51 protein-coding genes (1 of these 51 running past the window's edge) are annotated in these 57671 nt (G+C 42.8%); 32 read left to right on the top strand and 19 right to left on the bottom strand.

What is annotated here, in order from left to right; all coding sequences use genetic code 11:
* Positions 1-158: 158 nt before the first annotated feature.
* The 3 genes from RM368_RS12065 to RM368_RS12075 form a co-directional block, all read right to left on the bottom strand.
* Entirely contained in the window at positions 159-791 is a 633-nt protein-coding gene (locus RM368_RS12065; RefSeq protein WP_322694269.1) for a response regulator transcription factor, read from the bottom strand.
* Positions 788-1624, bottom strand: coding sequence for a S1C family serine protease (locus RM368_RS12070; protein ID WP_322694270.1), 837 nt, complete (start codon positions 1622-1624; stop codon positions 788-790). Before RM368_RS12070 ends, RM368_RS12065 begins: the two co-directional genes overlap by 4 nt.
* Positions 1625-1954: 330 nt before the next feature.
* The gene (locus RM368_RS12075; RefSeq protein WP_322694271.1) at positions 1955-2866 is read right to left on the bottom strand and encodes a S1C family serine protease; all 912 of its coding nucleotides are present in this window, start codon (positions 2864-2866) and stop codon (positions 1955-1957) included.
* 309 nt (positions 2867-3175) lie between these two features.
* On the opposite strand from RM368_RS12075, the gene RM368_RS12080 reads away from it, so the two are divergent.
* The 5 genes from RM368_RS12080 (at position 3176) to RM368_RS12100 (ending at position 7091) form a co-directional block, all read left to right on the top strand.
* Positions 3176-4024: a uroporphyrinogen-III synthase gene (locus RM368_RS12080; RefSeq protein ID WP_322694272.1), complete on the top strand. Its 849-nt coding sequence runs from the start codon at positions 3176-3178 to the stop codon at positions 4022-4024.
* 109 nt (positions 4025-4133) lie between these two features.
* Positions 4134-4433, top strand: coding sequence for a ferredoxin (locus tag RM368_RS12085; RefSeq protein WP_322694273.1), 300 nt, complete (start codon positions 4134-4136; stop codon positions 4431-4433).
* A gap of 486 nt (positions 4434-4919) precedes the next feature.
* Entirely contained in the window at positions 4920-5696 is a 777-nt protein-coding gene (locus RM368_RS12090; protein ID WP_322694274.1) for a class I SAM-dependent methyltransferase, read from the top strand.
* Positions 5697-5761: 65 nt separating this feature from the next.
* Complete coding sequence (locus tag RM368_RS12095) at positions 5762-6460, top strand: glutathione binding-like protein (protein ID WP_322694275.1); 699 nt, start codon at positions 5762-5764, stop codon at positions 6458-6460.
* Between the two features lie 70 nt (positions 6461-6530).
* The gene (locus RM368_RS12100; protein WP_322694276.1) at positions 6531-7091 is read left to right on the top strand and encodes a GNAT family protein; all 561 of its coding nucleotides are present in this window, start codon (positions 6531-6533) and stop codon (positions 7089-7091) included.
* Positions 7092-7225: 134 nt separating this feature from the next.
* Here the strand turns inward: RM368_RS12100 and RM368_RS12105 are convergent, their stop codons facing one another.
* Together RM368_RS12105 and RM368_RS12110 are read right to left on the bottom strand one after the other, a co-directional pair.
* The gene (locus RM368_RS12105) at positions 7226-8578 is read right to left on the bottom strand and encodes a cytochrome P450 (protein WP_322694277.1); all 1353 of its coding nucleotides are present in this window, start codon (positions 8576-8578) and stop codon (positions 7226-7228) included.
* Positions 8579-8687: 109 nt separating this feature from the next.
* A complete protein-coding gene (locus tag RM368_RS12110) occupies positions 8688-9584 on the bottom strand; it encodes an AraC family transcriptional regulator (RefSeq protein WP_322694278.1) in 897 nt (298 codons plus the stop codon).
* 204 nt (positions 9585-9788) lie between these two features.
* Between RM368_RS12110 and RM368_RS12115 the strand changes: the two genes are divergently transcribed.
* A complete protein-coding gene (locus tag RM368_RS12115) occupies positions 9789-11093 on the top strand; it encodes an O-acetylhomoserine aminocarboxypropyltransferase/cysteine synthase (RefSeq protein WP_322694279.1) in 1305 nt (434 codons plus the stop codon).
* Between the two features lie 234 nt (positions 11094-11327).
* Complete coding sequence (gene metX, locus RM368_RS12120) at positions 11328-12407, top strand: homoserine O-acetyltransferase MetX (RefSeq protein WP_322694280.1); 1080 nt, start codon at positions 11328-11330, stop codon at positions 12405-12407.
* Positions 12408-12609: 202 nt separating this feature from the next.
* On the opposite strand, the gene glmS is transcribed toward metX, so the two are convergent.
* The 3 genes from glmS to RM368_RS12135 all read right to left on the bottom strand — a co-directional run bounded on the left by glmS (position 12610) and on the right by RM368_RS12135 (position 16023).
* Entirely contained in the window at positions 12610-14481 is a 1872-nt protein-coding gene (glmS, locus tag RM368_RS12125; protein ID WP_322694281.1) for a glutamine--fructose-6-phosphate transaminase (isomerizing), read from the bottom strand.
* Positions 14482-15017: 536 nt separating this feature from the next.
* Positions 15018-15263, bottom strand: a complete 246-nt coding sequence (psaC, locus tag RM368_RS12130) for a photosystem I iron-sulfur center protein PsaC (RefSeq protein ID WP_012411495.1) — start codon at positions 15261-15263, stop codon at positions 15018-15020.
* Between the two features lie 523 nt (positions 15264-15786).
* Positions 15787-16023 (bottom strand): hypothetical protein, encoded by a 237-nt coding sequence (locus RM368_RS12135; protein WP_322694282.1) that lies wholly within the window; start codon positions 16021-16023, stop codon positions 15787-15789.
* A 209-nt stretch (positions 16024-16232) separates the two neighbouring features.
* Between RM368_RS12135 and RM368_RS12140 the strand changes: the two genes are divergently transcribed.
* Positions 16233-16601: a Dethiobiotin synthetase gene (locus tag RM368_RS12140; protein WP_322694283.1), complete on the top strand. Its 369-nt coding sequence runs from the start codon at positions 16233-16235 to the stop codon at positions 16599-16601.
* Positions 16602-16677: 76 nt separating this feature from the next.
* Here RM368_RS12140 and RM368_RS12145 read toward each other — a convergent pair whose 3' ends face one another.
* From RM368_RS12145 to RM368_RS12180, 8 genes are all read right to left on the bottom strand, one after another.
* Positions 16678-17289, bottom strand: a complete 612-nt coding sequence (locus tag RM368_RS12145; RefSeq protein ID WP_322694284.1) for a hypothetical protein — start codon at positions 17287-17289, stop codon at positions 16678-16680.
* A 244-nt stretch (positions 17290-17533) separates the two neighbouring features.
* The gene (locus RM368_RS12150) at positions 17534-18751 is read right to left on the bottom strand and encodes an ABC transporter permease (protein ID WP_322694285.1); all 1218 of its coding nucleotides are present in this window, start codon (positions 18749-18751) and stop codon (positions 17534-17536) included.
* Positions 18752-18824: 73 nt separating this feature from the next.
* On the bottom strand, positions 18825-20294 hold the full coding sequence (locus tag RM368_RS12155; protein ID WP_322694286.1) for an efflux RND transporter periplasmic adaptor subunit: 1470 nt from the start codon (positions 20292-20294) through the stop codon (positions 18825-18827).
* 397 nt (positions 20295-20691) lie between these two features.
* On the bottom strand, positions 20692-21333 hold the full coding sequence (locus tag RM368_RS12160; RefSeq protein WP_322694287.1) for a Uma2 family endonuclease: 642 nt from the start codon (positions 21331-21333) through the stop codon (positions 20692-20694).
* Between the two features lie 145 nt (positions 21334-21478).
* Positions 21479-22081: a hypothetical protein gene (locus tag RM368_RS12165; RefSeq protein ID WP_322694288.1), complete on the bottom strand. Its 603-nt coding sequence runs from the start codon at positions 22079-22081 to the stop codon at positions 21479-21481.
* Positions 22082-22126: 45 nt separating this feature from the next.
* Positions 22127-23152 (bottom strand): glucokinase, encoded by a 1026-nt coding sequence (locus tag RM368_RS12170; protein ID WP_322683475.1) that lies wholly within the window; start codon positions 23150-23152, stop codon positions 22127-22129.
* An 85-nt stretch (positions 23153-23237) separates the two neighbouring features.
* A complete protein-coding gene (locus tag RM368_RS12175) occupies positions 23238-23885 on the bottom strand; it encodes a histidine phosphatase family protein (RefSeq protein WP_322694289.1) in 648 nt (215 codons plus the stop codon).
* Positions 23886-24360: 475 nt separating this feature from the next.
* Complete coding sequence (locus tag RM368_RS12180; RefSeq protein WP_322694290.1) at positions 24361-27597, bottom strand: eIF2A-related protein; 3237 nt, start codon at positions 27595-27597, stop codon at positions 24361-24363.
* 217 nt (positions 27598-27814) lie between these two features.
* On the opposite strand from RM368_RS12180, the gene RM368_RS12185 reads away from it, so the two are divergent.
* Entirely contained in the window at positions 27815-29698 is a 1884-nt protein-coding gene (locus RM368_RS12185) for an ArsA family ATPase (protein WP_322694291.1), read from the top strand.
* Positions 29699-29743: 45 nt separating this feature from the next.
* Positions 29744-30019, top strand: coding sequence for a hypothetical protein (locus RM368_RS12190; protein ID WP_322694292.1), 276 nt, complete (start codon positions 29744-29746; stop codon positions 30017-30019).
* 94 nt (positions 30020-30113) lie between these two features.
* Here RM368_RS12190 and RM368_RS12195 read toward each other — a convergent pair whose 3' ends face one another.
* The gene (locus RM368_RS12195) at positions 30114-30557 is read right to left on the bottom strand and encodes a DUF4279 domain-containing protein (RefSeq protein ID WP_322694293.1); all 444 of its coding nucleotides are present in this window, start codon (positions 30555-30557) and stop codon (positions 30114-30116) included.
* Between the two features lie 253 nt (positions 30558-30810).
* Here RM368_RS12195 and RM368_RS12200 point away from each other — a divergent pair, with 253 nt between their 5' ends.
* The 3 genes from RM368_RS12200 (at position 30811) to RM368_RS12210 (ending at position 32231) form a co-directional block, all read left to right on the top strand.
* Complete coding sequence (locus RM368_RS12200) at positions 30811-31134, top strand: hypothetical protein (RefSeq protein ID WP_322694294.1); 324 nt, start codon at positions 30811-30813, stop codon at positions 31132-31134.
* A 139-nt stretch (positions 31135-31273) separates the two neighbouring features.
* On the top strand, positions 31274-31780 hold the full coding sequence (locus RM368_RS12205; RefSeq protein WP_322694295.1) for a DUF1877 family protein: 507 nt from the start codon (positions 31274-31276) through the stop codon (positions 31778-31780).
* A complete protein-coding gene (locus RM368_RS12210) occupies positions 31707-32231 on the top strand; it encodes a DUF1016 domain-containing protein (protein ID WP_322694296.1) in 525 nt (174 codons plus the stop codon). The genes RM368_RS12205 and RM368_RS12210 overlap by 74 nt, the downstream gene beginning before the upstream one ends.
* A 50-nt stretch (positions 32232-32281) precedes the next feature.
* Here the strand turns inward: RM368_RS12210 and RM368_RS12215 are convergent, their stop codons facing one another.
* Together RM368_RS12215 and RM368_RS12220 are read right to left on the bottom strand one after the other, a co-directional pair.
* Positions 32282-32599: a hypothetical protein gene (locus RM368_RS12215; RefSeq protein ID WP_322694297.1), complete on the bottom strand. Its 318-nt coding sequence runs from the start codon at positions 32597-32599 to the stop codon at positions 32282-32284.
* A gap of 116 nt (positions 32600-32715) precedes the next feature.
* Positions 32716-32967: a gas vesicle protein GvpG gene (locus RM368_RS12220; RefSeq protein WP_099068605.1), complete on the bottom strand. Its 252-nt coding sequence runs from the start codon at positions 32965-32967 to the stop codon at positions 32716-32718.
* Positions 32968-33180: 213 nt separating this feature from the next.
* Here RM368_RS12220 and gvpN point away from each other — a divergent pair, with 213 nt between their 5' ends.
* From gvpN to RM368_RS12315, 19 genes are all read left to right on the top strand, one after another.
* Positions 33181-34350 carry a gas vesicle protein GvpN gene (gene gvpN, locus RM368_RS12225; protein WP_322694298.1) on the top strand — a complete coding sequence of 390 codons (1170 nt, stop codon included), beginning with the start codon at positions 33181-33183 and terminating at the stop codon, positions 34348-34350.
* A complete protein-coding gene (locus RM368_RS12230) occupies positions 34347-34697 on the top strand; it encodes a gas vesicle protein (RefSeq protein WP_322694299.1) in 351 nt (116 codons plus the stop codon). The genes gvpN and RM368_RS12230 overlap by 4 nt, the downstream gene beginning before the upstream one ends.
* Positions 34684-35118, top strand: coding sequence for a gas vesicle protein K (locus RM368_RS12235; protein ID WP_322694300.1), 435 nt, complete (start codon positions 34684-34686; stop codon positions 35116-35118). The genes RM368_RS12230 and RM368_RS12235 overlap by 14 nt, the downstream gene beginning before the upstream one ends.
* 143 nt (positions 35119-35261) lie before the next feature.
* On the top strand, positions 35262-36032 hold the full coding sequence (locus tag RM368_RS12240; protein ID WP_322694301.1) for a GvpL/GvpF family gas vesicle protein: 771 nt from the start codon (positions 35262-35264) through the stop codon (positions 36030-36032).
* A gap of 110 nt (positions 36033-36142) precedes the next feature.
* Complete coding sequence (locus RM368_RS12245; protein WP_322694302.1) at positions 36143-37972, top strand: AAA family ATPase; 1830 nt, start codon at positions 36143-36145, stop codon at positions 37970-37972.
* Between the two features lie 107 nt (positions 37973-38079).
* Complete coding sequence (locus RM368_RS12250; protein ID WP_322694303.1) at positions 38080-38769, top strand: GvpL/GvpF family gas vesicle protein; 690 nt, start codon at positions 38080-38082, stop codon at positions 38767-38769.
* A gap of 240 nt (positions 38770-39009) precedes the next feature.
* Positions 39010-39231 (top strand): gas vesicle structural protein GvpA, encoded by a 222-nt coding sequence (gene gvpA, locus RM368_RS12255; RefSeq protein ID WP_163931998.1) that lies wholly within the window; start codon positions 39010-39012, stop codon positions 39229-39231.
* A 75-nt stretch (positions 39232-39306) separates the two neighbouring features.
* Positions 39307-40002: a gas vesicle protein GvpC gene (locus tag RM368_RS12260; protein ID WP_322694304.1), complete on the top strand. Its 696-nt coding sequence runs from the start codon at positions 39307-39309 to the stop codon at positions 40000-40002.
* Positions 40003-40434: 432 nt separating this feature from the next.
* Positions 40435-41841, top strand: coding sequence for a response regulator (locus RM368_RS12265; protein ID WP_322694305.1), 1407 nt, complete (start codon positions 40435-40437; stop codon positions 41839-41841).
* A 128-nt stretch (positions 41842-41969) separates the two neighbouring features.
* A complete protein-coding gene (locus RM368_RS12270) occupies positions 41970-42332 on the top strand; it encodes a response regulator transcription factor (protein WP_229538106.1) in 363 nt (120 codons plus the stop codon).
* Positions 42333-42346: 14 nt separating this feature from the next.
* Positions 42347-42880, top strand: a complete 534-nt coding sequence (locus tag RM368_RS12275) for a chemotaxis protein CheW (RefSeq protein ID WP_322694306.1) — start codon at positions 42347-42349, stop codon at positions 42878-42880.
* Positions 42881-42945: 65 nt separating this feature from the next.
* Positions 42946-48183, top strand: a complete 5238-nt coding sequence (locus tag RM368_RS12280) for a GAF domain-containing protein (RefSeq protein WP_322694307.1) — start codon at positions 42946-42948, stop codon at positions 48181-48183.
* Between the two features lie 16 nt (positions 48184-48199).
* Entirely contained in the window at positions 48200-51367 is a 3168-nt protein-coding gene (locus tag RM368_RS12285; protein WP_322694308.1) for a hybrid sensor histidine kinase/response regulator, read from the top strand.
* Between the two features lie 16 nt (positions 51368-51383).
* Positions 51384-51761, top strand: coding sequence for a four helix bundle protein (locus tag RM368_RS12290; RefSeq protein ID WP_322694309.1), 378 nt, complete (start codon positions 51384-51386; stop codon positions 51759-51761).
* Positions 51762-51829: 68 nt separating this feature from the next.
* Positions 51830-52855 (top strand): chemotaxis protein CheW, encoded by a 1026-nt coding sequence (locus tag RM368_RS12295; RefSeq protein ID WP_322694310.1) that lies wholly within the window; start codon positions 51830-51832, stop codon positions 52853-52855.
* Between the two features lie 29 nt (positions 52856-52884).
* Entirely contained in the window at positions 52885-54138 is a 1254-nt protein-coding gene (locus RM368_RS12300) for a GAF domain-containing protein (protein ID WP_322694311.1), read from the top strand.
* 124 nt (positions 54139-54262) lie between these two features.
* Positions 54263-56464 (top strand): chemotaxis protein CheW, encoded by a 2202-nt coding sequence (locus RM368_RS12305; protein ID WP_322694312.1) that lies wholly within the window; start codon positions 54263-54265, stop codon positions 56462-56464.
* Between the two features lie 196 nt (positions 56465-56660).
* Entirely contained in the window at positions 56661-57380 is a 720-nt protein-coding gene (locus RM368_RS12310) for a rhomboid family intramembrane serine protease (RefSeq protein ID WP_322694313.1), read from the top strand.
* Positions 57381-57506: 126 nt separating this feature from the next.
* Positions 57507-57671: the start of a rhomboid family intramembrane serine protease gene (locus RM368_RS12315; RefSeq protein ID WP_322694350.1), read on the top strand. 507 nt of this gene lie beyond the right edge of the window; 165 of the gene's 672 nt are visible here — the first part of the coding sequence; its start codon is at positions 57507-57509; its stop codon lies off the right edge, out of view.

The following is a 57671-nucleotide window of genomic DNA, read 5'->3' on the forward strand; positions in this document are numbered from 1 at the left end:
ACTCTATTACATCCCTACCTCACTTTAAAAGATGTTGGTAATGACAAGCCCTAAAGGCAGGGAACCAGTCAGAACGAGTCAGAGCATGGGCTGTATCTTTTCTGTGCCATTCCCCTTTACCCCTTACCCTTTTCCCCCAATGCCAAAAAGTCTATCGATCAAAGCATAATCAAACCCAGTCGCACACCCACAGCAACAGCCTCAGTGCGGCTAGAGACAGTGAGCTTTTGAAAAATGGATGAAAGATGAAATTTGACAGTATGCTCAGAAATATGCAAACGTTTTGCGATCGCTTTATTTCCCAACCCCGATCCAAGCATTCCTAAAACCTCTATCTCGCGTGGTGTCAAGGTTTGTACGGGATTCGTTACTATTTTTTCGCGGATAGACAGTAATTCTACAGCATTTGGGTGCAGCACCAGTAAACCAAAAGCGATCGCCTCTACAGCCGCAACAATTTCTGACTCTGTACTAGTATTAGGCAATATTCCCCGAATACCAGAACGTAACGCCGTCTCTAAGTCGATGCTGTCGAGTTCTTCAACAATGACGATTATTCCTAATGGATATTGCTGTTCTTGAATAATTAGCAATTTTTCCCACACCGCTTGTTGAAAATTCCCGCTCAAATCTACCAGCACCACATCTGGTTGTAATTGCCCGACTTCACTCGCCAATACATCCAAATCGGATGCACTCCCCACAACCGTCAACCGAGGATTGGTAGTCACCACAGCTGATAACCCTGCCCGCACCACAGGGGAAGTAGCAACTACCATCACTCGGATCATGTCGCCTCCACAGCAGTTTTATCGGACTGCACGGCAACATAAATCACGAATTGCTGTCTACCGCGTAGGATTTGTAGCGGCACAGATCCTTTACTTTCATGGAGATATTTGGTTAAGTCATTCATGCTAGTGAATAATCGCCCCGAAACTCCAATTAAAACATCGCCGATTTGTATACCAGCATTTTCTGCCGCACTGTTAGGTAAAATTGACAGCACCAATAAACCCAAGCTACGCCTACTTAAAAGCACAGGTTGCAGTGTAACTCCCAACTGCGGACGAGTATTTCCCTGTAAAAAACGCTCAACGGTGTTGCTGGGAACCGCCACAGCCAAACCATTAACAATCATCGTATTAATTCCCACGACCAGGCCTTGACAATCGGCAAGTGGCCCCCCAGAATTACCAGGATATAGCTGCAAATCCGCCATAACTGCTCGTGGATTATTTGCATGGATAATTCCAGTTGTCACAGCGCCACTGTCAGCAAAGGGATTACCCACTGCTAAAACTAATTCACCCACTCGTAGCGCTTCAGAATTGCCGATAGTTGCAGCAGTTAAATCAGTAGCGACAATTTTCAGGGCAGCTAAATCCTGCTGTGGATCGAATTGGGTACGCACCGCATCAAATACCCTTCCATCTGCCAATTCCACAGTTGCGCGATTGCTAGTTGCTACATGGGCATTAGTGATAATTAGTCCGTCAGGTTGCCAAATCACACCAGAACCGACTCCCTGAGAGCCGCTTTTTACTTTGACAGTGCGATCGCGTAGTTTAGCAGCTACCTCTGTCAATTCAGCAGCGATGTTAGTTAATGTTGTGTTTGCCATGTTATACAGTTTTTGAGCGTGTGAAAGTAGAATCTAGTGATGTCCTTTGTCATTTGTCCTTTGTCCTTAGAAACACAAATGACAAATGACTAATGACTAATGACGATTCGAGCAAAAAGGTGCAACTTCCGAGTTCAGAGGCTCAACGTTCGAGCAAAAAGGTGCAACGTCCGAGCAAAAAGGTGCAATGTCCGAGTAAAAAGGTCGAATGAATCAAAACATTTAGATAAATCTTGACAAAGCCAGTAGTCTGTCAATAAATAATTGATGGATAAATTACCTGTAGAGACGGCGATTTATCGCGTCTCTCTAACCCATCGCAAATTGGCATTATTCCTCCTTAGTAGGTCGTTCGCCAACTGCGATCGCTAACTCAATTAAGACTCCACCCCGGACAACTTGGACGTTGACAGTTTTACCAATGCGATCGCTACTATTGAGTAGCGCCAACACATCACCTGTATCGCTCACAGTTACGCCATCGAATGTTACCAAAACATCGCCAAGCAGTATACCTGCATTGTCAGCAGGCCCCGCAGCCTCAACGTTGACAACAATTACCCCAGTTGCCGAACTTAAATTGAGAGCAGTTTTTAGATTCTTTGGTAAACGTACAGGTTGCATTCCCACACCCAAGTAGCCCTTAGAAATGCGTCCTTTTGCTACTAATTGGTCAACCACGCGATCGACTGTCGCAGTAGGAATTGTCAGAGCAGTACCACGCCGCCCCGATGTATTCATCCCTACTACAAAACCAGCCGCATCTACCAGCGGCCCACCTGCAAACCCAGAGTAAAGGGTGATATCTGGGCGGATAAATTGGTCAATATTCCCGCCACTCATACTCCGCCAAGTACCGCTAACCACACTCACTGCACCCATCGCCGCCCTTAAATCACCTTCGCTACCTCTTGCCAGTCCTAACACGAGATGACCGACTTTGAGCGTTTTAGCATCGCCAACTTTGGCCACAGGTATTTCTGCATTTTCTAGTTTAAAAACAGCTATATCGGTGCTAGAGTCATGACCGACGAGTGTTACTGGTGCAGTACTACCATTTGATAAGGTAATGGTGATATCGTCATAGCGCTGGAGGCACTCATCAGAGGTAACAATGATGCCATTACGCCAATGAATGCCACTTGGGGAAACACGTGTACCCCCATTCACCGCAACCACAGCACTTCCAGCTTCTTCTACGGTGTCAGCTAAACTGTTGGACAAAGCCAGTAATGAAGACATAAGATTTTTCTGCCAACTTTCTTAGATGTTCAGATTGTGCCGTTTTCTCAACACAGATGACATCGGAAAAATGGAGAGTAATTCATCCTAGAAAAATGGCTAGGATTTATATCAGCTTTTTGGCGTTGCTGAATTCTTGCGGTTATTGGTGTAGATAATTGGTCTTTCAAGACGCGATGAATCGCGTCTCTACATCTTTTGTATTGCGCTATATTATTCAGTTTACGACGGCTAGACTGAGCGCTCAATTTAGCCGTCGTATAGAATTCATTCTGAATTCTGACTCCTGAATTCTGTTTCAAGAAACAAATGCACACCCAATCAAAACAAATCAACCTGCTGACTCCATCTAGAGAATTACCTCTCTATGGCAAGAGAATTTTAATAACAGCACCGAGAAATTATGCTTATAGGTTATCCGAACAAATTATCAAAAAAGGTGGTTTACCTGTTTTCATGCCTACTATCGAAACCTGCTATTTATCAAACTACACTCAGTTAGATGCCGCTTTAGCCGATATAAACGAATTTGATTGGATTCTCTTCACAAGTCGAAACGGAATCACAGCATTTTTTCAGCGGATAAATGATTTGAATATTCCTATATCTGTAGTACAAAAATGCCACTTATGTGCATTAGGAAAAGATGCAGAAAGCTTATTGTCTTTTTGTGGCAAGGTGGATTTAATCCCAACAGAATCTAGCCCAGCCGGAATTGTGGCTGAATTAGCGAAACTTCCGCAAATTCACGAGAAAAAAGTGCTGATCCCGGCTCCAGAGGTTGTGGGTTTGCCTGAACCTGACGTTGTACCGAATTTGATTACGGATTTGCAACAATTGGGCATAGAAGTAACTCGCGTACCCACGTATATTACGCAGGGTTTAAATAAAACTATCTATGGTATGGAATTAAACCTGATGCGTGAAGGAATTATTGATGTAATTGCCTTTAGTAGCACCGCGGAAGTAGAAAGCTTTTTGACAATGGTCAACTCACAAAGCGATTATGAGGGCTGTGTAATTGCGTGTTTTGGCCCTTACACCACTGCTAATGCACAAAAGTTGGGTATGAATGTCTCTATTGTGTCTAGAGATTATAATTCATTCGAGGGATTTTCTGAAGCGATCGCAGCATTTTTTACTCTTACTTGCGATTAAAACTAAGCGTCTTAAGATGTAAAATAATCAACCAAATTTCACTCTAGACTAGCTGCACATAAACCCGTAGTATCGAAAATGGAGTTTATATTGAGTTAGGAAGTTTTACATGGCAACTTACAAAGTTACATTAAAGACCCCAGACGGCGAACAAGTAATTGACGTTCCTGATGATGAGTATATCCTAGAGATCGCTAACGAGGAATTCGGGCTGGACTTGCCCTATTCCTGTAACGCTGGTTCTTGCTCTACCTGCACTGGCAAACTGATTTCAGGTACAGTTAACCAAGACGATCAGAATTTCCTAGACAACGATCAAGTTGATGCGGGATGGGTTCTCACCTGCGTTGCCTATGCCACTTCTGATTGCACTATCCAAACCCATCAAGAGGAAGCGCTTAACGCTTAAGAGCGGGTAAGGGTTGAGGGCATTGGTGTCATACTTCAGCCCCAACCCTTTTTAAATCTCATATCTCTGGCTGAAAATAAATGCTGCTCATTGGGCTGCTCTGCCTCCCTTGCTGGCGGTAGCAGCCCACTATTGTATACTGTTACCCTAAAAAAGTGGGAAAATTAAGCTGCGATCGCAAGTGGTTATAAAATGTGCAGCAACATTTTGATAATTTGCATTCTTTGAAAGATTAGCTAAAACCTACAACCGCTTCCACAATTCCACCGCCGACATTCAACAACTACGCGCACAATAGGCGAACAGTACTAAGCTTGGAGTAAAAAGGGGAAAAATAAGGGGACAGATGAGTTTGTCTTGGGTGCAGAATCATAGAATATCAGCCCTCACCCCAACCCCGCAGTGCTTGGACATGGGAAATAGAACTACGTCCGTGGGTAGAGAACTTCTAGCCTAGACAATTGTTACAAAAATAGTTTTGTAGGTATGAAAATTGATTTTGGTGCAACTGCTACTGATTATGCAAAACACCGGGCTGGGTTTCCTAGTTCATTATTTAACAAATTGTCTGAATATGGTATAGGTTTACCAGGGCAGAATATTGTTGACCTCGGTACAGGAACAGGGACACTAGCGCGGGGGTTTGCCGATAGAGGTGCTTATGTAATTGGCCTAGATCCATCAGCTTCACTTTTAGAACAAGCCAGACTGTTAAGCGAATCTATGCAACCCAAAGTAGATTATCGAGTTGCAAGTGCCGAGAATACCGAGTTACCAAACGCCAGTGCGGATGTGGTGACAGCTGGACAGTGTTGGCATTGGTTTGACCGTCCGCGTGCTGTCAAGGAAATTACTCGCATATTGAGAGTAAATGGCTTGCTGGCGATCGCACATTTTGATTGGATACCCTTAAAAGGTAATGTAGTTCACGCAACGGAACAATTGATCCAAGCTCATAATCCCGCGTGGAATTTGGGCGGCGGTAATGGTTTGTATCCCCTGTGGTTACAGGATATTGGCGAAGGAGGATTCCGAGAAATCCGCACATTTTCTTACGATATGTTTGTGTCTTATACACACGAAGCTTGGCGGGGACGAATTCGTGCTAGTGCTGGTGTAGGAGCCAGTTTGACACTAGAAAAGGTAGAAGTATTTGACCAAGAATTGGCGACATTACTCGAAACAAAATATCCTACGCCAATTCTTCAGGTTCACCACAGAGTTTGGGCTGCGATCGCAAAAGCACCACAATCTCATTCGTAATTAAGAGATATCTGTAACACACTATTAACCTACAAAACAATCGCGCAATTTTAGGAAAAATAACCATGATCGATCTTTATTATTGGACAACCCCAAACGGTCATAAAATCACCATTTTCTTAGAAGAAGTCGGCTTACCATACACCATAATTCCTGTAAATATTGGGGCTGGGGATCAATTTAAGCCAGAATTTTTAAAGATTTCTCCTAATAATCGTATGCCTGCGATCGTTGACCGCGAACCAGCAGATGGACGTGCGCCAATTTCGGTATTTGAATCTGGGGCAATCTTGCTATATTTGGCAGAAAAAACCGGGAAATTAATCCCTCAAGATTTACGTAATCGCACTCAAGTTTTAGAATGGTTGTTCTGGCAAATGGCAGGATTAGGACCAATGGCGGGACAAAATCATCACTTTAGTAATTATGCTCCCGAAAAGATTGAATATGCAATTAACCGCTATGTGAATGAGACGGGACGCTTATATGCAGTGTTGAATAAGCAACTAGCAGATAAAGAATTTGTGGCTGGCGATTATTCCATTGCCGATATTGCTGCTTATCCCTGGATTGTGCCGCATGAACTCCAAAGTCAAAACCTAGAGGATTTTCCTCACCTCAAGCGCTGGTTTGAAACAATTAAAGCGCGTCCAGCAACAATTCGCGCCTACGAAAAAGCCGAAGCATTGAAAACTCAAGCGCTCGATCCAGATAAGTCACGAAATTTGTTATTTAACCAGTCGGCGAAGACTATTCAGCCTTGAGCTTTTTGATTAGTTTTGTCACGGTGGCGATCGCTAATTTAGCTCTAACCCCAGATCATCAGTCGCAACTATGAGCAACGGCTTCTTACTATCTTCCTTTCCTCAATTAGAAACAGCAAGGCTGCTTCTTCGTGAGACAACGTTACAGGATGCTGAAGCTACCTTTGCTGTATTCTCCGATCCGAGCGTGACTCAGTTTCACAATCTTGATACTTTCACTTCTATTAAAGAAGCGATCGGAGTCATTGAACGTAGAGCCCAGCGGTTTGAGCGAGGAGATGGAATTCGCTGGGGAATTGCCCGTAAGCAAGACAACGTTTTGATTGGTTCTTGTGGGTTTACCTGGAACCCACAAGAACACTCTGCTGAAGTCGGTTATGAGCTTGCCAGTACTTTTTGGAGACAAGGCATCATGACTGAGGCAGTAAGTACTATCTTGCAATTTGGGTTTGAGAAAATGGATTTGCGTTTCGTTATTGCCCAAGTCATGCTGGAAAATATCGCTTCTAAAAAGTTGCTAGAAAAGTTAGGTTTTCACAGTCAGGGTGTATTAAAACAGTATGCCTTCTTCAAAGGACAGTATCACGATCTGGAGCAATTTGTGCTTAAAAATAAAAAACTGAGTGAATAATTTATACAAATTTGAAAAAAGAATGCGGCAAATAGAGCATTTGTAGAGACGCGATTCATCGCGTCTTTAACCAAAGATGTGTTGCAACCATTAATTAAATTAGTATTAGCAACGAGTACAGGATAGTGTTGAACTTAGTTTCTCCATTCGATGTTGCTGACTTGTGCCTGTAATTTTCCTTCTACTTGAAACGGTAGTTGATAATAGTTGTTAGGTTCATATTCTGGTGTCACTTTCCAATCATATCGTTGCAACAATATTGCCAAAAAAATCTTCATTTCCATCTTGGCAAACTCCATTCCAATGCATATATGTTCGCCACCACCAAAACCAATTAAAGCAAAGGAGTCTTTTTTATCTTCTTCGCGGGGAGGGGCAAAGCGTTCTGGATCGAAACTTTCGGGGTTAGTATAAATCTCGCTCATGCGATGCGTTAATCCTTGAGCAACAATCACCACCCAACCAGGAGGAATGCGATAACCTGCGTATTCAATTTCTTTTACAACTCCCCGAAACAGCACTACACCTGCGGGATTGTAAAGTCGTTCTATTTCTTTGAAAAAATAAGTCATTTGATTAAGTTGCTTGAGGTGTCCCAAGTTCAAAGGTTCATCTTTGACAACTTCTCTAAGTTCTTGGCGGAGTTGATCGCGCCATTGCGGACGCGCTGCTAATTCAACCATTGCCCACGTTAAGGATGTAGCAGTAGTGAAATGCGCTGCATTTAATAAGTGTATCAATTCGTCTACGATCTGCGACTGTGCTAAAGCATTTCCCTCTTCATCTAATGCTGCCAAAAATAATCCTAATACATCACTAGACTCTTCTAAGTTGCCTTGAAGTTTGCGTTCGCTGATAATTTTTTCTAAGAAAGCTTTCAACTGACGACGAGCATTTTGGGAACGACCATATTTTGTGAATGGTATATCTAACCGTAATAGCGCCAATGCTCCCGGCGTCAAAGTATTATACAACTGTTCGACTTGCTCAACTTCGTTTTGTACTCGAACACCTAATAATAGCCGAATTCCAATTCGCAATGCTAACTGATTAAATTCATTCTTGATGGAAATTGGACTGTTTTGCACCCAGTTTTCTAGGCACTTGTTAACTTCAGTTTGCATGATGTCAAAATAATTAGCAATGGCTTTACTATGAAAGGCTGGAGCCATTAAACGACGAGTCCGGCGATGTTCTTCACCATCTTGAAGCATCATAGGTCGCCCAAAAATATGCTCCATAGCCACTTTCCATCCTAAGTAGGAAGATACATAATCGGCTTTTTCTTGCAAAATTAGTCGATTTGCCTCCACCCCTACCAAAACGGCATATTTCTTTCCTAAAATGCTGGTTTTAAAAATAGGCCCGTAGCGTTCATAGTTCTTCGCCAGTCCCCATCCTTGGGTAGCAAATAATTGGAGAGTTTCACCTAAAATGGGTAGCCCAAAGCTACCGGGCATTTCCTGGGCTGGTTTTAGTTGTGTCATTTTTTTTGACTACAGATTCAAAGTGTGGTGATAACTATTGAGTCTAGCTTTAACAATATCGTGCTGTCTCACGCAATCTTCCGAAAACTAGCGTTATCTTCCGAAAAATTCAGCGTAGCTTTCTAAATGCTTGAGGAGTGATGCCAATATATTTGCGAAAAACCTTGGTGAAATGATTTTGACTTTGAAATCCTACCAATTGGGAGACTTGCATAACTGATAATTCTCGCTTTGCAAGTAAATACTTTGCTCTTTCAACTCGGCATTGGATGACATATTGATGAGGTGCTATTCCCATTGATTGCTTAAACAAGCTAGCAAAATAATGCGGACTTATCTGTGCGATCGCCGCAATTTCTGCAAGTGACAAATTTTGGTCTAAGTTATCATTGATATAAGCGATCGCTTCTTTTAATTTATGTTTTGGTAATCCACCTGTGTATTCTCGAATGATAAATTTCTGCGTTGAGTAACGTTTCAATAAATGCACTGCCAGTAGATTTGCTGCTGACTCCATATACAGGGAACTATCAAATCCACTAGTTTCTATTTCGTGCTTAAGTGTCAGTCCAATTTGTTGAATCAATGGATCGTGAGTTTGCAGCTGTTGTACAATTTCAACTGCATCAGGATTTACTGATTCGTAAGCAACACGAGTAATCATCGTTGGTTCAAAACCAAGGTGAATAAACCCTAATTCCTGTTCAAATTGTACTGCTGGAGAAATTTGGTGAGCAGGAAAAATCCCCACATCGGTTGTTGCATAAGATTTACTTTGCCAGTGTCCGTTAATTTTTAATTTTGCCTCAAATTCTTTAGTATAAATAGTAACAATATGCTGAAAAGGTGATGTTTCAGGAAGTTGATAGTTTGACTGGCGATGATAGGCAAAATAAAAACCATTGCAACCTGCAACTGGGCTGGAAATAATTAAAGGTTTGGGAAGAAATTGTTTTAGTTTGTCTGGTTGGGCAGCATTAATTCTAAAAGGCTGGTCTATTTGCATGACGACTCACACGCTTTTTTGTAAATATAAATTAAGAGGTGTTAATTCCCATTTTCTATTTTCCAACTTGTTGTGCTAGAGATGAGGAATCTTAGATGCAAACAGGTAAAATACGGTAAGCTCTCCAAATTACCGTTGATTTATCCAAAACAACGCTCAATTATTGTTAATTGTTTGTATAAATGGAAACTCAAATAACTGCTTATGTCAGAACAATATCGTTTTGAAACCTTGCAAGTTCATGCTGGACAAGAGCCAGCTCCTGGAACTAATGCTCGTGCTGTACCGATTTACCAAACAACTTCCTACGTTTTTGATGACACCGACCACGGAGCGCGGTTATTTGCTCTCCAGGAATTTGGTAACATTTACACCCGCATCATGAACCCGACGACGGATGTATTTGAAAAGCGGATTGCTGCGTTAGAAGGGGGTGTAGCAGCATTAGCAACCGCTAGTGGTCAGGCGGCACAATTCTTGGCAATCAGTACCATCGCTCAGACTGGGGATAATATAGTTTCCACTAGTTTTCTGTATGGTGGGACATATAACCAGTTTAAAGTTTCTTTACCACGGCTAGGTATTAAAGTCAAGTTTGTTGAGGGAGATGACCCAGAAAGTTTTCGTCAAGCGATCGACGATCGCACCAAAGCCCTATACGTTGAAACCATTGGCAATCCTCAATTCAATATTCCCGACTTTGCCGCTTTAGCTCACATTGCCCACGAAAACGGCATTCCTTTAATTGTAGATAATACCTTCGGTGCTGGTGGTTATTTAGCTCGACCAATTGAACATGGTGCAGACATTGTAGTAGAATCTGCAACTAAATGGATTGGCGGACATGGTACTTCCATTGGTGGTGTAATTGTCGATTCGGGTAAATTTGATTGGGGTAACGGCAAATTTCCTCTATTTACTGAGCCAGCACCCGGCTATCGTGGGCTAAATTTTCAAGAAGTGTTTGGCCCTAGTGGAACATTTGGTAACATTGCCTTTATTATTCGCGCTAGAGTCGAGGGGTTACGAGATTTTGGCCCGTGCTTGAGTCCATTTAACGCCTTTCTGTTACTGCAAGGATTAGAAACTCTCTCTTTGCGTGTAGATCGTCATGCGAGCAATGCCCTAGAATTGGCTCGGTGGTTAGAACAGCAAGAGCAAGTATCTTGGGTTAATTATCCCGGACTTCCCAATCACCCTTATCATGAACGAGCGAAAAAATATCTTCGGCATGGCTTTGGGGGAGTTTTAAACTTTGGTATCAAAGGTGGACTAGAAGCGGGTAAAGCTTTTATTAATCATGTAAAATTGGCGAGTCATTTAGCAAATGTTGGTGATGCGAAAACCCTTGTTATTCATCCCGCTTCTACAACCCATCAACAGCTAAGTAATGACGAACAGCTTTCAGCAGGTGTGACACCCGATTTGGTGCGAGTATCAGTGGGAATTGAACATATCGACGACATCAAAGAAGATTTTGAGCAGACATTCCAGCAAGTTAAGAGTTAATCAATGGGGAATGGGGCATTGGGCATTGGGCATTGGGCACAGGGGAAAAACTTACTGCAACTTCTCCTCTACTCAATACTTGTCGGGTTTTAGGGGAAAGGGACTCATGTTAAAGGGAAAAAACCTTATAAATCGAGCCTTCCAATCCTTTTCCTCTTACCCTTTTCCCTTTAACCAAGCAGTATTACTCCCCTACTCCCCTGCCCCTCTGCTTCCCACTCCCCACTCCTAGATATGATCTACTCAGACTTCATCTCACCGCAAACCCAGTTCTACCAGCTAACAATACCATTTCAATTAGAAGGCGGCGCAACATTAATTGGGGTTCAGGTTGCTTATCGCACCTGGGGACAGTTAAATGCTCAAGGCGATAATGGGGTACTGATTTGTCATGCCTTAACTGGTTCGGCTGATGCTGATGATTGGTGGGAACCTTTATTTGGTTCAGAGAAAGCCTTCAATCCAGAACGCGACTTTATTGTATGCAGCAACATTTTGGGAAGTTGTTACGGCACAACTGGGCCAACTACTGTCAACCCCATAACGGGAAACCCTTATCGGGTATTCTTCCCTAAGATTACAATCCGAGATATGGTTTGCCTGCAAGTTGCGCTATTAGAATACCTGGGTGTTCAATCTCTGCGGTTAGTAATTGGTGGCTCGCTCGGTGGAATGCAAGCACTGGAGTGGGCATTGTTATATCCAGAAAAGGTGAAAGCGATCGCACCCATTGCTGTTTCTGGCAGACATTCAGCTTGGTGTATTGGATTAAGTGAAGCCCAAAGACAGGCAATTTATGCCGATCCAAACTGGCAAGGAGGGAACTATACTCTAAATGCGCCGCCAAACCAAGGACTAGCAGTAGCGCGGATGATGGCGATGTCTACTTACCGTTCTTGGAATAGTTTTACAAGCCGCTTTGGACGCGAGTATGATGCATCTGAGCAGTTTACTATAACCAGTTACTTACAGCATCAAGGTCAAAAGCTAACAGAACGATTTGATGCCAACACTTACATCACTCTCACCCATGCAATGGATCGCCACGATATTGCACGCGATCGCACCAGTCCTGATTTGTCAGATTATGAATCTATTCTGCAAAGCATCCAGCAACCAATTTTAGTTATTGCAATTGATTCTGATATCCTCTATCCTCCAGTAGAACAACAAGAATTGGCAAATTTAATCCCTAATGCTCAACTGGCGTGGCTGAATTCAACCCACGGACATGATGCATTTTTAATTGATATGGCTGCATTGAATGAACTGCTGATTTCTTTTCGGCAAGGTTTAGATTTCTCAGCCTTTTAACTCGATAATCTGATTTTGTCGTTTTGTAGTGCCGTGGCAAGCTTAAAATATTGCATTAAACATATGGCAAAATCATCCCGCTTTCTCTGCAACGCCTTGAATCTAAAGTGTACTTAAACAATCTAAACAAAAAAATAGCTTCTGCAAGTGATATAATTTCTTCAAAAGCTATTTTCATCTAAAATAGTAGTATAAATATATACTATTCAACAGTAACACTTTTAGCTAAATTCCTCGGCTGATCGACATCCAAACCGCGACGGGCAGCAATGTGATAAGCCAATAGTTGTAAAGGTACAACTGTGAGGAGAGGAGAAAGCAATTCATCTACATTTGAGACAGAGAGTAAATCGTTAAAGATTTCCACAGCTTCGCCATCGTTAACAGGAGTCACGCCAATTAACCGAGAATCTCTGGCTTTGGCTTCTTGGGCATTAGAAATAACTTTTTCATAAACACTACCAGGGATGGCGATCGCAACTACTGGTACTTTCGCATCTAAAAGTGCGATCGGGCCATGTTTCATTTCTCCAGCTGGATACCCTTCGGCATGAATATAGCTGATTTCTTTTAATTTCAATGCCCCTTCTAAAGCAATGGGAAAGTTAATTCCTCTACCCACAAAAATGAAATCTTTAGTTTCGGCAAATTCGTGGGCTAGCTGTTCGGTTAAACTTTCCTGATTTGCCAAAGTCGCCTCAATTTCTTTGGGAATCTGTCGCAACCCATTAATAATTTGATCTAGTGTATCTTTTGAAACTGTCTGACGACGAGCTGCCAAATCCAATGCTAAAGCATAAAACGCCATCAATTGGGCAGTAAAAGTTTTCGTCGCTGCCACCCCAATTTCAATTCCTGCTAGGGTACTAATAATATGCGGTACCAGATGACCAAGGCTGCTTTCTGGACGATTAGTAATTCCCAGTAGTCGCGCTTCATATTTGGGTTCTTTCCCTTGGCGACGTTCTTTTTCCATCGCCAAAGCTGCTAGGGTATCGGCTGTTTCACCTGATTGGGTAACGCCAACGATCAAGGTGTTAGCCGTCACGGGTGATGGTGCATAGCGATACTCAGAAGCATAATGTACTTGAGTGGAAATTCCTGCTAGTTGTTCGAGTAAATATTTTCCGATTAATGCTGCGTGCCAACTGGTACCACAGGCGAGGATCTGAATTTGTTCTAAATCGGTGTATAAATCCGCAGGTAAACCAAGATTGATTGGGGATTCGGTAGATTCGGCTGGATTGAAGTATGCGTCTAAACTAGCTCTTACTACTCCTGGTTGCTCATGAATTTCTTTGAGCATGAAGTGTTTGAATCCCTGCTTTTCTACCATTGCAGGATTGAAGTTGAGCAACCGGGGTTGTTTTTTCAACCTGTCGCCAGCAAAATTGTAAATCTCAACGCCCAAAGGTGTGAGGCGGGCAATTTCGCCATTTTCCAGAGGTAGCACTGCACGGGTGTAAGCAACGATCGCAGGCGTGTCAGAGGCACAAAATAACTCCCCTTGACCAAAACCAATTACTAAAGGTGCTTGTTGGCGAACCACAATCAATTCATCGGGGAAATCAGCAGAAATAACTGCAAGTGCAAACGCCCCGCGCAAATGGTTAACGGCTTGACGAACTGCGTCGATGAAGGGAGATGAAGGGGGAAGATTCTTTAAAAATTCGGCTATCAGATGGGGAATGACTTCGGTATCGGTTTCAGAACGAAATTCGTGTCCTTTAGCTTTGAGTTCTTCGCGTAACTCGCGGTAGTTTTCAATAATGCCATTTTGCACCACCGCCACTCGCTTTGCCGTATCCAAATGGGGATGGGCATTGTACTCTTCTGGTTTGCCATGAGTTGCCCAGCGTGTATGACCAATACCAATTTGGGCAGGGGTTTCTATTTGTTCCAATTTAGAACGCAGGTTATGGAGTTTACCCTTTGCCCGCACACAATTTACCTCACCTTCCCAAACAGTGGCGATTCCAGCCGAATCGTAGCCCCTGTACTCTAGTTTCTCCAGTCCAGCTAGTAAAATGTCTGTCGCCGCTTGAGTGCCTATATATCCAACAATTCCGCACATTCTTCACACCACTTTTTTTCAGGATGATTAAATCCAGTATAGTAGGTAGCATAAAGTGGACGTTTTGCAAAGAAAAAGGGAGTAAAATACTCCCTCTACCACTAGTAGTACGCCAAGGCATTGCAAGCGGGGTAAAGGGTAAGGGGGAAAGGTTTTTTATCCCTTACCATGAGTCCCTTTAACCTTTACCCAACCTCCACCTAACATTTTTAGGTTGGCAGACTACTAGGCATTGTTATGGATTTTAGGTTTTTTTACAGAGGATTCGCCGTCAGTTTTTGACCTGACGGTACAAATATAGCTTCTAGGATTTAGATACCCAGAGATTATATCCCCAATCTAAAATTGCGATTTCGTAAGGCGGGCAGTGTCCACTCTACGATCGTAAAGGTGCTTGCTATTGAGACAATTAAAAGTCTTGAGTGCTGAGTTCCGAGTTCCGAGTTCCGAGTTCCGAGTGAAGAATCAAGAAATTGTGTTTCTGATTTACTTCTTTTTGTCTCAGCACTCAGCACTGGGCACTCAGCACTCAGCTTTTAGTAAGCTAGACCCATACTGCGAGTTGTTTCAGCGCCCAGGTAAACCCGGATGCTCAAAAAGTCGGTGGGACAAGCAGTTTCGCAACGCTTACAGCCCACGCAGTCTTCTGTACGGGGTGAAGAGGCAATTTGAGCAGCTTTACAGCCATCCCAAGGAACCATCTCAAGTACATCAGTAGGGCAAGCGCGGACGCATTGGGTGCAGCCAATGCAGGTATCGTAGATTTTTACGGTATGAGACATTGAAAAAACGGCTCCTTTCGAGTGTTCTTCTCTGCGAAAGAATCATAATCAACGCATAGTCTACCGCAGTGGTTGATAGGCCGTAATCAAAAGGCTACATAACTTTAAACAATGTAATAAGCACCGTTAAAATTTGCTTTTGCGAGATTGTCCCTATTGACTGATAATCAGCAACATCATCAGAGCGTATTTCCCACAGTTATATACCATAATCAGGTTGAATAGTAAAGATAGATTAAACAAAATTAAAAGCAAATAGGGACATCTCCATAATTTTAACTATGGGGATTTTGGTTAATAATTTGATTTTGCGATCGCCACATCCCCGTGTAAACGAAAACAGTTTGGCAATCTAGATTACGCAAAAACTTGTTGTCATTACTGAATAAAACTGCTGAGTGCGATGTAAATAATTAATTTCGAGACTGCGATCGCACTCAGCAATGTTTTTGCGATCGCTCACCGATAAATTGTATATTTAACTTTTTCAGTCGGGCAATTTCATGATTGATATTCCTATATATTAGAGAATTTCAGAAATTGCAAACTCATCATGTATAGCAGTAATTTGTGTTTGAATATTTGGCTCGATAGCAGTAAATTGCAGTTGTTCATCTAGATTTTTAGTATCAGAAAAACTATCTTTTACATACTCATTTTCTCGAATTTTACGAACAATAGTTTCTAACAACCAAAGTTGTTCTTCCACAGACAAGGCAAGGATAGAGCGCTCAATTTCTAGTAAATTTGGTGAGATCATTTTATTTTTGATTCCTAGTTAGATGTATTTTTCAAAGATATTATATTCAGTCTATCTGGTTAACCTAGAGTATGGCCAATTCCTCATAATTTTCCCCACGACTATCATTTCACAAATCATCAGAGATTGCTATAAATAACTAGAAAGCCGTTTTATTACTTTTTAATTAAGTATTACTGCTGAAGCAAAATGTACGCTAAACTGACTACATGAATTACGAAACAGCTAGGAAACTCCTCATAGATCAGACAATCACAACCGAGGAAAACCCAGATGCGCTGTTAACGCGTATGAAACAGGGCAAACCGCCGGTACCCGGTCAGATCACTTCGATTTTGTTGGCATTGAAAGTGGTGTTTGAAGCCCTCAAAGATGCAAAGAGCGTAGACCGAGAACTGGCTTTAGCCCTTTATCAGTTAAGTATTAAGGCACAACAGCTATTTAGCGCAGGGCGTAAAGCCGGGGTTGATTGGCCACCACTACTCAAAGAAGATTTACTACGAATTTCCTTAGCAGCTGAAAGTATCTTTTCGGGTATATGGCAAACCTTAGCGACTATGGAGTTGGGGAAGAGATGAGAGAGCAGGGGGAGCAGGGGGAGCAGGGGGAGCACAGGAGAATGACAAATGACAAATGACCAATGACTAATAGCCATTAACGAATTTGCAGTTCATTTTCTAACTTGTCTAAGTCAGTTTTGAGCAAAACAGTCATTTGGCCGGTAAACGCTTTGCCATTCTTGGGTTGGGCAACTTCCACCCAATATACATAGCGATCGCCTACTCGTAATTCTCCCTTTAAAGCTTCCCGAATTGGAGTTTTGGCCAGACGCGCTGAATTAATTACCTTTTCGTTGGGATATTGATACACAACTTGGGCGCGATCGTAGTCTTGATAAATTTCCAAGCCATAAATTACCCGCAAGGATTCTTGGAGACGGGCAAATGTCATGCCGTTAATAGCATCATACATAGTAATACGCTCAGTCCGAATTGTGCCCCGGTCTTTGGAAAACTCCACCCTACCAGGAGGCAATACCGACGCTTGAAAAGTGAATCGTTGGGCAGCAGTATCAGTCTTTTGCACAAATAATTGCTCCCCTCTCCTGGGGCGGAGTGTCGGATGTGCTTTAATCCAAGTGCCTACCTCTTCTGTACTTTGCCCTGGTAAAGCATTGGCTGGGGAATTGAAAAGCGTTCCCACACAGAGCCAGGGCACTAAAGAAACAGGCAAAATTAAACAGTTAAGTAAAGATTTTTTGAGCATTTTGCTGTTCGGGATTTTTATAGAAATTTCCCCATTTGGGATTAACCATAGTCTTCCCGTTTTTCAGCAAAATTACTTCAATGGATTGTAGCGATCGCGCATCGAAGCCTTTATCGATCGCTCAACGATAGGACTCATATCAATACTGTTCGGTTACAGCCAAGAGACGCGATGAATCGCCGTCTCTACAATAATCAGTCGTTTTGTCTTGACAGCGATCGATCGCGTCTTTGTGATGATTTATCTAAGCACTTCTCAAAGCCACAATCGGGTCGAGTTTAGCAGCACGACGTGCAGGAACAACGCCAAAGAATAAACCAATACCCCCAGAGACACCAACTGCCATAGTAATCGCTACAGGAGAAAGACTAGCTTCCAAAGGAGTCAAGGCTCCCACTAATAGGATGCCACTGACACCAACCGCAGTCCCAACTAAGCCGCCAGCCGCAGAAACAATCACTGCCTCAATGATGAACTGTAGCAAAATATCTTGCTCAGTTGCGCCGATCGCTTTTCGCAATCCGATTTCTTGGGTGCGTTCGGTGACGGAGACAAGCATAATATTCATAATGCCAATGCCGCCGACAAACAAGGATATACCGGCGATCGCAGCTAGCATAATTGTCAATGCACCTGTAATTTGACCGACAGTTTGCAAAGCATCTTTCTGGGTGCGAAGAGTAAAGTCATCTTCACCATTAATTTTGTGTCTTAGACGCAGCAAATTAGTAATTTGGAACTCTGCTGCATCCACGCTATCGGAATCACGAGCGGCAGCAACGAGATAATCTAAGGCAATACCATAAGGAGAATTTTTGCCCACAAGTCGGTTTGCTGATGTGGTGATTGGGATTAAGGCAGCATCATCATAATCTGCTCCCACGCTGGAACCTTTGGCTGTTAACGTCCCAATCACTTGAAAGCTGGTATTTCCAACTCGCAATTGCTGTCCTACAGGGTTACTATTACCAAATAGTTTTTCTGCCAAATCTCCACCCAGCACTACCACTTGGTTATTTCGCTTGATGTCAACCTCAGAGAAAAACCTGCCTTTATCAGTTTCAAAATCCCGCACTGATAAAAAGGAGGGAGTTGTGCCAATAATGTTGACATCGGTGTTTCTATTGCGGTATGTAATTACCTGTCTTCTGTTTAACTCTGGTGCAACTCCTACTACTGTTGGTACTTGAGAAGCGATCGCATCCGCATCTTGCAACACCAGAGTTTTTGGCACTTCAAAGGAGATTCGCTGAGTTTCTCGATTCCCTGGCAGTACAAATAGCACGTTTGGCCCTAGTGACTCCAGCTGTTTATTCACATACTTCTGCCCACCTTCGCCAATGCCAATCATGGCAATCACCGAGGCATTGCCAATAACTATACCCAACATCGTCAGGGCGCTACGCAGTTTATTTGACAGCAGGGTTTTCCCCGCCATATTCATGCTTTCGAGAAAATTCATATCTTATATAATTACGAATTACGAACTTGTACTGAGCGACTTGTGCCGAGCGAAGTCGAGGTAAGTCGAAGTATTACGAATTATTCTGTTCTTTAGCCTTCTCAATTTTGTAATCTTTGGGTGGGTTAACAAAAATGCGATCGCCTGCTTTAACTCCCTCTAAAATCTGAGTTTGGTCTTGAATTTGTGCCCCAACTGTAACTTCGCGGAACTGGGGTTTATTTTTTGCATCTGGTACGAGTACGCCAGTTTTACCCTTTTCGGTGACAATTGACACTGTTGGTAATACCAAGGCGTTATTAACGCGATCGCCTAAAAAAGTCAGATCCACATTTAAGCCAGAACGCAGTTTATCTATGCCAGTATCGATAGCAACCCGCACCTGAAAGGATGTCACACCTTGTTCCACCACTGCTTCGGGAGCAATCAGGCGCACATGACCTTTAAAAACTCGATCGGGATAGGCATCAGCGACAATTTCCACCTGCTGTCCCGGTTTCATTCTGCCAAGATCGGCTTCGGGAACTTGAGCTAATATTTCTAAACCGCGTGCTACGGCGACAATTGAACTGGAAGTTGCCGATGCACTAGTAGATGCCGAAGTTGTGGGTGTAACAAATGCACCTGGTTCGGCATACTTTTGGGTAACAATTCCCGACAGAGGAGCGCGAATAATAGTATCTTCCAACTGCACTTGTACACCCTTTAATTGAGCCTCAGCAGATGCAACAGCGGCTTGACGCTGGACAATTTCTTCAGAACGGGTTCCATCTTCTAACAGTACTAATGCTGCCCGTGCTTCGTTAACAGCGGCTTGGCGTTGGTCGATTTCTTCAGTGCGAGTGCCACTTTGGACTAAAGAAAATCGTTTTTTCGCTTCTTCTAAATTGGCTCTAGCACTTTTGTCATCGCTGATGGCTTGATCGAGTAATTGTTTTTTCTCTGCTCCCTGTTCGTATAGATATTGGTAACGCTTTACCTGTTCGCTGGTGTAATTCACCCTTGCTTGAGCCGCATCTACTTGAGATTGAGATTGAGCAATCTCTTGGGGACGATTACCAGCCTTAGCCGCAGCTAATTGGGCTTGAGCTTGTGCTAATCGCGCCCTCGCCTGAGCGATTTCTTGAGGACGACTACCAGCAAGGGCTTCGGCTAACTGTGCTTGACTTTGGGCTAAGTTGGCACGGTACTGACTCCTTTGAGCCTCAATACCGGCACTATCCATGCGGGCGAGAATTTGCCCTTGTTGAATGCGATCGCCTTGTTCCACGTATAATTGCGATAGCACTCCGGGATTCTTCGGACTAATATTTACGCTCTGAACTGGCACGACTTTGCCACTAGCTGTAATCCGCAACGTCACGTTTTGGGCTGCAACTGGCACAGTTAGTTGAGCAATATCTTCTTTGTTTGTCCCTTGGTTTACCAAGGTGTAAGTTGTTATAGTACCCACAACCAAAGCACTCCCCGCTATCAGCCCAATCAGCCAGCGCGATGGATGCTTAACTTTGCCAATAACTGGAATTTTTATGTGCGTAGCCATATTTATAGAAACCTGTAAATCTTGCTGTATAAAAATATTTTTTAGTTAGAGCAGAAGTGGAGAGTACGGAGTTGTTAAAGCTTTAGGATTAAATTTTTATGAGTTAACTAACAACTAGACGCATAATCAGCTTCACAGTTGCTTAATCTTACTTCATACTAGGCATTCGTATTTCTGTATGTCTTCACCTGAAAGGGTGACTTTAGCCACAGCATATTAGTGCAATCTTGAACTATTCGTGAGAAACAAGATTCCCGACTTTTTTGAGAAACTGGGAATCTACGGCTGGCAATTCTCACAAATCAGATAGGATTGCTGTAGTGCGATCGCACTTTAATTGCTCTGTATCCTTTGTTTTTTCTCTACTCCCCATTCCCTACCGCAAAGCAGTTTGTAATTATTGCTGAAATTGGGTTAATAACCAAGCACCAACTTGACTTTGATTTATTTGACGAGTTCGCCCTAATGCATCGTTTAATAAAGAAATTGATAATCCTGGTAATACCTGAGATTCTGTAATCCGCCTGCTACCTTGGTTTTCAATAGCAAAAGCCATAAGTTGGGCATTCTGGACATTTAAAATCCAGTATTCTTTCACTCCTAAATCTTCGTATAAAAGTCGTTTTTCACCTCGATCGTCAGCAAGTGAGGTATTAGCCACTTCAATAACTAAATCTGGTGGTGAATATATATCTAAATTGATGATAGAAGTGCCGTAAGGAATGACATCAGCATTTTCACCAATATAGTAAGACACATCAGGTTGAGCTTCCTTAAAGCCTGTTTTCCGATATGTACAATTATCCTTGCCATTTAGAGCAATGCCTTTAATGCTCGCAAACAAGTTAACAGCAAAGAGAATAATTGCATGGTCGCTGGCATGGTCATTCCCGATTGCGTAGATTTCAATCCTCATCTGTCCATTGTGGTAATAGCCCTTGGCTTTTTCGTAGGCAGGATTTTCAATTATTTGGATATATTCATCCCAAGTTACTGCTATCCAGGTATCGGTTGCTAGTTGAGTCTGTAATTCGCTCATAATATTGCGAAAGAGGAACTTTAACAACGATTGTACAAGTTTCATTTGCCAGCACTAAGCTGACAGCAAAGCTTTAACTGCCTCCTGCTATATATTAGCCCTGCAATTAATTACAAGGCTAATATAGTAGAAGTTGTTAGTTATTTCACTTTTTTAAAACCACATTGAAAGAATTTAAATACCCAGTAATGGTTTTAGCTAGTGTCTTCTGCTGTTTTTTGGTAGTGATTGCCATTACTTGATATAGTCTTCCTTCGGCAACATACATTCTACTTATAGTAATTTTGCCTCCAGAATTGATGTACTGAATTTCTTTGCCGGGATGATTATTGTAACTACGAATGTTTCGTTGACTAATTAAATTACTTTTCGTAGTCTTTAAAGCCATATCCCGTGCATTATTAAGTACAGCTTGAGGATCGGCCATTTCACCGTAATTATAAGGAAAATCATTGTAAGCAACTATGTATGCTACTTGTTGCTTTGGTGGTTGAGCAATAAATATTTCTAAAGTAATTTCCCCCATGTAAGTTTTTTGGTTTTCGGTATTTCTATTGGGGCTTCCCGGCATCAAAATTGTAAAACGTCCATCTGGAGCAGTGTATAACTTCCATTGTGGCTGCACGGGTTGAGAAACGGTTGATTTGACAACAGCTACCGGAGATTTGGGTTGACGCGCTTCCACAAGAACAGAGCCACCACAAACAATGGTGGCTGCTATTAGTGGCAACAAACTTTTAAATGTCATATTTTTTGCCTTTTGAGATGCTGATCTCACTGATGATGCCAGCTGTTATAACCTAGCAGCACATAAAGCAGCACCAATTAGGCCGACTTGCGAGTTGAGGATAATATACACCGGGATCTCTTCGAGGAGGCGGCGCATCCTGCCTTTTTGGGTGAAATTTAATAAGAAACCGCTGTTTTGAATTAAGGGCAGAATTTTGGGCGCAATTCCACCAGCGATGTATAAGCCACCGTAAGGTAGAAGTTTCAGGGCGAGATTACCGGCTTCTGCACCGTAAGCTTCTACAAATAATTGCAAAGTTTGTTCCGAGAGGCGATCGCGTTTTTCTAGTGCAGCTGTACCAATGACAGCACCAGGATCGACACTTTTCTCTTCTTGTCCGGCTTCTTGTTCCCAAGTTCTAACGATTTGGGCAATATCTGGTGATTCTGTGGCAAATTTGCGATCGCGCAGAAATTGGTAAATTGCCACAATTCCCATTCCAGAAACCACGCGTTCCACAGAAACGCGCTGGATATCATGTTTACCTAACAGGTATTTCAACAGTTGAAACTCGATCTCGTTCCGAGGGGCAAAGTCAGCGTGTCCACCTTCTGAAGAAAAAACTTGATAGTGGTTCCCCTGCTTAATTAAAAATCCTTGCCCTAAGCCAGTACCAGCACCAATAATTCCAATAGGGGTTTCGGGTTGAGGTTTGCCAACTTGTAATGTCAGCAAGTCTTCTTTTTGTAAACCTGAAATGCCATAGCCAACGGCGGCGAAGTCATTAATCAAAGAAATATGCGGGATACCCAATTCTTCTTGTAGACGTTCGGTATCCAGGAACCAAGCTAAATTGGTCAGTTTAGCAGTATTTTTGACAATGGGGCCGGCGATCGCAAAACAAGCCTTTTCTGGTGTAGGTGTATTAGCTTTGACCAAAAACTCCTGCACTATCGGTACTAAATCAGGAAAATCGGCACTGTGGTAACTTTCCTGATAAATAGTATGTAAAGCTGGTGAGTCTGATTTTTCAACCAATTGCAGAATAGTTTTCGTACCGCCGATGTCTCCTGCTAGTAACAAAGTCATAGAATTTATTGGTGAATTAAATTACTTTTTTTGTAAGATATACTCAACCTAGCAGAAGTCATGAACACAAATCTCTATCAGAGGTTTAAGCAAATCGAATAACTTCTTCTATGTGGGTTAAATGGGAAGTATCTCCCTTTAGTTCTAATAACCATTCTGGATCTTCGCGTACCACTTTTACCAGAGAACACAAAGAAGCCTTGACTTCTGTTTTGGCAATTTCCCCCACTAGCCCCATTGCTCCCCCCAACACAGATGCACCATGTGCTACTAGCAGGATATGTTCTGGTAAGAACTCAGTAGCTAAACATCTAGCAGTTTGCCCAGAACGTTCTCGCACTTTTTCGCGAGTTTCAGGATATTTGGCGGCGATGCGTGAAGTGTAACTGGTGTCAATTCTGGGGAATAACTCTGCTAAGGCTGGAGTTGAGAGTCTTTCGGGTTCTTCTGTCATCCAAACTGGATTTAGCCATTCACTCAAGCCTGTTTCGAGTTTAATCGGCAAGTCGAGCATTTCTGCAACTGCATTTGCCGTTTGTACGGTTCGCAGGAAAGGAGAAGCGAAAATATGGGCAATCTTTTCTTTTTTTAATCGTTTAGCTAACTGTTGTGCCTGCACCATACCATCATCAGACAAGGGTGGATCGTAGCGTCGTTCGGCGGTGAGAAACCAATCGGGGTTTACGAAGTCGAGGCGGTTAGCGTGTCTTGCTATCCAGACTATTTGACTCATAAGTTTAATTATTCCGATGAATAGAATTCGCCGCTAAACAAATATATAGATATCTGCAAGGAGGGCTGCAAATATTAATATAGGACAAAAATCGTAATAATATTTAATAATACTAATAATTAGTAAAACTTATCAGTATCAACTAGTTAAGATTATGTCATGAACTCAAATGTAAATATCAGATTGGGATGGTTCAAACCAAACTCCACATTCAATAACTGATAGTAGATGGCTGACGGTAATTGTTTTGAGTGTGCCGTAACGTTTGCGATAGTAACACTCAAAAAGTAAAGAAAATAAATGTGGTTCTTCATGAAAGTAACGGTAAAAAATAAACCCCTCTCCTACAAGGAGAGGGGCTGAGGGAGAGGTTAATATAACACTGGTCGAACTCACGTTCTGTTAATGATTGAATTTTGGTTTTTGTGAGTTTTTGAAACCGAATATTTTCAGCTTGCCATGCTAATAGGTCGAGTTATTGGTTCTCTGTCGGTAATGATTGCCAAGCAAAGCGATGTTTCCAGTGCGATGTAAAATTAAGTTGAACTGCTTGGTTGAAGTGCTCCAAAGCTACTGAAAACGCTTTCTCTTTTTGCTCACCTTGGTTGTTCAACTGTTTAGGGCATTGTGGATTCCATACATATTTTTGACAAGTTTGGTGGGCAATTTCTAGATCGCTACCATTTTCAGGATTTTGAAAGACGGGATGATAATGTAACCTGTTGCAACAAACTTGCAACCACTCTTGCCACCCACAGCGCCACAAGCGCACTGTTCCATCAAGACTACCACTGACAATCAGTTTACCATCAGGGCTAAAAGCTGCGGAATTTACCCAATACTCATGCCCGCGCCAAGGTTGGGTGATAGGATTGCCGTCAATATCCCACAAGCGTACTGTAGAATCATTGCTGGCACTGATAATAAACTTGCCATCTGGGCTAAAGGCAACAGAATTCACTTCTTTTTCATGTCCGCGCCAAGGTTCACCAATAGGATTGCCGTTCATATCCCACAAGCGCACTGTAGAATCATTGCTGGCACTGATAATAAACTTGCCATCTGGACTAAAGGCGACAGAATTCACTTCTTTTTCATGTCCGCGCCAAGGTTGGGTGATGGGGTTGCCGTCAATATCCCACAAGCGTACTGTAGAATCATTACTGGCGCTGATAATAAACTTGCCATCTGGGCTAAAGGCGACAGAATTCACTTCTTTTTCATGTCCGCGCCAAGGTTGGGTGATGGGGTTGCCGTCAATATCCCACAAGCGTACTGTAGAATCATTACTGGCGCTGATAATAAACTTGCCATCTGGGCTAAAGGCGACAGAATTCACTTCTTTTTCATGTCCGCGCCAAGGTTCACCAATAGGATTGCCGTTCATATCCCACAAGCGCACTGTAGAATCATTGCTGGCACTGATAATCAGTTTGCCATCAGGGCTAAAGGCGACAGAATTCACTTCTTTTTCATGTCCGCGCCAAGGTTCACCAATAGGATTGCCGTTCATATCCCACAAGCGCACTGTAGTATTATTGTTGGCACTGATAATAAACTTGCCATCAGGGCTAAAGGCGACAGAATTGACCCAATTCTCATATTTGCGCTGCGATCGCCCGATGACCCGATCTTGTAATATTTGATCTAGCTCCCACAAACGCACAGTTTTATCGCCACCACTGATAATCAGCTTGCCATCGGGGCTAAAGGCTAGGGAATTAACCTGTCCTTCATGTCCGCGCCAAGGTTGAGTTACGGGGTTGCCATTGATATTCCACAAGCGGATTGTGCGATCGCAGCTACCACTAACAATAAACTTACCATCAGGGCTAAACGCTACAGAATTTACCCGTCCTTCATGCCCGCGCCAAGGTTGACCGATGGGATTACCTTGGATGTCCCACAACCGCACTGTAGAATCACTACTGCCACTAATAATAAACTTGCGATCGGGACTAAAGGCGACGCAAATAATTTTTGCCTCATGTTTGTGCCAGGGTTGAGTAATGGCATTACCTTGTAAATCCCACAAACACACCGTTCCGTCAAAACCAACACTGATAATGGAATCGCTATTTGGACTAAAGGTAACGGAAATCACTCCTTCCTTGTGTCCGCGCCAAGGTTGAGTAATAGCGTTACCTTGTAAATCCCACAAACACACTGTTCCGTCAAAACCAACACTGACAATACAATCGCTATTTGAGCTAAAAGCGACGGCAATAACTCCTTCCTCATGTCCCTGCCACAGTAGAGTAATCAGATTACCTTGTAGATTCCATAAACACAAAATTCCGTCAATACTGCCACTAACAATAAACTTGCTATCAGGACTAAAGGCTAGACAATTAACCTCTTGCTCGTGTCCTAGCAAAAATTGAGCAGTAGGATTGCCCGTGATATTCCACAAGCATATCGTAGAATCGCTACTGCCACTGGCAATAAACTTGCCATCAGGACTAAAGGCTAGACAATTAACCTCTTGCTCGTGTCCGCGTAAGCAATTTGCTTCTGTAGGCGTGTTCGTTGCTTCCTTTAAGCTTCCCAAAACAGCAGCTAGAAGCTGGTTTGGGTTTTTCTCTAAATTCTCACCCATTGTTTGAATTGCCAACACCAAACCCTCTAGCGGTTGGACGGGGAGTAAATTCAAAACCCTGGCGGATTGTTCGCGCAGTTTTAATTCAGTCAGTGCAAGGTTTAACTTTTGAATCTCTTGTTCCTTTTCTTTCAAATCAGGCTCATGCCATCTAACGCTAGGATTAATAAATTGATTAGCTTGTTCGCTGAAATAACTAAATATTTGCTCTTTTAGTTCTTGATAAGTCTCTATTTTCAGAACCCGGTTTTGAATATTTTCGCTTTTCCAAAGTACATCTAGAGTGTATTGCAGAAGTGGTAAAGAATCATTTTGTTGGTGAAAATCATCAATAATTTGCTCAATTAGTCCTTGTTCAAAGGTAACGCCATGTCTAGCAGCAGGTTCAGCGATCGCTAACTTTAATTCGTCATCGCTCATTCTAGTGAGTATACAACTATAGCGATCGTGGATCTTCGCAAGTTGCGGATACTCGCTAAATTTATCCAAAAAATCAGACCGCATTGTTAAAACAATTTTGACAGAGCTATCCTGCTGCTGGAGCAATTGAAAGAGACTAACAACAAATTTGTCACGTTCCGGTTTTTGAGTTTTCGTAAACAGTTCTTCAAATCGGTCGATAAAAATCAGAATGCATTCATAATCTTGTTTGAGTAATCTAACAATTTGAATTAGGGCATCTTCTCTGATTTCTCGACAGATGTCAGCTATTTTTGATTGTTTTCCATAAGTAAAAGCCAAACACTTATAAATAGATTTAAAAGGATTTTCTTCTGGTTGAAAACTTATAGTAATTAAGGAATTTTTATGATATCCTAAATAAGGGATTAAACCTGCCAAAATTAATGATGATTTGCCGCTGTATGCTGCTCCTAAAAGCAAGAGTGCATCATCTGGTTTTAGGCGATCGCTAATCTCAGCAATCCACTTCTCCCGACCAAAAAATTTGTCTTTATCTTTAATTTCAAAAGTTTTTAATCCTAAGTAGGGAGAGTCTATTTTGACTGGACGACGATGAATGTCCTCAGATTGACTGTCAGAAAAAAAGTTGTATTCAGAAATACCTTGGATATGATATCCAATATTTATATCGCTTTCAGAACTGTTAACCATCTATATCTCCTTACCTTTGGACACCCCTAGCTAAATCTTTCTCTCAGTTATAGTTCCTCAGCTAATCTTTTTGACACTCCCTGAATTATAAATTCGGGGATTCTTGGTTCACAGGGACTCCAATCGTAAAAAATTAAGGTTTTAAATAGCTTGATTCAGCAAAATTACTTAAGTAAATTTCAAAAATATGTAGTAACTTTGTCCTAAAACGCCGGAAATGACAAACGAGATGGAACTTTTTGATAACCTACACCTTGCGATGTTTAGCGGCAAAGGTGGAGTCGGAAAAACAACAATCTCCTGCACCTTTGCATATCGTTGGGCGCAGAAATTTGTCAACGAGCAAATTCTTTTAATCTCAACCGATCCGGCTCACTCTCTTGGAGATGTCTTACAAGTTAGCGTTGATGACATTCCTCGTCCCATAGCGGAACTACCCAATCTACAAGTAAGGGCGTTGGATGCAAAGCTTTTACTACAAAAGTTTAAAGAACGTTACGGTCAGGTGTTAGAACTGCTAGTAGAGCGCGGTAGTTTTGTTGAAGGAGAAGACTTGCATCCAGTTTGGGATTTAAATTGGCCTGGACTGGACGAGTTGATGGGCTTGTTAGAAATCCAACGCCTTTTCAACCAGCAGCAGGTAGATCGAGTAGTAGTGGATATGGCTCCTAGCGGTCATACTCTCAACTTGTTTGGATTGATGGATTTTTTAGACACTTTCCTCCACTCTCTGGAACTGTTTCAAGAAAAGCATCGGTATATTAGCAAGACCTTTGCTGGGAGTTACAAACCCGATCGCGCTGACGAATTTTTGCAAACCCTGAAAGCTGAACTTTCCCAAGGTCGTCGTCTGCTTCAAGATCCTAAGCATACAGCTTGTTTGTTAGTTGCGATCGCCGAACCAATGAGTTGGTTGGAGTCAAAACGATTCCTAGAAGCCTTACAAACCATGCAGATGCCTTGCGGAGGATTGTTTGTCAACCAAGTTATTACCAGTGCGACTGACCCAGATCGTTACCAAGAACAACAACCACTCATCGGTCAGTATACGGATCTTGCTAACGGAAAGCCGATTTTTATCGTGCCACAGCAAGATAAAGAGCCTTTAGGGATTGTAGCTCTCAGCCATCTGATCGACCAAATCCATGTTCCTCAGCTTGAACCGCTATTTCCTATCGATCTACTCCCAGTTCAATGGCCTGAAACAATTCCTCCTAGCTTTGGAGATTTTCTCACCCAAGGTCGCCGCCTGTTACTAATTGGCGGTAAAGGTGGAGTAGGCAAGACCACAGTAGCAGCTGCCATTGGTTGGGCTATGGCTCAACAACATCGCGATCGCAAAATTCGTATGGTTTCTATCGATCCAGCCCACTCCTTGGGTGATGCCTTTGGTCTGAGTTTAGGACACGAACCATATCAAATAACTCCTAATCTTCGGGGTCAGGAAGTAGATAGCGATCGCCTTCTAGAGCAATTCAGAGCCGATTACCTGTGGGAACTCGCCGAAATGATGAGTGGCGAAACCCAAACAAGCGAAGCTATTGAAATGGCATACGCTCCTGTTGCTTGGCGCAAAATTGTCGAGCAAGCTTTACCAGGGATTGATGAAATGCTTTCCCTATTAACAGTAATGGAATTGCTAGAGCAACAAGAAGAAGACTTAATTATTTTAGACACTGCTCCTACAGGTCATCTTCTGCGTTTTCTAGAAATGCCAACTGCACTAGCAGACTGGCTAGCTTGGATTTTCAAACTCTGGATCAAGTATCAAAATGTTCTTGGTCGTACAGAGTTTATGGGGCGTTTGCGAACTTTGCGACAGCGCGTCGTCAAAGCCCAAAAAGTGCTAAAAGACCCACAACAAGCAGAGTTCATTGGGGTTACACTTAACCAGGCTAGCGTACTTGCCGAACAACAACGCTTGTTCAAATCTCTGCAAGAAATAGGTGTAAGCCAGAATTACCTTGTTCTAAACCGCTTTACTTCTACAGCAACCATTAATTGCGATTTTCCAGGTTTAACAATGGTTCGCTTACCAGTGCTTCCTCGCTCAGTTCAGCCTTTAGAACGCATCCAAGCAGCAGCAGCCTGTTTATTTTAAAGACTAATTAGACTAAATACTTTCATACCTAAAGAGAAATTTATTATGCATCGCACTCCAAATCGCGGACAAATTCAAGCCAAACTTAGCTCAATGCCTCCTCAACGTTCGCAAGCAAGAGTTTACTTAAATGCTTACAAAATGATGTTGGAAAAAGAGCGTTTAGAGCAGGAACTACAGAAACTCGAAGCACGCCGACATCAGATTCAGCAGCGTCTTGCTATTTTAAATAGTCAAATCATTGCTGAAGAAGACACCGCCCATCAGCAAGCAAATGAGGATAATACACCAAAATTCAACACCATAACCTTGGAATACTAAGTACTAAGATTTCAGCTTGCCTATTCTTCGCAACTTCCTTGCAAGGTCGGGGCTGTTTTAATTGAAAGTCTGTTTATTACATTTACATATTCAACTAAACATTATCTTCTTCTTCATCATAGGCGTAAATATCAAATACCATTGATGCCCCTAATTTAGATATGCGCTGAACAGTGTGTGCAGTAAGATTAAAACCTTTGTTCCATCCTTTCATGTGGATGCCAATTCTTACTTGAACATCATAAATTTCTGATAGTTCTTGCCAAAGAATAGGATTTGTTGGTACACACGAAAGCAAATCTATGATTAGTTTGTCTGCTGTTATGGGTGCAGATCCTTGTAATTTCAGCAGCCAAGCTCCTTGTTTGTAGGAACCATATTTATAATTAAGACTTTTTCTAGCACCACGAAGATGAGCTTTAGTTGGTTGACAACTCAAAATCTTAGAAATCTCATCAGGATTTAAATCTTCACCATAGATAGCAAGACAGACCGAGGTTTTGTCAACTGAACATCCAAGGATAAGTAAATCTTCCATACTGATTAATTCTTACCTTTAATAAAAGCTCTTTATGCTGCAATTTCAGTTTGCATCTAAATTTTGTAATATTTCAGTTAAATCTTGCCAAACTTGATGATTTTTTAATTCAAGCCTTGTCATAGTTCTGTGGGTTTAATGTTCTGTTGCCAAACCAGGGAAGTGCAATATAATTCAAATGTTTACAAGTTAACAAGTTAGATTGTAAACAAGTAGAAAGTACTCAGATTTTGTAATGATACTTAAAAATTAAATGAGTGATTCAATTAAGGAATTTGAGATATGGATTGAGCTTGATGAATATGATGTAACGGAAAAGCAGAATTTAGATGACGAGTTCTGTAATGCAATAATATACTATCCTGATGGTTCGCGGATTAGTCTTAACATCTGGAGTGAAAATTACCTCCACAATCAGATTAACAATCTTGATTGGATAGATAAACAAGTAGCTATCTTGCCAGATATTGTAGTACGCAATTTTAACTCTGATTCAATTCGGCAAGCTATTACAAATTTAATTAATAATTATAGTTGGCTAGAAGGACGTGGCTTTCCAGGGTTATCTTGTGAGTAGTTTGGTCTATACTGTTTCAATACTAATATAAAACATTAATACAGCGATCGCCCTTTTATGTCGGATTATATGGTGAAGACGACATTGGGGTAACATTGCTTAAATTTAAATCTTCAGCTTTTAGTATTTAGGAGGATTAATGTCTATTGAACTGAATCTTCTAAAAATTGATTATGACAAACTCAACGACATTGAATCAAAATTGATTCAATGGAATGAGAATTATGAGGGTGAAGCCGATGACTCCTTTAGTCTTGAAAATGGTCTGACAGAGATATTATATTTTCTGCTTACTGGTTCAACAGACTTTTCAGCAGCATGGTTCAGTGAGTCCAAGTTCTTAGTTAACGAAATATCAATACCCAACTATGGAAACGTGCTGCTAGTCGATGCTTTAGCTGGCGGAAAATGGTTGAAATCATTACGTTCTCATGGACTCATAGCATCTTTTTTGACAGTTGAACAGGTTAAGGAACTTGCTCAGGCTTTGTCTCAAATTGCCCAAGAAGATTTAGTATCACGTTGGAATGCTCTGACCCAATTCGCTAGTGCAGAGCGCCGTAAAATTATTGGTGGTTTGGAAAAATTGCAACCAAACTTTAGGAGAAGCAGCACAAGAACGAGAAATAGAAAAAGAGCTTGTTAAACATATTACCCAATTTCTTTTAGAATTAGGTATAGGATTTGCCTTTGTTGGACAGCAATATAATTTAAAAGTTGGAAATGAAGATTTTTATATAGACCTGCTTTTTTATCATGTAAAATTACATTGTTTTGTAGTAATTGAACTGAAAACAGGTAAATTTAAACCTGAGTATGCAGGAAAAATTAATTTTTATCTCTCGGCTGTAGATGATTTACTTAAATCTCCTCTAGATAGTCCTTCAATTGGTTTAATTTTGTGTGCAAGTAAGGATAATATTATTGCTGAGTATGCACTGCGTGATGTCAATAAACCAATTGGTATTGCTGAATGGCAAACTAAACTTACTAAATCACTGCCCAAAGAGTTACAAACAAATTTACCAACTATTGAGCAGTTGGAAGCAGAATTGGAGAATTTGTCTGTAGAAGTAGATAATGAAGAAAAGGAGTAGTAGTGTAGGTTAATCTACAATGCTTGCTCGAATATTTTTTAAACTCATCATTATACTGTGCCGCAAGCCCCAGACTCATTAATCCGAAAAGCATAGTGTATTTTGCCTGGATGCTGTTTGCGACACCGTAATGAAACTACTTCTAAATCTTTATCAACAAAATATTCTCCACTATCCGGTTCAACTGCAATAAACCAGTTGTAGTGAGTTTCAATTAATTCTGATTTGACTCGCTCAAAAATAGGTTTACAACGTTGGTAAAAAGCCTCGCGTTCGCCTGAACGTCGTGCTTTTTGTTCTTCATTCCACTGAATTTCAGGGAATATTCGTCCCCTGCGTGCGGTACGAGTGGGTTTGGTTTCAGTCATGGCTGATTATATTCAGAATCGCAATACTTATATTTTCTCCCATCCACACATCACAGATTAAATTCGATGAAAAAAGCCTCGCGTTCGGGGGTGTAGTTCCTCTTCTCCCTCCTGCCTTACTCTTGTGTGCGATCGCGTTCCTGCTTTTCTGCTTCTAGAATCGCTAATAAAAGAGCTTCTTCCTGAATTTCAAACTCTTCTTCGGGAATTTCTCCCATATCAAAAGCAAGTTGCAGTGCAAGAAGCTGCTTGCTGAGATTTTCTTTATCATCAATTTCAGTACTTGCTTGTTCTAAAATTTTTTCCCCAAGCCACGTTACCCCCATTAATGGGCCAGTAATCGGTAATAGTAAAAAGCGCAGAACCATATCAGTTTACACTCGTGTGGATTTATGAAAGCTGTCCTCGTAAGACCGTAATCATGCTGATGACATAAATATAAAACATTACTAGTCTTATGTTGATGCCAAAATGCGTTGGATTTGAGTCCAATTAAAGCTTATTGACATCCGTATTTTATATATCCGATGTACAAAAAATCACTTTTTTTAGAAAATTACTATTTAGGAGGTACTTAGAGCTTGACAACAGTATTAAATGCATCTCCCCAGCGATTTGTCAATACCCCTGCTGTTCAACGCGTCGCTCAACGTGCTTTGCGCTATCTACAGTCAGGTTTTTCGGTACATTTACGAGGTGCGGCCGGAGTTGGAAAAACTACCCTGGCAATGCATCTAGCTGATTTGCTCAACCAGCCTATCATTCTCTTATTTGGAGATGACGAGTTTAAAACCTCAGACTTGATTGGTAATCAATTAGGTTACACCCGCAAAAAGGTTGTCGATAACTTCATCCACAGCGTTGTCAAAGTTGAGGATGAACTCCGACAACACTGGGTTGATGCACGATTAACCCTAGCTTGTAAAGAAGGATTTACGCTGGTTTACGACGAATTCAATCGATCGCACCCGGAGGTAAATAACGTTTTACTCTCCGTACTTGAAGAGAGGTTGTTAGTATTGCCAACAAACCAACAGCGAGCCGAGTATATTCGGGTTCATCCTAAGTTTCGGGCAATCTTAACATCAAATCCTCAAGAGTATTGTGGAGTCCATGCAACTCAGGATGCTTTGATGGATCGTGTTATTACCATCGATATGCCTCCACCTGATGAACTAACTCAGCAGGAAATTGTAATTCAGAAAACAGGCATAGATTCTGAGAAAGCAGACAAAATCGTGCGCTTAGTGCGGATGTTTTGGAGTCGATCTGGCTCTGGACAAGGCGGTGGGTTACGTTCCTGTCTGATGATTGCTAGAATCTGCCACGAACACGAAATTTCTGTAAACTTTGAAGAGCCTAACTTTCAAGATATTTGTGCCGATATCCTGCTTACTCGCACAAATCAACCTCGTATGGAAGCAACTCGGCTACTGGAAGAGGTTTTGCGTGAATTGTATCATAGTACAAATACTCAATCTCAATCGGTAGAAGAGATAATACCAGACAGCCAAAATCAGATTGTATTGGAACAGCGAGTACCTTACGAGTATGAAGTTTACAACTACTTGTGCAAGTCTCCGGGAAAGCGTTTCTCTGATTTGGCAGCAGAATTAGGGATCGATCGCAGTCAAATTGTAGCTGCACTCAAGTCTCTCAGAGAGCAAGGAGTATTATTGCAAATGCAAGGCACTGAACTGCCAAACATATCACAAGTGGCTTTTGATTCTGGCCATTTAATAAAGAAATGAGTACTAATACTAATCGGGGAGCAATCACCACATCAACTCAAGGTTCTACCTTGGCAGATATTCTCGAACGGGTTTTGGATAAAGGCATTGTGATTGCAGGAGATATTTCTGTTTCTGTCGGCTCCACAGAACTGCTCAACATCCGAATTCGTTTGTTGATTTCTTCTGTTGATAAAGCCAAAGAGATTGGAATTAACTGGTGGGAGAGCGACCCCTATCTTAATAGTCAAGCTCGCACCTTATTAACAACTAATCAACAACTTCAAGAGCGTGTTGCCAGTCTAGAAACAGAACTGCGATCGCTCAAAGCACTCAATCCTATTAATCATCAGAATGCAGGCGATTAGCAAATCAAAAGGTTCCGATTCCGGTTTAGCACCGTTGTTACTGACGGTTGTGGAACTGATACGCCAACTCATGGAAGCTCAGGTAATCCGGCGCATGGATGCTGGCAACCTCAGCGACTCTGAGTTAGATCGGGCTGCCGAAAGCCTGCGACAGCTTGAAAAACAGGTTATTCAGCTTTGTGAAGTCTTTGATATTGACCCAGCCGATCTAAATATTAACTTGGGTGAAATAGGAACTTTACTTCCCCAATCTGGAGGATATTACCCTGGCGAAACCTCTAGTCAACCCTCTATTCTAGAACTCCTTGATCGCCTATTAAATACAGGCGTAGTGGTTGAAGGTGACTTAGACTTAGGACTGGCTCAATTAAACTTAATTCATGCCAAGTTAAGACTAGTACTCACCTCTAAACCCCTGTAATACCAATTTTGGATTTTAGATTTTGGATTTTGGATTTTGGATTAAAAGCCTTTGCTAGGAAGGTATTCCAAGAATTTCAAACAATACTTGCTATCCATTTTGTGTAACTTTTTTATCTACATTCTTCTTGGTAATACATTGTTATGAGTTACGGCTTTTACATTTATGGAATTCTGACCTTGCCTGCTCCAGAAAATTTAAATTTAGAAGGGTTAGATCGGCAACCCGTACAAATTAAAATTTTGGATGGTTTTGCAGTCATCTACTCCGAAGCACAGCAAGAGCGTTATTTGGCAAGCCGTCGTAACCTGCTAAGTCATGAGAAAGTCCTTGAGGACATCATGGAAGCAGGCGATGTCTACGACGGGCTACGCCAACGCAATTTACTGCCCATGCAATTTGGACTTTTGATTTCAAGCTGGGAAACGGTTTCAGAGCAATTAATTCGTCCTCATCAAGAAGAATTGACGCAATTGCTTGCGAAGTTATCGGGTTGTCGAGAAGTTAGTGTCAAAGTTTTTTGGGATACTGAGGCAGAAATTCAGGGATTGTTAGCAGAACATCCAAATCTCAAAACTCAAAGGGATAAGCTAGTGGGTCAACCCTTGAGTATGGAGCAAGCGATCCAAATAGGGCAAGCCATCGAACAGGGAATGAGCGATCGCAAGCAAGGCATCATAGATGTATTTCAAGGCACGCTCAACTCCATTGCGATCGATATGGTGGAAAATACTCCCCAAATGGACACAATGATCTACAATGCAGCCTACCTAATTCCTTGGGAAGCAGAATCACAATTTAGCGAACACGTTGAAGCACTCGATCGTCAATTTGAAGACCGTTTGCGAATTCGCTACAACAATTTCACTGCCCCCTTTAACTTTGCTCGTCTTCGATTATTGGTTTCCAACTGAATTAATTTTTTTCACTGTTGAACAGCAATAAAAATTGAAAATCAAAAATTATTGAAAATTTTAATTTTTTTGGGAATTAATTTTTTCTGCCTTTTATTTAAGTAAAATCAATGGACGACATATTTAAAGGATTTGAACAGCTATTAGAAATTGCCAAAGCTTTAGAAGAAAAAGTAGAGAAAGGGGAGTTAAAAACTTCTATTGAAATTCGGTCTCATAATCTCAGTAGTATTCCCCGGCAAGGCAATATTCCGAGAAAAACTAGTTCCAGCCGAGTTCGATCTAATTCCACCGATGCAGCTACACCAATGGATAATGCTGATGATGTCACCACCCCATCAGCTAACAAGAACTCAAAAGCTTCTTGGCAAGGTGTCGGCGGCTTGGGTGATGTTCTCAAGGAAATCAGAGAGTTAGTCGAAATTCCCCTAAAACGTCCAGACTTATTAGCGAAACTAGGCTTAGAGCCTCTGCGTGGGGTTTTGCTAGTTGGCCCGCCCGGTACGGGAAAAACTTTAACAGCCCGTGTTTTGGCAGAAGAGTTAGAGTTAAACTACATTGCCATCAATGGGCCGGAGGTAATGAGCAAGTATTACGGGGAAGCTGAAGCTCGTTTGCGAAGCATTTTTGAGAAAGCAACTCGTTCTGCTCCCTGCCTAATATTTATTGATGAAATTGACAGCCTTGCCCCAGATCGCAGCCAAGTAGAAGGTGAAGTTGAAAAAAGACTAGTGGCGCAGTTGCTTGGGTTAATGGATGGGTTTGCCAAAACCGAGGGCGTACTCGTACTAGCAGCAACAAACCGTCCCGATTATCTCGATCCGGCACTGCGTCGTCCGGGACGCTTCGATCGCGAAGTTCATTTTCGCGTTCCCGATCGCAATGGACGATTGGAAATACTCACGATTTTAACAAGTGCCATGCCCTTGGAGACTGCGGTTGATTTAGGAGCGATCGCTGATTTGGCTGTCGGTTTTGTCGGTGCGGATATCAAAGCTCTTTGTCAAAAAGCAGCTTACATTGCCCTGCGTCGTCAAGTCCCCTCGCTCAACAGTTCCATTCCTGAGAACATGACTGTCATCCAGCAGGATTTTCTCGAAGCAATTAAAGAGATAAAACCCTCTGTTCTCAGGTCTGTAGCAGTTGAAGCACCGAGTGTCAGTTGGGATGACATTGGTGGTTTGGAGGATGTTAAACAAAAACTTCAAGAATCTGTAGAGGGCGCACTCCTATATCCCGAACTATACGAGCAAACCAAAGCCAAGCCTCCCCGTGGGATTCTGTTGTGGGGACCGCCAGGAACCGGAAAAACATTACTTGCAAAAGCGATCGCTTCCCAGGCTAGAGCCAACTTTATTGCTGTGAATGGCCCGGAATTACTCAGCCGATGGGTAGGAGCCGCAGAACAAGCAGTCAGAGAACTTTTTAGCAAAGCTCGACAAGCAGCACCTTGTGTTGTGTTTGTAGATGAAATTGATACCCTAGCACCAGCACGAGGACGATTCAGCGGTGATTCTGGAGTTAGCGATCGCGTTGTCGGGCAACTGCTCACCGAATTAGATGGATTGCATGAATGCCCGAAAGTATTGTTAGTAGGAGCAACCAATCGTCCAGAAACCCTCGATCCTGCCTTACTTAGAGCCGGAAGATTGGACTTACAAATCAAAATCGATCTACCAGATCGAGCCAGCCGATTAGCGATTTTACGAGTTCACAATCTAGATCGTCCCTTGGTTGATGTCGATTTAGAAACCTGGGCGACAGTTACCGAGGGTTGGAACGGCGCAGACTTGGCTTTATTGAGTAATCAAGCTGCTTTAAGCGCAATTCGTCGATACCGCGCCCAAGGATTAAGCGATTCCAGCCTGATTCAGATTACCAATGATGATTTTCAAGTTACATACCAAATGCTTGCTAATCAGCACCATGAGGGCTTATAGATCCCCGACTTCTTTAAGAAGTCAGGGATCTAAACACCCGCACTTGAAAAAACGCAAAAAGCCAGTATTTATACTGATTTAATGTACTTAATAAGTATCCCAAATTTATGTCAATATACGCCTATGCTCTTTTAGTCCCCACCGCCTCACCGCTTGTTCTACCTGTAGGAATGGAAAGGAATACCGAACTAGTTTACTCTTCTGGTTTAGCCGCGATCGTAGAGCCGGAAATCTCACTGGAAGCATTACAGGCAACCGATGAGCGTTTACTTCAATCTGTATTAACCCACGATCGCGTAATTCGAGAACTTTTTCAACAAACTCCCCTTCTTCCCCTACGCTTTGGCAGCGGTTTTACCTCGCAAGAAAAACTGCTGAATCATCTAGAACAGCACCAAGAGCAATATCTAGAAACCCTAACTCAGCTAGCAGACAAAGTTGAGTACACTTTAAAATTGACACCCAGTTGTTTGCTTGATGAGTCTGACACTATTGATGCTAGAGGAAAAGCCTATTTATTAGCGAAAAAACAACGCTACCAAACACAGCAAGCATTTCAAGCACAACAATGCCAACAGTGGGAACTCTTGCACCAGCTAATTCTCAAAACATATACGAATGTTATCTGTGAAACTCGACAGCAAGATGTGCGGCAAATCCACTTTTTGGCACAGCGCAACGATTCAACGCTCAGTACGCAGCAGTTTTCCCTCTGGCAGGGACAATGCTCGCACTGGCAATTGGCACTCAGCGAACCTCTGCCACCCTATCATTCTCTAAAAAATACTCTCATATAAATTCATAAAAAATAATAATTATAACTTTCCCAGAAAAAATAAAGACGGGCCGATCTTTTATTTAATTTTTTTTCTAAAAAAATATTGTTAACTTTTTAGTATTTTTTTATTTTATTATATTTATCTCAAATTTTTGGGAACACTAAACTCAGGAAGAATAAAACACATTGTGTAAGTTTTACCTACTGCTCAATCGGAGCAAGATGAAATAAATAATTAGAGTTGTGAGAGGAAAAGAAAATGGCTGTTGAAAAAGTTAACTCATCTTCAAGTTTGGCTGAAGTTATTGACCGCATTTTGGATAAAGGAATTGTAGTTGATGCTTGGGTACGTGTTTCTTTAGTTGGTATTGAACTGCTATCAATAGAAGCTCGGATTGTGATTGCTTCAGTTGAAACTTACTTAAGATATGCCGAGGCAGTTGGTTTAACATCTCAGGCTGCTGTTCCATCTGCTGCTTAACACAATATTAGAAAAAGGGAGTCTTCATGGCTCCTATTTAATATTTCTAGTTAACAAAATAGGAGATTTCAGCTGATGGCTCTCAAGAATTTATGGGAACAAGAGCGACAAGAGCGATTGCAAATAACTGCTGAACGCCGTCAACAAGTTAACCAGTGGCAACAGCTAACTCAACAAGAATTGCAGCTGCAAGCAGATTTGCTTCATCAAGAATTGAGCAATTTTGTTACCAGCCTTCACAACAATAGAAAGTTACAACAGCAGCAATTTCAGCAAGAGATTGTGGAACGGCAATTAGAAATATTGCAAATAAAAACAGATGTTTGCCAACGCCAACAAGAATACCGCCAACAGCGGTCAGCAAAGGCTCAGGCATTATTCCAAGATTTGCAAAATTTCCGGGCAATTTTACATAAAAATGTTTGGGGAGATGACACTCACAAACAAGCAGTTTCCCCACCTCCTCCTAAAACAGAGAAATTAGTGGCAACGGTTTCAAAATGGTCAGTATCTCGTTCTGGAATTAAAGCTACTGGTTTTCGTCCTTCCGTCAATACCATGACTAGAAAAGTGCCTACATCGAATGCAGATACTAAATCTAAAGTGCAGCAATATATTCAGCAAGCTGAAGGAGCTACTCTAACAGAAATTGAAGAGGTGATAGGCTTAACCAGGGTGCAAACAATAGATATCCTGCGCTCCTTAATCAAGCAAGGGATACTAGAACAACGCGATCGCCAATACTTTATTCGGCAACAAGCAATTTCTTGACAAACTGGATTCAAGCTCATTTTTTGTAATTGCAGACTAGCTGCTCTTGCGATCGCTTGTGGCTTTTGCCTGAAGCCGGCATAGTACGCAATCGATAAGCATTAAAGCTGGTCTATGCTTTGTAGTATTCAAAATTTCCATCTTTTTTTAAGGTCTGTATTGACAAGCAATTGTCTCAGTATATGTAACGTTGCAAAAGTAATATAGATAACTTGTTTCTAATTAAAAAAAGAGCTTAAATCTTTGTTCGAGCTTCCGGCTTTGAACTTTCAAAATGTTCGGATTGGAAAGGGATATAACAAGCTGGGGTAGCTCGATCGAGGTTTTGAACTGTGCTATTGGCGATCGCAAAATGAGGTTAGTAAGCTTGATTGTTTGAGAAATTCTAATCTAAATGCAAAACTCAAGATATATAAGGAGGTGCGATCCATTGTGAATCAATTGATCGAGCAACTTCAAACTAAATTATTCACAGGTAGGCTGAATCTTGAAGCAAGGGACGGGCCGACTTGGACGCTATATTTTCGTTTAGGACGATTAATTTGGCAGGGTGGCGGTTCTAATGCCGATGAGCGATGGCGACGGCACTTGTCGCAATACTGTCCTAATCTGGATGTGGCAAAGTTGGAGGGACTTGTCTCTCCCCAGGAAAGTTATCGCGAGTATTGCATTCTTAGTAAATTGCGAGAACAAAAATTAATCGAACAACAACAACTTGTTAGCCTGATTACAAGCTTAATAGCTGAAGTCCTGTTTGATATCATCCAGTACGTTGAAGCCAAAAGAAATGGCAACAATCCAGCAGGGCAGTTGTCACCTACTACTGTTGTTGGTGCAGTTCCAGGGTTTCTCCTAGCTGTACTACCAACTGAGGAAGTCTTAAAACAAGCTACACAAGCCTGGCAAGAATGGCGAGATGCAGGATTGGCAAGTTACTCGCCTAATTTATATCCTGTCATTGACAAACTTGAACTACTCCAAGGACAAGCATCCGCTAAACAGATTATTGCTTTAGTTGATGGCACAAAAACTTTACGAGGTCTAGGGCAAAAAACCAATCGGGATGTCTTAGCTTTGACCCGGTTCTTGATGCCATTGATAAAAACAGGGGCGATCGCTTTTTCACCCACTCCAAGCCCCAGGAAGGTTGGGATTCAAGAAACTGGCAACCAGTCCAGTGCAGTTAATAATCTTAATTCTTCACCCAAGACAGAAGAGAACACTGTTATACAAGTTGCAACCCCAGCGGCTAGCAAACAAATTGTCAGTCCGTCTAGTACAGTTAATCATCCCAATTCTTCACGGAATACAGAAGAGAACACTGTTATACAAGTTGCTCTCCCAGCGACTAGCAAACAAATTGTCAGTCCGTCTAGTACAGTTAATCATCCCAATTCTTCACGGAATACAGAAGAGAACACTGTTATACAAACTGCCCCTCCAGCAGCTAGCAAAGCAATTATTGATGCCTCAAGACCTTTAGTAGCGTGTGTGGATGATAGCCCGGTAATCTGTCGCAGTTTAGAGGAAATTCTCAGCCAACAAGGTTACCGCTTTGTTGGCATTCAAGATTCCTTAACGGCAGTTTTAAAGCTAATTAAAAGCAAGCCCGACTTCATTTTTTTGGATCTTTTGATGCCAAAAGTGAATGGCTATGAAATTTGTTCTCAAATCCGTAAAACTCCAAGTCTTAAAGATGTGCCGGTTGTCATCTTAACGGGGAAAGATGGAATAGTAGATCGGATGCGAACAAAATTAGTAGGGGCAACTGACTTTTTGGGTAAACCCGTAGAGGCAGAAAAAGTACTTAATATGCTGCACAAGTATTTAAGCGTTTAGGTTAGATAAATCTGAATTTCAATCTCTTTCTCTGTGCCTGGAGCGTCTCTGCGTGAGACAAAAAAAGTCTCCTGCCTCCTACCCTCTGCCTTATTTTCAAATTCTGAATTAAATAGTTAGGAATAAAAATGAAAAAAGTTCTATTAGTTGAAGATAGCCTCACAGAATCCGAAAAGATGACGCGTTACCTGGAGCAAGGAGGATATTCAGTTTATGAAGTTCGCAGTGGTGAAGAGGCTCAACTGCGGTTGAAACAACAAAAACCCGACTTGATTTTACTGGATTTGATTTTGCCAGGTCAAAGTGGATTTGAGTTCTGCCGCAAGTTGAAAGCCGATCCGACAACAAAAGCAATCCCGGTAGTGATTTGCTCAACTAAAAACACAGATGTTGATAGAACTTGGGGCAATATGAGTGGTGCCGATGGCTATTTAGTCAAACCTGTAGATGAAAATACCTTGCTCCAGACTGTTAGTAAATTTATTCGCTAAAGGAAACTGGGGCAATGGTACAGGGCAACGATCGCTTTAGAGAGCTACCCATCAATAGCCAATTTCGACTTGAAAACTCTCCCCAAGGAAACAATCAGAGGTTTTTAAGATTTCCGTTGAATGGAAAGGTGAATGGTTTACTCCCACTAGCTGATTTGCGGGGAGTAATTCAGGTTGCGCTGACCGAGATTTTGCCAGTACCCCAGGTAGCAGAATTCTTGTTAGGCATCATGAATTGGCGGGGAGAAGCTATTTGGATTCTTGATTTAGCAGGTTTGTTAGGAGCAACACACTGGTGTCGGCGAGAAAGTGTGCGTAACTCTGGCATGGCAATGCTCGTTCAAGTCCAGAATCAAACCGTCGGGCTGTTGGTGGAGCAAGTCAATACCATTGAAGTTTATGATCCCCAAGAGCGATTACCGATTTCGGCATCGATGTTACCTGCCCGACTAGGCTCGTTCTTGCAGGGTTACTTTGTGGATTCTCAAGGTAGCCCTTTGATGTTAATTGACACCCATGTTGTGATTCAAACCCTTCAGCCTCTTTAAAGTTCAGAGCTTCCTGCCTTCTGCCTCCTTAACTTACTTTGACAACCTTCATAGCAAGAAAGATTATGGTAATGCATACACCCAGCCAACCACACTCAAATTCCGGCAACGGTTATAAGGACACCAATAACGGGCATACCGACGATCTAAGAGCAAAACAGCAAATCACCTCCACTCTCGAAGAATTGCGGACTGAACTAGATCAAGCTGATTGGGTGGAAACAGGACCATTGCGAGACAGAATCCGCAAGTTAAAAGAACTGGTAAGTGTGTTGCCATATCAAGACCAAGGAGATGGATTCGAGGTAGAACAATTACAGGCGATCGCCAGCAAAATCCGCCAATTTTCCGATCTAGATACTTTGCTTGCTACTGCTGTCATAGAGGTACAAAACGCCCTGCAAGTCGATCGCGTGGTGGTGTATGAGTTTACCAATCCAACGCTGGGGATAGTTGCTGCGGAGGCCATGAGGGATGGCTTTACCCCAATGCTGAAGGAAAAACTGCCTGCCGTCACTTTTGGGTTAAGTTCTACCAAGCTTTATCAACAAGAAAAATTAGTAGCGATCGCCGATACTTACACTGCAAGCTTGTCTCCTTACCAAAAGCAGCTTGTAGATCGGTTTCAGGTCAGAGCTTGTTTGAGCTTGCCAATCTTAGCAAAAGATGGGGTTTGGGGTTTGTTGGTAGTGCAGCAATGCGCTGCACCTCGCCAGTGGCAGAATGCGGAAATTAAGTCGCTAAAATTACTCGCGCAGGAATTAGAAGCGCAACTGCAAGTTGCCGCAATTCAGGCTACATTGCAACAAGAAGTAGAAAAAGACCAAATTATTACCGATGTAGCAAGTAAAATTCTCCAGTCTAAAGATGTGGATACCATCTTTCGCATTGCCACTCAAGAAGTGCGACAGTCATTAAAATGCGATCGCGTGGCAATCTATCGTTTCCAGCCAGATTGGAGTGGGGAATTTGTTGCTGAATCTGTGGGATCTGAGTGGGTTTCGCTCTTACAAGAACAGCGAAACAACCCTGCAATTGTCAAGAACGTTAACTATTGCAGTGTTAGGAACTTTGCAGACGAAGGGGGATTAGTTGGGACAACAGGGCGATCGCACAGTACAGATAGCTACATTCAGCACACCCAAGGCAAAACCTTCCATCGCGGACAGGTCTATCGAGTCACTAATGATATCTACAGTGCTGGTTTTTCTGACTGCTATATCAAAATTTTAGAAAGCTATCAAGCCAAAGCATACATTATTGTTGCCATCTTCCAAGGAGAGCAATTGTGGGGCTTGCTTGCTGCTTATCAAAATTCACAGTCTCGTCAGTGGAGAGATAGTGAAGTGCGATTGATGGTGCAGGTGGCATCTCTGTCTAGTATTGCTATTCAACAGTTGCAATATCAGCAACAACTTTATCAACGCTCTGAAGAGTCAGCCAAACTTGTTGAACGAGAACGTACTGTTTTCGGCATTATTGAAAAGATTGGGCAAGCAACGGAGCTGCGTACCCTTTTCCGCACTGCAACCCAAGAATTGCGGCGATTTTTAAAATGCGATCGCGTAGTCGTTTATCAATTTTATCCAGACTGGAGTGGAGAAGTTATCGCTGAATCTGTGGCTGCTGGTTGGTCGTCTCTATTGGATATTCAGGAACAAGAAAGCATTTTAAAAACAGGCATGGTATCTTCAGAGCGTTGCAGTGTTAAAGATTATAGCTCCCCTGCAAAACTCGATCCCGATACATATCTCAAGGAAACCCAGGGTGGAATCTACGCCAAAGAAAGGCGCTTCCGCAAAGTCAATGATATTTATGCTGCTGGTTTTTCACCTTGCTATGTAGAAGCATTAGAGAAATTCCAAGCCAAAGCATACATCATTGTTCCCATTTTCCGCGCTGGTAAGCTTTGGGGTTTGTTAGCAGCTTATCAAAATTCTGATGTTCGCAAATGGACTGAAGAAGAGACTGGTGCTTTGTTGCAGATTAGCGAACCGTTGAGCATTGCCCTCCAGCAAGCTGAATATATCGAACAGCTACGGTTAAAAAATCTAGAAATGACCCAAGTAGCTGAAGTAGAAAACGCCATCGCGCGTATGGCGGAGAGAATGCGTCAGTCCCAACAGATAGAAACGCTCTACCGCACTACCTTGGCAGAATTGCGGCAGTTGTTCAAATGCGATCGCCTGGCAATATATCGCTTCAACTCTGACTGGAGTGGTGAATTTATTGCCGAATCTGTAGGAAATGACTGGATACCTCTGGTTGGTTCTGATACCAAGACCATCTGGCAAGATGAATACCTACAGCAAACTCAAGGCGGGCGCTATCGCCACAATGAAACCCTTGCTGTCAATGACATTTACACTTCCGGTCATACCCAGTGCTACATTGACCTACTGGAGCAGTTTCAGGTTAAAGCTTACACCATTGCCCCGATTTTTACTGGAAACAAACTTTGGGGTTGGTTAGGAGCTTATCAGAATAGCGGGCCGCGACAGTGGAATGCCGATGAGGTGCGATTACTGAGCAAATTAGGCATTCAGTTGGGTTTAAGCGTGCAGCAAGCCGAGTACATTGAAGAACTGAAAACGAAGAATGCAGAGTTGGCGCGCACAGCAGAAGAAGAACAAGTGCTGACAGGGATGGTAGAAAAAATCCGTCAGGCACAGGATACTGAGACAATTTTTCGGAATTTGCTGCCAAGTTTACGCAAACAACTACAGTGCGATCGCCTAGCAATATTTCGCTTTCATCCCGACTGGAGTGTGGAGTTTATTGCCGAATCTGTAAAAGACCAATGGTTGTCTTTAGCTGGTTCCGAAATCAAAACGATTTGGATGGACGATCACTTGCAAGAAACTCAAGGCGGACGCTATCGCAATCATGAAACCTTTGTTGTCAATGATATTTACGCTGTCGGTCACGTTCAGTGCTACCTAGAGATATTAGAAAAAATCCAGGCCAAAGCTTACGCGATCGCTCCTATCTTTACTGGAACCAAACTCTGGGGCTTTTTAGGAGCATACCAAAATACTGGCCCCCGACACTGGAAGCCCAAGGATGTGCAACTGTTGAAAAAAGTAGCTATACAAATGGGTATAGGCTTGCAACAAGTTGAGTATATCGAACAGCTTAAGAAGAAGAATGCAGAGTTAGCCAGAACCGCAGAAGGGGAACGAGCGCTAACACGGCTGTCAGAAAAAATCCGCCAAGTTCAAGAGCTAGATACGATTTTCCGCAATGCCTTACCAGAATTGCGATCGCACTTAGAATGCGATCGGCTGGCGGTGTATCGCTTCAATCCAGATTGGGGTGGGGAGTTTATTGCCGAATCTGTAAGTCGTGAATGGGTGGCTTTGGTTGGCCCCGATATCAGGACTGTATGGGAAGACGAACACCTCCAACAAACCCAAGGTGGACGCTATCGCCACAACGAGACGTTTGTAATCAATGACATTTACACTTCTGGCCATGCCCAGTGCCACATAAAAATTCTCGAACAATTCCAGATGAGAGCTTATATCATCACCCCGATTATTGCTGGCAACAAGCTCTGGGGTTTGTTAGGAGCATATCAGAATGACGGGCCGCGGCAATGGCAAGATAATGAAATCAACTTGGTAGCGAAAATCGGCACGCAGTTTGGGGTAGCCGTCCAGCAATCGCAATACTTACAACAAACCTTAAACAAGAATGAGGAACTGATAAAACTGGCAGAACGGGAAGTAGCAAACGCCCGATTTTCCTATCGCTTGCCAAGTCGGTTAACAGAGATGGCCCAAACTCATGGTGATGTTCTGGAATTTGTCCAGTTTGCCACCCACGAACTTCGTCAACTGCTGAAAGTAGATCGAGTTGGAGTTTACCGTTTTGAGCCTGATTGGTCTGGAGAATTTGTAGTTGAGTCTGTGACCGGGGATTGGCCGAAGCTTGTGGGGACTAGCCTTGCCAAAGTTAGAGATACGTATCTCCAGTACAACAAAGGCGGGCGTTATGCGCGCAAAGAAAGTTTGCGGGTTGAAAATATCTATACTGTCGGTCATGACGAATGTCACATCCAATTGCTAGAACTGTGGGGAACTAAAGCCTATATGATTGCGCCGATTTTCCAAGAAGATCGGCTATGGGGTCTGATGGGAGTTTATCAAAATAGCGCAGCGCGCCAATGGGAGCAATCAGAGGAGGATGTTCTTAACCAAGCCAGCGTCCAGATTGGTATTGCCCTGAATCTTGCAGAGTACTTAAAACAAGTGCGTACTCAAGAGCAGCAACTAGCAGAAGCAGCAGAGCGCGAACGCACTGCACGGGAAAAACTGCAACAAGGAGCAGTACGCGTTCTCATGGCTTTGGAACCATCTTTCAGAGGCGATCTCACCGTTCGCGCTCCTTTATCTGAAGATGAAATTGGGACGATCGCCGATGGTTACAATACTACAATCCAAAGTTTGCGGGATTTAGTGCGACAAGTGCAGATTGCTGCTGGCAGGGTGAGTGAAACTTCCAGCAATAACACTATCTCAGTAGTGAAACTATCTGACCAAGCTCAACAGCAGGCAGAACGGCTCGAAAACGCTCTAGAACAATTACAAATGATGGTAACTTCCACCCAAGTAGTTGCTGCTGATGCTCAAAAAGTAGGACAGGCAGTTCAAAGAGCTAATAACACCGTCCAAGCTGGCGATTCTCTGATGGAAAGAACCGTAGATGGCATTTTGGAGATTCGGGAAACCGTCTCGGAAACAGCGAAGAAGATTAAACGCCTCGGTGAAGCTTCTCAGAAAATCTCGAAAGTAGTGAGTCTGATTGAAAACTTTGCCACTCAAACTAATTTGCTGGCGCTGAATGCGGCGATTGAGGCTACCCGTGCTGGAGAATACGGTAAAGGCTTTGCCGTGGTTGCAGATGAAGTTCGTTCCCTGGCTTATCAGTCAGCGAGTGCCACCACAGAAATTGAGCGACTCGTGGAAGAAATTCAAAATGGCACCAACGAAGTTACCCAAGCAATGGAAGTAGGGATTAGCCAAGTTGTCCAAGGATCGAACTTGATCGATGAGACTCGTCATTCCCTGAGTGCGATCGTGGCAGCCACCAACGAAATTGGTGGATTGGTGCAAGGAATTACTCAAGCAGTTTCCCATCAAAGTCAGCAATCTCAAATATTGACAGAGGCAATGACGGATGTTTCGGCTATCGCCCGCAAGACTTCACAAAGTGCCATGAACATTTCCGAGTCTTTTGAAGAACTGCTGACGACTTCACAACAACTGGAAACCAGCGTTAGCCAGTTCAAGGTTGACTAATCTCATAAAATGTGTTATGAATCCCGATCCCAGTAATCAAGAGCAGCTAGAGCAGGCTTTTCTTGCTGAAGCGGCAGAGTTGTTGCAAACCATCGAGCAGAATCTTATCGGTTTACTTGATGAAAAAACCATAGAAAAAGTTCATGCCTTGATGCGAAGCGCTCATACTATCAAAGGGAGTGCTGCCAGTGTTGGGCAGGAAACGATTAAGACAATTGCCCATCATTTGGAAGATGTATTCCAAGCGTTATACGCTCCAGAACTGGAAATCGATCCAGAATTGGGTGCTTTGCTTCTAGATGCTTATGAGTGCCTGCGAACTCCCTTGAGTGCAGCCTTGATGGGCTTGTCCTGCAATGAGGCAGAAATACTCGATAAAACTGCCTCAATTTTTGCTCAACTTCAACATAAACTAGGCGACTTTTTTGGTCGTGAGGCTCCGCTTCCCAGTTCGGAAGAACTTGGCTTTGATGTGGTAGAGTCAATCTTTTCCGGGAGTGTAACCCAGGATTTGCAACAGCTCTCAGCTGACATCGAAAGCCAAGATCCGCAACAAATTCAAACAACACTCAACTCTCAAGCAGAATTTTTTGCCGAACTAGCAGCATCTTATGGCTTATCTGGATTGGAAGAAATTGCCCAAGCAACCCTAAACGCGCTCAAAGCACATCCAGACAAAGTATTGCAAATCGCTCAGGTGGCTTTAGAAAATTTTAAAGCAGCTCAAGCAGCAGTACTTGCAGGCGATCGCACTCAAGGGGGAGAAATATCTCCAGAATTGCGAGAATGGGCAGGGCTAAATACTACTGTCCCAGAACCGCAAAAGCAGCCAGTTTCTATAGCTGCCCCACCAACACCAACGACTACAACTGAAAATCAGCCATCCCCCCTCCTCAGTGCAAACGAAGCGGAATCAATTTGGTCGTTTTTCCCGAAGCGGACTGATAACTCCGTAGCGAAAGCACCAGAGGTACTCGAACCAATTTCTCAGGATGCGGTAGTAGCCCCCTCTGCCATAGATCGGATTTTACAATCAATCTGGATAGGAGACCAAGAGACATCCTGCCGCTACTCAGACTCAGAACTGCCCGCTTCTCCACCACCAGCACCAAGCCTCCAGGCTCAGTCATCAGCATCACTTCCCAGTATCCGGGTAGCGATCGAACAACTCGACCGCCTCAGCCATACGATTGGGGAATTGCTAATCAACGAAAACCAACAAAACCTGCAATCTAATCACATCCACAAAGCAGCTCAAGACACCCTACTACAGTTTTTGTACTGTCAACAACAACTTAGTAAAGTTTTTACTTGGTCGGATCGACATCTTTTGCTTCCCGAACGCAAGCAGCGACATATACATGGATCTCCACGCTCAGTTCCAACTGCCGAGGCAAAATCCAATTTTGATGCCTTAGAAATGGATAACTATAGCGAGTTGCACATTCTCCTGCAAAATCTTACAGAAGACATGGTGCAATTAGGAGAACGGATTGAGGCTGTTAATGGCTTAGTTCAGCAATCTCGCTTCAGTCTCGGAAAGCGCAAGCAACTGCTCTCAGGAGCGCAGGAAGATTTGCTGCAAGCCAGAATGGTGCCACTGGGAACAGTGTTGAATCGATTACCCCGGCTGCTGCAACAGATGGTAGCAACTTATCATAAGCCTGTCGATATCAAGCTTGGCGGTACGAAGGTACTAGTGGATAAAGCTATTTCTGAGCAGTTGTACGATCCCTTGCTGCACATGATTCGCAATGCCTTCGATCACGGCATTGAACCGCTAGAAACTCGCCGCCAGCAGGGTAAACCAGAAACCGGAACAATTACAATTCAAGCCTACCATCAAGGCAACCGCACTACTATTGAAGTACGAGATGATGGTCGAGGCTTTAACTGGGAATCGATTCGTAAGCGAGGTATAGAAAAACACCTGTTAACACCAGAACAAGCCGCCTACGCCTCCGAAGACCAACTGGCAGAGTTATTATTTGAACCAGGCTTTTCTACCGCTAACCAGATTGGTGAGTTATCTGGTCGCGGTATCGGCTTAGATGTCGTTCGCACGCAATTGCAGGCTTTACAAGGTTCGATTGTAGTGCGATCGCTTTCAGGTCAAGGAACCACTTTCATCCTACAATTGCCTCTGAGCTTGACAACAGCACGCTTGCTCGTTTGTCAATCTGAAGGTATTACTTATGGCTTGCTGTCTGAAGGAATTAGCCAGGTTTTATTACCGCAGCCAGAGCAGATTCAAGTCCAGCAATCTTTACACGGGCAAGGCAGCCAAAAATTCTGGCAGTGGGGAGAAGGGCAAAATCAGCAACTAGTTCCTATCCGTCCGCTTGCGAATTTGCTGGATTACAAATACCCTTTATTCACCCAAGACCACAATTTAACCCTCAGTCCTTTTCCTGTCAAACAACGCAACACCGTTGAACCTCTGCTGCTGTTGCAAACAGAGCAGCAATACCTGTGTTTGCAAGTCGATCAGATTTTGGTCGAGCAGGAATTAGTAATTAAATCCCTCGGCAGAGTCCTGACTTTACCTAGTTATATCCAAGGCTACAGCGTGTTGGGAAATGGTAGTCTCACCCTCATCGTTGACCCATTGGAGTTAGTTCGTCAAACCTGGGAGACAGATATAATGCCGACTTCCCCGGCATCAAGTCTTACAACTAAACTCTTGCCTGCGCCTGAGCCTGTTCTTACTCTAGAGGGGCAGCAATCCGAGCTAACTATAACGCAACCGCAACAACAGCCAATGGAAGTCAATACAGCCGTTGCTCAACCTAACCGAGTGGCGATATTAGTGGTGGAAGATTCGGTTGTCCAAAGGCAAAGTTTGGTGCAAACGCTCCAGAAAGCCGACTATCAAGTGTTGCAAGCAGGCGATGGTCGAGAAGCGATCGCGCAAATGCTGCAACATGGTGATGTCGGTCTAGTGATTTGTGACATTGAAATGCCGCAGATGAATGGATTTGAGTTTTTAGAACACCATCGCCAAGACGAGCGTTTGTCTGGGGTTCCTGTGGTGATGCTGACTACTCGTAGCGGCCAGAAGCACCGCCAATTAGCTTTAGCTCTAGGGGCGAAAGCTTACCTGACCAAACCCTATTCCGAACAAAACTTCCTAACCACCATCGCTGAATTGGTTAATGGGGAAGGGGTAAAGGGTAAAGGTTAAAGGGGAAAGGGAAGGAATGGAAAGGAAAAAAATTGAAACTTTTGAGGATTTAAAAGTATGGCAAAAAGGTATTGACTTAGTTAAGCAAATATACTTAAAGACTAAGGAAGGTGAACTGAGTAAAGACTTTGGTTTAAGAGATCAATTAAGACGTGCATCCGTGTCAATACCTACAAATATTCCAGAAGGATTTGAACGATATTCTCGCAAAGAATACTTAAACTTTCTAAATATTGCTAAAGGGTCTGCTGGTGAAGTTCGCAGTCTTTTAAGAGTAGCGTTAGAAGTGGGCTATCTAGACCAACCAATTTATACACAACTTTCTAATCAAGCTATGGAGTTGAGCCGTATGCTATCTAATCAAATTCAATCCATAAATCAGTCATTAAAATAATAAAATTTTTCCCCTTTCCCCTTTACCCTTTCCCTTCTTCATGAATTACGAATTGCGAATTATTATTTATGCTCAACACTCCCTTTCCGTTTAAGCGATTATCTGGCGCTGTAACCGAAAGCGACTCATTACGAGTCGTTGTTTTTGCGATCGCAGACTATTTATTTGCCCTGCCAGTTGGTGCAGTTCTTAAGGTGATTGCTTGTCCCCCTATTCGCAGTACGGTTGAAAGTGGTATCGGGATGGTTGATTTGGGAGCGCAAACCATTACGGTTGTGGACTTGCGCCAGAAGTTTATTCAGCAAGTACAAGGCCAACAGGCGCATCAAGTTCTCCCTGCGGTTGACACTTCAGGGCGCTTCTTACTTCTGACTCAAACGCGGACTGGGGAAATTTGTGGCATTCCTGTGGACAAGCCCCCTGCTCTAATCGATATTCCTTTGGAAGTTGTGCGTCCGGTGCCGTGGTCTTATCGGCAAGTGGCGGAGTTAAGCTGTGTGAGTCACATGGCTGTTTTGCCTGTAGCACCAAACGAGGAACCACTCAAAGTCCTGCTTCTAGGCATGAGCCAGATATTGGCTAATAAGTTGGGATTGCCCGGAACAACCCCAACCTTAACTCCTGGGCTGACATCAGCCGAACAACGGCAAAGATTTCTGCGTTTTTCCTTGGGCGATCGAGGAAGTGGATTGCTACCATTCCATTCATTACAGGACATTATTCATCTCGCTAGCCAAGAAATTTCCCCAGCCCCGGCCTTACCAAGTTGGATTTTAGGTTTCTATAATTGGCAAGGACAGATGTTGCGGCTGGTTGACTTGGAGCATTTGCTTGGTTATGCGCCTCTTTTGAAGCGGCAGTCACGACCAGAAAAGCCAATGGTTCTGGTTATCGAGCTGCAAAATCAGGTAATCGGGTTTTTAGTCGCTCATGTCTTAGATGTAGAGTGGCAGGATTTACAGCAAGCACAATCGGCACCAACCGACTTTTCCCCAAACAAACTGCTAAATTTTGTTCGAGGTATTCTGCCAGGCGATCGCTGGATTTTAGACACCAGAGCGATCGCCCAGACATTGCAATGGCAAACCCACTGATTTAACTTGATGCTGCCAAGGAGTTTTCTGTGACGATCGCAACTTTAGACCCTAATCTTGAAACCCAGCCTGACAATCAAATCCAGATAGAAGAAATTTTGGCTAATGTGGCTGTACTCAAAGCAGTCTTTCAATCTGCTAAGGGGCCAAAGGTCGCTCAATTACAGCACAAGGTAAGTCAAATCGAAGCTTTTATCCAAGCTTTGGCTCAGGATTCGCCCAGCGATAATGATGACAATGTGCAAAGGGCTTTTCACCTTCAGCGAGAACAACTGGCGGCAATTGCTCGGCAAATGCAGCAGGCAAAAGGCCAAACCGCACTTTTGGAAGCTACAGCCACCGCCTTGCAAGATGTTCTCAGTGCCGATCGCGTCCTGATTTATCGCTTTGAGGAAGATAATCGCTCTCGGGCGATCGCTGAAGCTATACAACCGGGTTGGACATCCTTGCTCAACCAATCCCTACCGATAAATGTGTTTGTTACTCAACCCGATGTTAATAACCCAACTGAAGTATTAGAACTAACCCCGCGCCAACAGCAATTTTGGCAACGCTTTCAGGTGCAAGCAAGTCTGTGCTTACCCTTGATTGTCAAACAACAGCCTTGGGGTTTGTTAGTTATTCAGCATTGCCTTGCACCCCGACAATGGCAGGAAGCAGAGCGCAGTTTGCTGCAACAAGTAGGAATGATGTTGACAATTAACTTGCACTCGGCTGAAATAGTAGCTCCACCTGCTCAACAGCTGTCACCGCCTCCCCAAAAGGCTGAATCCTGCGATCGCTCACAGTTATTAGTGCCATTGCAGCAGGTGAGCCAAGTCTTACAAGAAGGAGCAAGAATCGCCGAACTTACCAACGAGCATTTATTGTCTATTCAAGATACTGTTGCTTTTACTAATAAACAGCTGCAATATCTTGGTGAATTTTGTCAGCAAGCTTCTGGCTTTGTTGGCCTTGTGGAAGGCTTGAGTAGCAAAATTCAAGTTTTGTCCTTGAATACAGCTATTGAAGCAACAAAAACTAATGACCAGGAGCTAAGTTTGCTAGCTGCTGCCGAACAGGTAGAAATTCTCGCCCGTCAAGCCCGCGAAAGCACCGTAAATATAGAGGAATGGTTCCAAGAACTCCAGGTAGCAACAAGAGACGTTGTTTCTGCTATCGAACCGTGCGATCGCCAAATCAGTGCTGGGCTGGAGTCAATCGCGCAAATCCAAGAGCAATTTAAAGCGATCGCCGACATCGCTGCTTGTACCCTCCAAACAATAAACCTCTTGCAAAAATAGTTTTGCACTCTTGGGGAAAAGGGGTAAGAAAAAACCTTTACCCTTTAACCTTTTCCCCTTTCCCCTACAAATGCCAAGAAGTCTAGTATCGAAGCCATAGAATTTTCACAAACCAGGAGTTTCGATGAGTACCGATTTTGTCCCCCAACCGCAGAACGACGATCGCTTTCTAGAAGAAGCGATCGATTTGTTACTGTTCTTGGAGCAGGAGTTGCCTAACTATACAAAAGACAGTAACCTCGGTACAGCTTTGGCTCTCATGGAAGCTGCTGGCTCTCTGCATTCGATTGCCATAGCAGCCGAACTAGATACGATTGCCATAGTTGCGGCTGCACTAGAAGAGATTTTTCAGCTTTTGTATCAGTATCGAGCAACTATTGACGCTCCAATCGCCTCTTTGTTGTCGGAAGGATTAGATTGCTTACAAATGCTGTTGATGGCATTTTTAACAGCCTCGAAAATTGAGGAAGTAGAAATTCTGGAGCGGATGTCTGCCATTGTTGCTCGTCTGCAAGCAGAGTTTGGCGATTCCCAGGAAACAAACCTTGAGACATCGGTAGAGCGATCGCAGGAACATCAATCAGTTATTCAGTTTGGCGATTCCTTGGCTGAGGTAGAATCTTCTGCATCTCTACCAGAGCAAGTTACGGTTAAAGACAAGGAACTAATAGATGAAACTAGCCCTCACTCTGCCAGCCTCGATCGCGTAGATACTGAGCAGCTTCCGATTGAGGTAGGGGAACTAGCAAACCTGGAGGAAGGAGATTTTCAGGCTTGGTTGGGAGAATTTTTCCTGCCAGCTGAAACTTCTGTTGCATCCTTAGTTAAATCTTCGAGCGATCGCCATGCACTCTCTTTGCAAGAATTCATTCCCTCCATTGTTGCAACCAGTATTCCAACCGCCACACCGATCGATATTCAACATCTCGAACAACTAAACGCACTGATTGCAACATTACTAACTAACTACGATCGGCAAGCTTGTCGCGAAGAACAACAGCAACATGCGATCGGGCAGTTGCTCCGACAAGTTAAACGATTACAACGCCTGCTGGATAATCTACAGGAATGGTCAGGACGTTTAGCAGCAATTTCAGATACCCTTTCTCCTCTGGCTGCTTCTCGCTCTGGGCAATTGTACAGTACTCTGCAATCTGTTTTGGCTGAAGCGTCTGTTGTGGCATCAACTGTTCATTCCCTAAATAACGATCGCCACCAACTCAAACAAGAACTCATACAGCAGGAAAATTTACTTAATCGTTCTGCCGATTTAGTCAAAAAAGTTACAACTATTCCTTTAAAAGCAGCCTTAGAACCATTGCATCGGCTTTGGTCGCAGTTACAAGCTCTACAAGATAAGTCTGCTAGACTACATTTACAAATTAGCGATATCCAAGTCGATCGCACGTTTAGCGATCGCCTCCGTGTCCTGCTGTTGCATATCAGTTGCTATTTATTAGAGCAAAGTATTGAGTCTTCCCAAACACGCCAACAGCTAGGTAAAAATAGCAACGGTATGATTGAATTTCAAGTTTATCAGCAGGGAAATCAACTAATTATTGATGGCTGTGATGATGGCGCAGGACTTAACTTATCGCAAATCTATCAACAAGCTTTAGCCCAAGGATTCGCCCTGACAAAACCAGGGGATATTCTACAAACAACTCAACTGACTGAACTCATACTTGAACCAGAGGTTTCATCTGTTTTATGCGATCGGGCTGCCTTAGAGTTAGGAGCAGAATTAACTGAAGTTTGCAAGCAATTAACAGCTATTCAAGGAAGAATAGTATTGAAATCTAAAGCTGGACATGGTACAGCCTTCTCGTTGCAAATTCCCCTGGAGCAAAAAATTACTCAACTTATCGTCTGTCAAGCCAACTCCAGACTCTATGCATTTGTCGCCGATTCCGTGGAGCAGATTTGTTTATCCCAGTCCGAACAAATTCTCCAAACTCAAGCGGGACGCATGTTATTTTTGCAGGCTTCTGACACCAGTGGCTTCCCAACAACAGAAATGCTCGTCCCTATCCATTTACTGACTGATGTACTGGTTTCTCCTAATTACCTTCCCGCCCCAGTTACCACTTACAGTACAGATACACTAAATGCTTTCAAGCAGGATAAGCCGTTATTAGTATTTCGTTACTTAGACAAACTATGTGCTGTAGAAGTAGATTGCATCATCGGCAAGCAATCCTCTGTAATCCATCCTCTGGGGGAAGCAATCCCAGTTGCTGCTTATATCCAAGGAACTAGCATTCTTGCTAATGGGCAACTTAGCCTGGTTTTGGATGGTCAGCTTCTCACAAAATCTCTAGCTTGAATCAATACCTGCCAAAAAAACTAAGTTACGACGATACTATCCTCAAATACTTTTGCAGTCTGAAAGACCCTAGAATTAAGGTAAGTCCTACAAGAAATCTCAAATATTAAACTGATATCTATCCACGAGGTAGAAGAAACTACTTACAAAATTCCGTATTGTAGAATTGCTGTCTTAAAATCAGGAAAAAACGCTCGTGGTTCCCATTAGAGATAATAATCCGACAAAAATCACGCCTTATGTAACTTATGGACTGATTGCTGTCAATGTCCTCGCTTTTCTTTATGAAGCAAGTCTTCCCCCACAAGCATTAAATGGATTTTTACACCTTGCGGCTGTGGTTCCACGAGAACTGACTTTAAGCTTTGCTGGTATCTCTGTACATCAACCAGTACCAGAGTGGGCAACTTTGATTACTTCCCAATTCCTGCACGGTGGTTTCTTGCACTTAGCTGGCAATATGTTGTTTCTCTGGATTTTTGGCAACAATGTTGAAGATAAGTTAGGTCATGCCAAATATTTACTGTTTTATTTATCTTGCGGTGTTTTGGCAACCTTGACTCAGTGGTTCTTCGCTCAAGATTCTAGCATTCCTTCTTTGGGTGCAAGTGGTGCGATCGCAGGTGTTATGGGTGCATACATTCTCCGCTTTCCCAACGCCGAAGTCCTTGGCGTTGTACCTTTAGGGTTTTTCTTCCCAACTTTCCGTGTCCCCGCATATTTCTTTTTAGGATTCTGGTTTCTCGAACAAGCCTTTTACGGACTTACCAGCCTGGAAGCACGTACTAACATCGGTATGGAAAGTGGCGGTATTGCCTACTGGGCCCATGCCGGCGGCTTTATCTTCGGAGCAATTCTCGGCCCACTGTTGGGTTTATTTAGCGATAAATCCCAGGAAGAATTTTGGTACAAGTAATTTTTAATAGTATCGTTTTTACCCTCAATTATGCTGATTGATTGAATAGGTGAAATTGTTTAACCTTCGCAACTGCTAGCCTGACAAGCTATATTGCAGTTAGTCAATAATTTAGGAAAAACACCTGTGTTTCCCCTTTACGATGAAAATCCGACGCGAATTACCCCGTATTTCACCTATGGGTTAATTGGCATGAATGTTTTAGTTTTTATTCACGAGGTGAGCCTGTCACATGCACAATTGAGTCGGTTTTTAAGTGAGTATGCAGTAGTACCTCAAGAGTTAACCACC

The organism is Nostoc sp. DedSLP03 (genome assembly GCF_034530815.1).
Classification (GTDB): Bacteria; Cyanobacteriota; Cyanobacteriia; order Cyanobacteriales; family Nostocaceae; genus Nostoc.

Coding starts and splice junctions, on each gene's coding strand:
- RM368_RS12305 (WP_322694312.1), top strand. CDS start 54,263: ATGAGTACCGATTTTGTCCCCCAACCGCAGAACGACGATCGCTTTCTA.
- RM368_RS12140 (WP_322694283.1), top strand. CDS start 16,233: ATGAATTACGAAACAGCTAGGAAACTCCTCATAGATCAGACAATCACA.
- RM368_RS12260 (WP_322694304.1), top strand. CDS start 39,307: ATGGCTCTCAAGAATTTATGGGAACAAGAGCGACAAGAGCGATTGCAA.
- RM368_RS12080 (WP_322694272.1), top strand. CDS start 3,176: ATGCACACCCAATCAAAACAAATCAACCTGCTGACTCCATCTAGAGAA.
- RM368_RS12185 (WP_322694291.1), top strand. CDS start 27,815: ATGACAAACGAGATGGAACTTTTTGATAACCTACACCTTGCGATGTTT.
- RM368_RS12105 (WP_322694277.1), bottom strand. CDS start 8,578: ATGACACAACTAAAACCAGCCCAGGAAATGCCCGGTAGCTTTGGGCTA.
- RM368_RS12065 (WP_322694269.1), bottom strand. CDS start 791: ATGATCCGAGTGATGGTAGTTGCTACTTCCCCTGTGGTGCGGGCAGGG.
- RM368_RS12150 (WP_322694285.1), bottom strand. CDS start 18,751: ATGAATTTTCTCGAAAGCATGAATATGGCGGGGAAAACCCTGCTGTCA.
- RM368_RS12100 (WP_322694276.1), top strand. CDS start 6,531: ATGAGCAACGGCTTCTTACTATCTTCCTTTCCTCAATTAGAAACAGCA.
- RM368_RS12220 (WP_099068605.1), bottom strand. CDS start 32,967: ATGGTTCTGCGCTTTTTACTATTACCGATTACTGGCCCATTAATGGGG.
- RM368_RS12215 (WP_322694297.1), bottom strand. CDS start 32,599: ATGACTGAAACCAAACCCACTCGTACCGCACGCAGGGGACGAATATTC.
- RM368_RS12195 (WP_322694293.1), bottom strand. CDS start 30,557: ATGGAAGATTTACTTATCCTTGGATGTTCAGTTGACAAAACCTCGGTC.
- RM368_RS12090 (WP_322694274.1), top strand. CDS start 4,920: ATGAAAATTGATTTTGGTGCAACTGCTACTGATTATGCAAAACACCGG.
- RM368_RS12270 (WP_229538106.1), top strand. CDS start 41,970: ATGAAAAAAGTTCTATTAGTTGAAGATAGCCTCACAGAATCCGAAAAG.
- RM368_RS12250 (WP_322694303.1), top strand. CDS start 38,080: ATGTCAATATACGCCTATGCTCTTTTAGTCCCCACCGCCTCACCGCTT.
- RM368_RS12190 (WP_322694292.1), top strand. CDS start 29,744: ATGCATCGCACTCCAAATCGCGGACAAATTCAAGCCAAACTTAGCTCA.
- RM368_RS12110 (WP_322694278.1), bottom strand. CDS start 9,584: ATGCAAATAGACCAGCCTTTTAGAATTAATGCTGCCCAACCAGACAAA.
- glmS (WP_322694281.1), bottom strand. CDS start 14,481: ATGTGCGGAATTGTTGGATATATAGGCACTCAAGCGGCGACAGACATT.
- RM368_RS12115 (WP_322694279.1), top strand. CDS start 9,789: ATGTCAGAACAATATCGTTTTGAAACCTTGCAAGTTCATGCTGGACAA.
- RM368_RS12075 (WP_322694271.1), bottom strand. CDS start 2,866: ATGTCTTCATTACTGGCTTTGTCCAACAGTTTAGCTGACACCGTAGAA.
- RM368_RS12205 (WP_322694295.1), top strand. CDS start 31,274: ATGTCTATTGAACTGAATCTTCTAAAAATTGATTATGACAAACTCAAC.
- psaC (WP_012411495.1), bottom strand. CDS start 15,263: ATGTCTCATACCGTAAAAATCTACGATACCTGCATTGGCTGCACCCAA.
- RM368_RS12175 (WP_322694289.1), bottom strand. CDS start 23,885: ATGAGTCAAATAGTCTGGATAGCAAGACACGCTAACCGCCTCGACTTC.
- RM368_RS12290 (WP_322694309.1), top strand. CDS start 51,384: ATGGAAAGGAAAAAAATTGAAACTTTTGAGGATTTAAAAGTATGGCAA.
- RM368_RS12155 (WP_322694286.1), bottom strand. CDS start 20,294: ATGGCTACGCACATAAAAATTCCAGTTATTGGCAAAGTTAAGCATCCA.
- metX (WP_322694280.1), top strand. CDS start 11,328: ATGATCTACTCAGACTTCATCTCACCGCAAACCCAGTTCTACCAGCTA.
- RM368_RS12280 (WP_322694307.1), top strand. CDS start 42,946: ATGGTAATGCATACACCCAGCCAACCACACTCAAATTCCGGCAACGGT.
- RM368_RS12200 (WP_322694294.1), top strand. CDS start 30,811: ATGAGTGATTCAATTAAGGAATTTGAGATATGGATTGAGCTTGATGAA.
- RM368_RS12165 (WP_322694288.1), bottom strand. CDS start 22,081: ATGACATTTAAAAGTTTGTTGCCACTAATAGCAGCCACCATTGTTTGT.
- RM368_RS12070 (WP_322694270.1), bottom strand. CDS start 1,624: ATGGCAAACACAACATTAACTAACATCGCTGCTGAATTGACAGAGGTA.
- gvpA (WP_163931998.1), top strand. CDS start 39,010: ATGGCTGTTGAAAAAGTTAACTCATCTTCAAGTTTGGCTGAAGTTATT.
- RM368_RS12135 (WP_322694282.1), bottom strand. CDS start 16,023: ATGATCTCACCAAATTTACTAGAAATTGAGCGCTCTATCCTTGCCTTG.
- RM368_RS12230 (WP_322694299.1), top strand. CDS start 34,347: ATGAGTACTAATACTAATCGGGGAGCAATCACCACATCAACTCAAGGT.
- RM368_RS12085 (WP_322694273.1), top strand. CDS start 4,134: ATGGCAACTTACAAAGTTACATTAAAGACCCCAGACGGCGAACAAGTA.
- RM368_RS12275 (WP_322694306.1), top strand. CDS start 42,347: ATGGTACAGGGCAACGATCGCTTTAGAGAGCTACCCATCAATAGCCAA.
- RM368_RS12285 (WP_322694308.1), top strand. CDS start 48,200: ATGAATCCCGATCCCAGTAATCAAGAGCAGCTAGAGCAGGCTTTTCTT.
- RM368_RS12240 (WP_322694301.1), top strand. CDS start 35,262: ATGAGTTACGGCTTTTACATTTATGGAATTCTGACCTTGCCTGCTCCA.
- RM368_RS12235 (WP_322694300.1), top strand. CDS start 34,684: ATGCAGGCGATTAGCAAATCAAAAGGTTCCGATTCCGGTTTAGCACCG.
- RM368_RS12095 (WP_322694275.1), top strand. CDS start 5,762: ATGATCGATCTTTATTATTGGACAACCCCAAACGGTCATAAAATCACC.
- RM368_RS12180 (WP_322694290.1), bottom strand. CDS start 27,597: ATGGTTAACAGTTCTGAAAGCGATATAAATATTGGATATCATATCCAA.
- RM368_RS12170 (WP_322683475.1), bottom strand. CDS start 23,152: ATGACTTTGTTACTAGCAGGAGACATCGGCGGTACGAAAACTATTCTG.
- RM368_RS12145 (WP_322694284.1), bottom strand. CDS start 17,289: ATGCTCAAAAAATCTTTACTTAACTGTTTAATTTTGCCTGTTTCTTTA.
- RM368_RS12295 (WP_322694310.1), top strand. CDS start 51,830: ATGCTCAACACTCCCTTTCCGTTTAAGCGATTATCTGGCGCTGTAACC.
- RM368_RS12245 (WP_322694302.1), top strand. CDS start 36,143: ATGGACGACATATTTAAAGGATTTGAACAGCTATTAGAAATTGCCAAA.
- RM368_RS12160 (WP_322694287.1), bottom strand. CDS start 21,333: ATGAGCGAATTACAGACTCAACTAGCAACCGATACCTGGATAGCAGTA.